Origin of the sequence: Paenibacillus sp. FJAT-27812, assembly GCF_001273905.1 — a bacterium.
GTDB lineage: Bacteria > Bacillota > Bacilli > Paenibacillales > Paenibacillaceae > Pristimantibacillus.
The window spans coordinates 549985-601883 of record NZ_LIGH01000001.1 but is presented as its reverse complement, the minus strand read 5'-3'; the positions used below and the strand labels follow the sequence as shown (position 1 = coordinate 601883).

The 51899-nt window shown below is 50.4% G+C and carries 39 protein-coding genes; 22 read left to right on the top strand and 17 right to left on the bottom strand.

Annotated features, from left to right (window positions below; translation table 11 throughout):
- Positions 1–949: 949 nt before the first annotated feature.
- On the top strand, positions 950–2065 hold the full coding sequence (locus ADU23_RS02565) for an NADH:flavin oxidoreductase (RefSeq protein ID WP_053372309.1): 1116 nt from the start codon (positions 950–952) through the stop codon (positions 2063–2065).
- Between the two features lie 74 nt (positions 2066–2139).
- Here the strand turns inward: ADU23_RS02565 and ADU23_RS02560 are convergent, their stop codons facing one another.
- The 8 genes from ADU23_RS02560 to ADU23_RS02525 all read right to left on the bottom strand — a co-directional run bounded on the left by ADU23_RS02560 (position 2140) and on the right by ADU23_RS02525 (position 11309).
- Entirely contained in the window at positions 2140–2976 is an 837-nt protein-coding gene (locus ADU23_RS02560; protein ID WP_053372308.1) for a sulfurtransferase, read from the bottom strand.
- A 15-nt stretch (positions 2977–2991) separates the two neighbouring features.
- Positions 2992–4302: an LLM class flavin-dependent oxidoreductase gene (locus ADU23_RS02555; RefSeq protein WP_053377429.1), complete on the bottom strand. Its 1311-nt coding sequence runs from the start codon at positions 4300–4302 to the stop codon at positions 2992–2994.
- A gap of 18 nt (positions 4303–4320) precedes the next feature.
- Positions 4321–5178 (bottom strand): carbohydrate ABC transporter permease, encoded by an 858-nt coding sequence (locus ADU23_RS02550; RefSeq protein WP_053372307.1) that lies wholly within the window; start codon positions 5176–5178, stop codon positions 4321–4323.
- 15 nt (positions 5179–5193) lie between these two features.
- Entirely contained in the window at positions 5194–6126 is a 933-nt protein-coding gene (locus ADU23_RS02545) for a carbohydrate ABC transporter permease (protein WP_176707733.1), read from the bottom strand.
- Between the two features lie 74 nt (positions 6127–6200).
- On the bottom strand, positions 6201–7556 hold the full coding sequence (locus tag ADU23_RS02540; protein WP_053372306.1) for an extracellular solute-binding protein: 1356 nt from the start codon (positions 7554–7556) through the stop codon (positions 6201–6203).
- A gap of 32 nt (positions 7557–7588) precedes the next feature.
- Positions 7589–8557: an amidohydrolase family protein gene (locus ADU23_RS02535; protein ID WP_053372305.1), complete on the bottom strand. Its 969-nt coding sequence runs from the start codon at positions 8555–8557 to the stop codon at positions 7589–7591.
- 13 nt (positions 8558–8570) lie between these two features.
- The gene (gene argH / locus ADU23_RS02530) at positions 8571–10082 is read right to left on the bottom strand and encodes an argininosuccinate lyase (RefSeq protein ID WP_082310972.1); all 1512 of its coding nucleotides are present in this window, start codon (positions 10080–10082) and stop codon (positions 8571–8573) included.
- A gap of 294 nt (positions 10083–10376) precedes the next feature.
- Complete coding sequence (locus tag ADU23_RS02525; RefSeq protein WP_053372304.1) at positions 10377–11309, bottom strand: ArsR/SmtB family transcription factor; 933 nt, start codon at positions 11307–11309, stop codon at positions 10377–10379.
- A gap of 293 nt (positions 11310–11602) precedes the next feature.
- On the opposite strand from ADU23_RS02525, the gene ADU23_RS02520 reads away from it, so the two are divergent.
- From ADU23_RS02520 to ADU23_RS02460, 13 genes are all read left to right on the top strand, one after another.
- Positions 11603–12364 carry an SDR family NAD(P)-dependent oxidoreductase gene (locus tag ADU23_RS02520; RefSeq protein WP_053372303.1) on the top strand — a complete coding sequence of 254 codons (762 nt, stop codon included), beginning with the start codon at positions 11603–11605 and terminating at the stop codon, positions 12362–12364.
- A 17-nt stretch (positions 12365–12381) separates the two neighbouring features.
- Positions 12382–14247 (top strand): cache domain-containing sensor histidine kinase, encoded by a 1866-nt coding sequence (locus tag ADU23_RS02515; protein WP_053372302.1) that lies wholly within the window; start codon positions 12382–12384, stop codon positions 14245–14247.
- Positions 14244–15533: an ABC transporter substrate-binding protein gene (locus ADU23_RS02510; protein ID WP_053372301.1), complete on the top strand. Its 1290-nt coding sequence runs from the start codon at positions 14244–14246 to the stop codon at positions 15531–15533. Before ADU23_RS02515 ends, ADU23_RS02510 begins: the two co-directional genes overlap by 4 nt.
- Before the next feature lie 14 nt (positions 15534–15547).
- The gene (locus ADU23_RS02505; RefSeq protein WP_053372300.1) at positions 15548–16621 is read left to right on the top strand and encodes a LacI family DNA-binding transcriptional regulator; all 1074 of its coding nucleotides are present in this window, start codon (positions 15548–15550) and stop codon (positions 16619–16621) included.
- Between the two features lie 55 nt (positions 16622–16676).
- Entirely contained in the window at positions 16677–17069 is a 393-nt protein-coding gene (locus ADU23_RS02500) for a VOC family protein (RefSeq protein ID WP_053372299.1), read from the top strand.
- A 409-nt stretch (positions 17070–17478) separates the two neighbouring features.
- On the top strand, positions 17479–18654 hold the full coding sequence (locus ADU23_RS02495; protein ID WP_053372298.1) for a GntR family transcriptional regulator: 1176 nt from the start codon (positions 17479–17481) through the stop codon (positions 18652–18654).
- A gap of 196 nt (positions 18655–18850) precedes the next feature.
- The gene (locus ADU23_RS02490) at positions 18851–21934 is read left to right on the top strand and encodes an alpha-mannosidase (protein WP_053372297.1); all 3084 of its coding nucleotides are present in this window, start codon (positions 18851–18853) and stop codon (positions 21932–21934) included.
- On the top strand, positions 21934–22845 hold the full coding sequence (locus tag ADU23_RS02485) for an ABC transporter permease (protein WP_053372296.1): 912 nt from the start codon (positions 21934–21936) through the stop codon (positions 22843–22845). Before ADU23_RS02490 ends, ADU23_RS02485 begins: the two co-directional genes overlap by 1 nt.
- A gap of 13 nt (positions 22846–22858) precedes the next feature.
- Positions 22859–23755 (top strand): carbohydrate ABC transporter permease, encoded by an 897-nt coding sequence (locus ADU23_RS02480; RefSeq protein ID WP_442950599.1) that lies wholly within the window; start codon positions 22859–22861, stop codon positions 23753–23755.
- A 55-nt stretch (positions 23756–23810) separates the two neighbouring features.
- On the top strand, positions 23811–25505 hold the full coding sequence (locus tag ADU23_RS02475; RefSeq protein ID WP_053372295.1) for an extracellular solute-binding protein: 1695 nt from the start codon (positions 23811–23813) through the stop codon (positions 25503–25505).
- A gap of 14 nt (positions 25506–25519) precedes the next feature.
- Complete coding sequence (locus ADU23_RS02470; RefSeq protein ID WP_053372294.1) at positions 25520–27706, top strand: hypothetical protein; 2187 nt, start codon at positions 25520–25522, stop codon at positions 27704–27706.
- 78 nt (positions 27707–27784) lie between these two features.
- Entirely contained in the window at positions 27785–30907 is a 3123-nt protein-coding gene (locus tag ADU23_RS02465; protein ID WP_053372293.1) for a GxGYxYP domain-containing protein, read from the top strand.
- A gap of 191 nt (positions 30908–31098) precedes the next feature.
- Positions 31099–32274, top strand: coding sequence for a benzoate/H(+) symporter BenE family transporter (locus ADU23_RS02460; protein WP_231637293.1), 1176 nt, complete (start codon positions 31099–31101; stop codon positions 32272–32274).
- A gap of 44 nt (positions 32275–32318) precedes the next feature.
- On the opposite strand, the gene ADU23_RS02455 is transcribed toward ADU23_RS02460, so the two are convergent.
- Genes ADU23_RS02455 through ADU23_RS02445 form a run of 3 tightly spaced genes read right to left on the bottom strand, consistent with a single transcriptional unit; the run spans position 32319 to position 35691 of the window.
- Positions 32319–33494: a glycoside hydrolase family 130 protein gene (locus ADU23_RS02455; RefSeq protein ID WP_053372292.1), complete on the bottom strand. Its 1176-nt coding sequence runs from the start codon at positions 33492–33494 to the stop codon at positions 32319–32321.
- A gap of 14 nt (positions 33495–33508) precedes the next feature.
- A complete protein-coding gene (locus ADU23_RS02450; protein ID WP_053372291.1) occupies positions 33509–34720 on the bottom strand; it encodes an AGE family epimerase/isomerase in 1212 nt (403 codons plus the stop codon).
- Positions 34717–35691, bottom strand: coding sequence for a glycoside hydrolase family 113 (locus ADU23_RS02445; protein WP_053372290.1), 975 nt, complete (start codon positions 35689–35691; stop codon positions 34717–34719). The genes ADU23_RS02450 and ADU23_RS02445 overlap by 4 nt, the downstream gene beginning before the upstream one ends.
- Positions 35692–36006: 315 nt before the next feature.
- Between ADU23_RS02445 and ADU23_RS02440 the strand changes: the two genes are divergently transcribed.
- From ADU23_RS02440 to ADU23_RS02420, 5 genes are all read left to right on the top strand, one after another.
- Positions 36007–37326, top strand: a complete 1320-nt coding sequence (locus ADU23_RS02440; protein WP_053372289.1) for an ABC transporter substrate-binding protein — start codon at positions 36007–36009, stop codon at positions 37324–37326.
- 95 nt (positions 37327–37421) lie between these two features.
- Positions 37422–38312, top strand: coding sequence for a carbohydrate ABC transporter permease (locus ADU23_RS02435; RefSeq protein ID WP_053372288.1), 891 nt, complete (start codon positions 37422–37424; stop codon positions 38310–38312).
- A 3-nt stretch (positions 38313–38315) separates the two neighbouring features.
- Entirely contained in the window at positions 38316–39146 is an 831-nt protein-coding gene (locus ADU23_RS02430; protein ID WP_053372287.1) for a carbohydrate ABC transporter permease, read from the top strand.
- A gap of 77 nt (positions 39147–39223) precedes the next feature.
- Positions 39224–39988, top strand: coding sequence for a response regulator transcription factor (locus ADU23_RS02425; RefSeq protein ID WP_053372286.1), 765 nt, complete (start codon positions 39224–39226; stop codon positions 39986–39988).
- A 139-nt stretch (positions 39989–40127) separates the two neighbouring features.
- On the top strand, positions 40128–41933 hold the full coding sequence (locus ADU23_RS02420) for an ABC transporter ATP-binding protein (RefSeq protein WP_053372285.1): 1806 nt from the start codon (positions 40128–40130) through the stop codon (positions 41931–41933).
- Positions 41934–42045: 112 nt separating this feature from the next.
- Here ADU23_RS02420 and ADU23_RS02415 read toward each other — a convergent pair whose 3' ends face one another.
- Positions 42046–42882 (bottom strand): M23 family metallopeptidase, encoded by an 837-nt coding sequence (locus tag ADU23_RS02415; protein WP_053372284.1) that lies wholly within the window; start codon positions 42880–42882, stop codon positions 42046–42048.
- Between the two features lie 231 nt (positions 42883–43113).
- Here ADU23_RS02415 and ADU23_RS02410 point away from each other — a divergent pair, with 231 nt between their 5' ends.
- Complete coding sequence (locus tag ADU23_RS02410) at positions 43114–46221, top strand: glycoside hydrolase family 2 TIM barrel-domain containing protein (RefSeq protein WP_053372283.1); 3108 nt, start codon at positions 43114–43116, stop codon at positions 46219–46221.
- A 50-nt stretch (positions 46222–46271) separates the two neighbouring features.
- Here the strand turns inward: ADU23_RS02410 and ADU23_RS02405 are convergent, their stop codons facing one another.
- From ADU23_RS02405 to ADU23_RS02390, 4 genes are all read right to left on the bottom strand, one after another.
- Positions 46272–46961 carry an AIM24 family protein gene (locus ADU23_RS02405; RefSeq protein ID WP_053372282.1) on the bottom strand — a complete coding sequence of 230 codons (690 nt, stop codon included), beginning with the start codon at positions 46959–46961 and terminating at the stop codon, positions 46272–46274.
- Positions 46958–47422 (bottom strand): hypothetical protein, encoded by a 465-nt coding sequence (locus ADU23_RS02400; protein WP_065385622.1) that lies wholly within the window; start codon positions 47420–47422, stop codon positions 46958–46960. Before ADU23_RS02400 ends, ADU23_RS02405 begins: the two co-directional genes overlap by 4 nt.
- Before the next feature lie 153 nt (positions 47423–47575).
- Positions 47576–48574, bottom strand: a complete 999-nt coding sequence (locus tag ADU23_RS02395) for an aldose 1-epimerase (protein ID WP_053372280.1) — start codon at positions 48572–48574, stop codon at positions 47576–47578.
- 155 nt (positions 48575–48729) lie between these two features.
- Positions 48730–49092, bottom strand: a complete 363-nt coding sequence (locus ADU23_RS02390) for a LytTR family transcriptional regulator DNA-binding domain-containing protein (RefSeq protein ID WP_053372279.1) — start codon at positions 49090–49092, stop codon at positions 48730–48732.
- 165 nt (positions 49093–49257) lie between these two features.
- Between ADU23_RS02390 and ADU23_RS02385 the strand changes: the two genes are divergently transcribed.
- Together ADU23_RS02385 and ADU23_RS02380 are read left to right on the top strand one after the other, a co-directional pair.
- A complete protein-coding gene (locus tag ADU23_RS02385; protein ID WP_053372278.1) occupies positions 49258–50358 on the top strand; it encodes a lactonase family protein in 1101 nt (366 codons plus the stop codon).
- Between the two features lie 55 nt (positions 50359–50413).
- On the top strand, positions 50414–51640 hold the full coding sequence (locus tag ADU23_RS02380) for an MFS transporter (protein ID WP_053372277.1): 1227 nt from the start codon (positions 50414–50416) through the stop codon (positions 51638–51640).
- A 90-nt stretch (positions 51641–51730) separates the two neighbouring features.
- On the opposite strand, the gene ADU23_RS31895 is transcribed toward ADU23_RS02380, so the two are convergent.
- Positions 51731–51899, bottom strand: a 169-nt coding sequence (locus ADU23_RS31895; protein WP_157266071.1) for an IS3 family transposase, incomplete at its 5' end; no start/stop codon positions are given.

Below are 51899 nucleotides of genomic sequence, written 5' to 3'. Positions count from 1 at the left end.
CCTCCTCAACTACCTTCATTTTGTACGCTTCACTTTGTCTTTTTCTCCTCATTATCCCTCACCTCATCCATATACATAGTGTACAATGGATTCCAATTCGGACTCCAATGGAATTAGGGGGCTAAAGAGGAACCTCCCGTTAATTTTACGCGAAACGCCTAAATCGGGAGAAATACGAGGAATTAGCAGGAGAATTTCCATGTAAATGCAGAAACGGCGCATTTATAGCGTGATTTAGCGGGAGAAATTCCAGTTAAGTTAGTTTGTTTGGGCGCTTCTTCGACGACGAATGCTGCTGCGCGGACGTTGGGCAAGTAGCTTGCGGTTGGGGTGTTACTGAAAGCTCAGAAAACCATAATTAACAGGAAAACCTCCCGCTAATGTCGCCGAATGAAGCTCATCCGGCCACTTAACAGGAAAACCTCCCGCTAATGTCGCCGAATGAAGCTCATCCGGCCACTTAACAGGAAAACCTCCCGCTCATATCGCCGAATGAAGCTCATCTGGCCACTTAACTGGAAAACCTCCCGTTAATTTTACGCGAAACGCCTAAATCGGGAGAAATACGAGGAATTAGCAGGAGAATTTCCATGTAATTGCAGAAACGGCGCATTCATAGGGCGATTTAGCGGGAGAAATTCCAGTTAAGTTAGTTTGCCTGAGCAGTCCCGTGACGGCGAATGCTGCTGCTGCGCGCACGTTAGACAAGTAACATCTCGGAGTAAGCGATCCAGCTAAATGAGCGAGCAGATAGTTTAGGGGTGCCGTATTTACGTTTACATGTTCAGATAGCTATCGCGTGGCGGTTATATAATCCTAGGCAGTTCTTCAAAGCGATGAGTCGCTTTTATTACAATTAAAGTACTGGGATTACACGGAAATAAATGGTATTATGGAATAGTGTTAAGATAAAAATCGTATCGATACCAAATACATGGGAGGAATCCAAATGTCTAATGCCAAAAACGAAGTATCGGTTGAATCGTTGTTTAAGCCTTTTAAATCAAAGAAGCTAGAGGTTGCTAATCGAATAGTGATGGCGCCGATGACTAGAGGATATTCCCCGAACGGAGTGCCTGGAGAGGACGTTGCCGCTTATTATCGCCGCCGGGCGGAGAATGGGGTCGGTCTAATCGTCACCGAAGGCACGCTGATTAATCATCCCGCTGCGGCGGCGAGTCCCAATTGGCCGAACTTTCACGGTGAGGCAGCCTTAAATCAATGGTCTAACGTCGTAAACGCTGTGCATGAGGCAGGCGGCAAAATCATTCCTCAGCTTTGGCATATCGGATTGACGCGCAAAATCGGCGATCTTCCTAATCCGGAAGCTTTGCCAATCGGGCCTTCGGGATTGAATCTGGCAGGCGAGAAGATAACGGAGCCGCTAACGGAAAGTGAAATCGCGGATGTTATCGCCGCTTACGCGCAGGCTGCGGCAGACGCAGCAAAAATCGGATTTGACGGCATCGAGCTTCATGGAGCGCACGGTTATTTAATCGATCAGTTTTTCTGGGACAAAACGAATAAGCGCACCGACCGTTACGGCGGCGATCTTGCTTCGCGAACGCGATTCGCCGTTGAGGTTGTAGAGGCTTGCCGCCGAGCCGTAGGGGACGATTTTCCGATCGTGCTCCGATTCTCGCAGTGGAAAGCTAACCATTACACCGCAAGGCTGACCGAGACGCCTGAGGAGCTTTCGCAATTTTTGACGCCGCTCGTAGATGCGGGAGTCGATGTTTTTCATAGCTCGACACGGCGTTACTGGGAGCCTGAATTTGAAGGCTCTGAACTGAATTTGGCAGGCTGGACAAAAAAACTGTCAGGAAAACCGACGATAACGGTAGGCTCTGTCGGCCTCGACAATGAGTTTAGAAGCAGCAGCGGAGATTCCGCGCAGCCGGCTTCCCTTGCGGGGCTGATTGAAAGGCTGGAAAATGAGGAGTTTGATCTGGTCGCCGTAGGCAGAGCGCTGCTGGCAGATCCCGAATGGGCCGTTAAAATACGCGATGATCGTACGAATGAGCTGCGTGACTATGATACGACTGCATTGAAATCACTTTATTAATAGTTGATGTATAGTCCGTGTAATAACGAAAAGAGGAGAAGAGGGCGCCAACGCCCTCTTCTCCTCTTTCGTTATTACAGCCTCGTGACCTCCGTATCCTCATCATTTCCCCATTCCTCCCATGAACCCTCATAGGGACGGATATCAGGATATCCAATCAAACGCAATACAAAATAAGTATGGGCACCGCGTTGATTGGACTGGCAATAAGGAACGATTGTTTTTGCCGGATTTATGCCTGCATCTGCAAATTCTCGCTTTAAGGTAAGAGCATCCTTGAAACGGACCACGCCGTCTGTATCGGCTGCCCCAAGCGCTTCCTTCCATTCCTTATGTATGGCCCCGGGTAGATGTCCTCCCTTGCGATTAGACCGAAGATCAGCTCCGGCATACTCCAAGGCGGATCGAGTATCAAGCAGGAGGCTATCTTTAAGCCCTGCTTGAATGTCTTCCTTCGTGACAACGAGCAGCGGCTCGGCGAATAGGGCAAGCGTTCCCTCTTCTGCATCCGGCACCTCGGCCGATACTTCTTTGCCCACAGCAGTCCAAGCGGCAAAGCCGCCATTAAGCAGCTTCACTTGATCTCGCAGCCCATAATACTCCAGGACATAGAAGAGGCGTGTCGCCAGCACGCTGTTTCCCTCATCATACACAACGATCGTTGCACCGCTGCTTACTCCACATTTCTCTAGCACAGCTCTTAAAGCATCTACGGCTGCAAAGGTGTGGGACGTATTATCTTTTAAGGCTTTGACATCAATCCAGTGGGCACCGGGAATATGGCCTGCCGCATAACCTTTGGCTCTGGCATCAAGCAGGATGATATCGGGGTTTCTTCTATGTTTTTCTACCCAGCTAGGATCGACAAGCAGATGCGCATTGAGATCGTTTAAATCTCTCGAATCGGTCACTTTGGTTACCTCCCATCATAGAACGCTATACCCCAAATTTTCACGCAGCGTCCGAGCGGAATATTCAGTAGGGAACAGCCCTCTGCGCTGCAGCTCGGGTACGACTAGATCGAGGAAGGCTTCTGTTCCGCCGAAAGCCAGCTGAGGCATGACGCTGAAGCCATCCGCAGCCCCATTTACGAACCAATCTTCCATCACATCCGCAACCTGCTGCGGCGTACCTGCGATGCTTAACTGGCCATTTCCTACCCAGTACTTATCAAGCAGCTCTCTAAGCGTCGGCTTCTCTTGCTCCACGATTTTTTTTACCATCTGGTAAAAGGATTGGTAAGCATTGACCTCGCTCAGCTCGGGCAGCTCGGGAAAAGGATCGTCCAGACCATACACCGAGAAGTCGATGCCTAGCAGGTTGGAAAGCGACATGACGGCACGTTCGATTGAGCCAAGCTGCCGAAGCTCGCTCGCTTTTTGCTTGGCTTCTTCTTCTGTCTCGCAGACGATGACATGAAGGCCAGGCAATACTTTAATATCATCCGGGGACCTACCGGCCCTTGCCGTCTTTGCTTTGATATCCGCATAAAAAAGCTGCGCATCCTCAAAGGTGCGCTGAACCGTGAAGATAAGCTCGGCATATTGCGCCGCTAAGCTTTTGCCCTCCTCGGAAGCCCCGGCTTGAATGAGCAGCGGTCTCCCTTGCGGGGATCGCATCATGTTTAACGCCCCGCGAACGGAGAAATAAGCGCCTTCATGCTTGATGTCATGAACCTTGCCTGCATCGGCATATACGCCGGATGCTTTATCCTGAACCAGCGCGTCAGCCTCCCAGCTCTCCCATAATTTTAGCGCAACCTCGGTAAATTCCCGTGCTCTCTCGTACCGTTTCGTATGGGCAGGAAGCTCCTTCAGGCCGAAGTTAAAGGCTGTGCGTTCGACGCCTGTCGTCACGATGTTCCATCCGGCGCGGCCGCCGCTAATATGATCGAGTGAAGCAAATATTCTTGCCACGTTATAAGGCTCGCTAAAGCTAGTCGAAACGGTAGCAATCAAGCCGATCCGCTCGGTTACGACAGCGATCGCCGATAAGAGGGTCAACGGTTCGAAACCAAGGATCGGGCCATGCTGAACGGCTTTTGTTTCAATAGACAGACCGTCCGCGATAAAAAGCGAGTCAATCCGGGCGGCTTCCGCTTTTTTGGCGATCCGTAGAAGATGGTTGATGTCATGCAGCTCGCTAAGCCTCGTGCTCTCATGGCGCCAAGCTCCTTTATGCGAGCCTGCATTTTGCAAAAATAAATTCAGGATCATTCGGCGGTTTGATTTGCTCATTCTCATCACCTTTGCCTGTTATTTCATCCCGCTGAGTGCGATTCCGCGAATGATTTGCTTTTGAAAAATAAGAAAAAGAATAATAAGCGGCGCAATGGAAATCGTCGTTCCTGCCATAATGAGTATCCAATTGCTCGTATCCTTCAGCTCGCTGGAGAAATAAACGATGCCGACGGGCAGCGTAAACTTCGCTTCCGTCTGGAGCACGATTAGCGGCCAAATAAACTGATTCCAGTTGCCTATAAAAGTAAGAATGACGAGCGTCACGATAGCTGGTTTCACTAGAGGAATCGCGATGTGGAGCAGGATGCGCCACTCGTTCAGCCCATCAATACGTGCCGCATCGAGCAAATCCGACGGGATGGAGTCCATAAACTGCCGCATCAGAAAGATGCCGAAGGCGGTAATAATGCCGGGGAACAGCACCCCCCAGTAGGTGTCGGACCAGCCCAAATCGTTCGCGATCAAATACCAAGGAATAATGAGCATCTCCGTAGGTACCATCAAGGTGCTGATGATGAGCAAAAAAATAAGCTGCTTGCCTGCGAACGAAAATTTGGCGAGCACATAACCCGCCGCCGTATCAAAGATCAGAACGGTGCTGGTAGCGATGAGGGAAATGATCAGCGTATTTTTGATCCATGCGCCAAAAGGAGCTTTTTCGAAAATAGCGGCATAGTTGTCAAAAGTAATCGTCTCTGGAATGAGCCGCAGATTATAAACATCCTGAGGGAGCTTAAAGGAGGTGGCGACCATCCATAAAAACGGAAACAGCATAATAAAGACGCCAGCCGCAAGCAGCAGGTAGATGATCGACGTACGAAGCCTTACTGCGGGGGACTTGGCGCGCGTCCTGTTAACCTTTGATGAGCTCACGAAATCAGCCTCCCGTCAATATTCCACTTTTTTATTCAACACTTTTAATTGCAGCAGGGTAAGCGCCAAAATCACGACGAACAAGACGACGGTAGCAGCTGCTGCGCTCCCCATCTTAAACTGTTGAAACGCTAAATTGTAGATGTGAAGCACCATGGTAGTCGTTGCATTAAGCGGCCCGCCATTCGTCATGCTCAGCACCTGCCCGAACGATTGCAAATAGGAAATAACGCCAATGACGGCGGAAAATACGATAACGGGGTTAAGCAGCGGCAAGGTAATATGGCGGAATTTCCGCCAAGCTCCGGCGCCGTCGATAGCAGCAGCCTCATAATACATCTTCGGAATGGCCTCCAAGCCGGTCATAAAGATGAGCATTTGAAAGCCGGTGCTTTGCCAAATCATCGTCAAGGTAATGAGAAACAAGGCTTGGCGGGGCGATTGCAAAAACAATTGCGGTTCGAAGCCTAGGCTTAAGAGCGTTTCATTTAACCAGCCATTGCGCATAAGAATCCAGCGAAATACCCAGCTGACAGCGATGATGCTTGTCACGTAAGGAATGAAGTACACCGTGCGGAACAGCCCGCGAAGGCGCTGCACGTTATGCAGCAGAAGGGCGACGATTAGACCGACAAGCAGCTGTCCGGGAACGCCAAGCAGGACGAACTTAAACGTATTGACGATCGACCGCAAAAAGATTTCGTCACTGAACAAGGCACTGAAATTAGCGAATCCAACGTAGGGCTTATCGGAGGACAATAAATCCCATTCGCGCACGCTCACGTTGAAGGCATAGAGGATCGGCAGCAACCGTGTGCTCAAAAAGTAGAGCAGGGGAATGCCGAGGACGATATAGATAAACAAATAACGCTGCGTTCGGTAGTTAAGCCGTACACGAAGCAGCTCGCGGCTTTTGCGCGCGGTTATACGCAGGGCATGCTCCAGCATAATGAATTTCGCCTCCCTCTCCTTACAAAATGGAGCGCCCGCACTAGGCTAGGCGCTCCTGCCAAGGCAGCCGGTTACTTCTTGTCGACCGATGCCCAATAATCGTCATATAGCTTTTGCGTCTTGGCTACAAGATCCTGAAAGGCTTTCTCCACGGGCACGTTGTTCAGCAGCACTTCATTTGTCGCATCAACAAACAGCGTCTTCTCCTGCGTTTCGTCGATGAAGAAATGCGCGCGGCTGTCATCCAATTGGGAGATGAACGGGCCAAGCTTCTCGTCGCTAACGTATTTATCCTGTGTCGCAACCGCTTTCTGCGCTGGCAGCTCGCCGATCTTCTCGACCCATTTCTCTTGAACCTCTTTGCTGGTCAAGAACTTCAAAAACTCGGAAGCGGCTTTCAGTTTGTCGCCCTCGACATTTTTGGGGATCGCATTCGCCCAGAAGGAAGAAGGCGCAGACTTGCTTTTGTATGACGGAAGCGGGGCAACGCCGTAGTTGAGATCAGGGAAATCCTTCTTAATCGAGCCCAGCCGGAAGGAGCCGTCAACGTTTATGGCTGCATGGCCGGTCATAAAGGCATTGCTGTCGTTTTCGTAGAAGCCGTTAATGCCGACCTTATGCTTAATCGCAAAATCGATCAAGTACTGGAACGCCTCAAGTCCGGCTGGCGTCTCTGCCCATAAGATTCGACGGCGGTCTTCGCTCAAATCCTGCCCTCCGGCTTGGTGAAGCAAGCCGTCACGGTACCAATGGTGAAGCTGCGCGCCCGGCTCCCAAGCGAAGCCCTCTACGACAAACTGCCCTTTGGCATCCGTTTCCGTCAGCTTCTTGGATACGTCGACGAGCTGCTCCCAAGTTGTCGGCAGCTCGGTAATTTGGGCTTTGGACAACAGGTCTTTATTGTAGAAAAGAGCGAGCGTTCTTACGGCGGTAGGTATCGCGTAATAGGAGCCGTCGATTTTGGCGGCATTTACCAAAGGATAGAAGTTGCTTTCGATTTCTGCTGTGGAGAATACGTCCTCAGGCAGCGGCTGCAAATAGCCGGAGGCAACGTATTTTGGCAGCCATCCATAATACAGGTTGATAATATCAGGGCCTTTGCCTGCGGGAACTAGCGTCGCAACCTTCTGATTGTATTGGTCATATGGGAAGTTGGTTTGTTTTACCGTAATGTTCGGATGCGTGGTTTGAAATTCTTTGATGAGTTCGTTAATAAGCTCAACCTTGGCAGGGAATTCATATTGCCAGTATTCAATCGTTACCTTTTTATCCGTTGCTTGCGTCTCTGGAGGGCTCGAGCTATCCGTCTTATTTTCCTTTTCGGCGTTTGCCGGCTCCTTGCTGCTATTGTTTCCGCTGCCGCAGCCGGTTAAGGCAATAATAATGAGCAGACCTGTCATTAACGTCGTCCATTTTTTGTTTTTCATCAAATACCCACTCCTCTTTTTGTATGCAGCGATTACGCTTGCTCGGCTTTGCCTGACTGCTGCGCGGGCTTGCCATGGGGCAGCGCGAGTCCGAGCAGCCGCCTAGCGTTATTGCCAAATATGTTCTCAATATCGGTCTCGCTGAATCGCAGCTCGCGGCAAGCGCGAACCTGGTCCTGCAAATACCGATAAGGGTAGCCTCTAGGAAACCCGCTTGCATCTGTCCCGAAAATGATCCGTTCCGGCCCGATGAGCTCATAGGTTTTGCGCAGCACCGATTCCAAGGTCAGCTCATAGGGCATCCAGCGCATCCATTGATTGGAGCCGGATGTATCGATATAGACGTTCGGGCAGCTCCAGCACAGATGAAGCAGCTCTTGAAAATACCCCGCCCCGAAGTGAGGAATTATAAACGGAATATCGGGGAAGCTGCGAGCGGTATTAAAGATAGCCAATGGGCTTATGTTCGGATGATGCGCGATCCCTCCCGCATGTCCGAGCAGGCCGAAATGAATGAGCACGGGCAGCCGTTTCTCTGCGAGAAAGGTCCATATGGGAGTGAGCGACGGATCATCGAAGGGAATCGACGTGAGCGGACCGAACAGCTTATAGCCCTTTAGCCCAAGCTCGTTGACTGCTCGGCGCAGCTCCGCTTCCGCACCTTCTTCTTCAATGGAATGATACGCAAAGCCGGTGAAGCGATCGGGATGTCTGGCAAGCTGAGCAGCCATATTGTCATTGTCTAGCGCAGTAAGGAAGTTGAGGCCGCCTATCCCGTATTTGTCGAGCTCCTCAACCCAGCGATCAATTAAAGGGGTCGTGTCATTATCCGCGTTAGAACCGACAGGCGCAGCTTCGGGAAAGTCCCACGTCAGCCTCATCCTCTCGCTTCGCTCCGCTCCATAGCGCGAAATCAACTCATGTCTGTTAATGCCGCCGAGCAGCAGCCGGTAGGGGAGATGTCCGTGAATATCAAACACTTTAAAGGGGTTACGAAACATAAGCTCACTCCATTCATAATTCCTTGATTAGCCAATTCGATAAAATGAAATTCAGCTCCGCTGCCGCAGCCTCAAGTCTATCGGCGCGTTCTTTAAGCCAAAGATTCAGGTCGTTCAGCCGTTTTTGCTGGGCATTTAACGAACGATTCATTTCGGATGGACTAGGCCCGCCCCGGAGCGTGCGAATTTGCACAAAATGGTAAGGGTCCAGCGCTTGCTTCAACTGCTTCTCGCTTAGCCTAAGCGGGATGCCAATCGTCTTAATCGCCGCCTCATTGAGCGATTGAAGGCTCAAATCGCTTACGTGATCGCCCCGCTCAGCAGCAAGGGTGACGAGCTTGCTTACGACCAAATGCGCTTTGCGAAAGGATAAGCCTTCTTCTCTAACGAGCGTATCTGCCAGCTCCGTAACGGTCGCGAAGCTTTCGGCAGCTCGTTTGCTCAGCACGTCCTCCCTGATATGCAAGGTAGAAATGACTTTGGACAACAGCCGATAAACGACCTCGAGCGTATCTAAGCTCTTCCACGCATAGGGCTGCATATCGTCCTCGGTATCGACGATATCGCCAAACGGCGTATTGTGAATCATCGTAAGCACCGTTTGCGCATTGCCCGCAATGCTGGATAGAAGGGAGCGAATATGCTCGATAGAAACCGGATTTCTTTTTTGCGGCATGATGGAGCTGATTTGAACGTAGGGGGCGGCTACTTGGATGACGGCAAATTCCTGCGTGCACCACAGCAGCAGCTCTTGCGTGAACCGGCCTAGATTAATGGCGGCGAGCTGCGTGGCTGAGGCGATCTCGCCTGCGTAGTCGGCGCCGCTTACCGCATCATAGGCATTCTCGATCAGCCCATCAAAGGCAAGCAGCGCGGCTACGCGCTCCCGGCTGATGGCAAAGCCGGACGTTGTTAATGCAGCGGCACCCATGCTGCTTAAATTGCAGTTTGCATAGGCAGCCTGCAGCCTTTGAATATCCCGAGCCAGCGAGTCGGTCACCGCTGCGACATAGTGGGCGAGTGTCGTCGGCTGCGCTTGCTGCGTATGCGTATGCGCAATCATGATCGTATCCGTATGCTTCTTGGCTAGCTCAAGCAGGCTCGCATGCAGCCCAAGCGCTGATCCGATTGATCTAAGCAGCTTTTCGCGGAGCGTTATCCGGTATATGGCTATCCCCATATCGTTGCGGCTGCGTGCCAGATGCAAGCTGCCCGACGCTTCATCCGACAGCTCCAGAAGCTTGTGCTCAACCTCAAAAAACAAATCCTCAAATTGCCCGTTATATGTCCCTATGCGCAGCTGCTCTAGATTTATCGTTAACAAGGCGTTTGCGATTTGGCGGGCTTCGCCCTTCGTTAGCAGCCCTTGTTCAAAGAGCATAATGAGATGGGCTTTATGCACGGCAATCATCGGCTGAAGCAGCTGCTGCTTCGCTTGATCATAAGCTGGCGAAAGTACGGCTTCTACGTAGGTTTTGCCTGGAAAGGAGCTTCCCTCATCTTGCTCATGCCGTTTCATGGACATTGTGTTTGCCTTCCTTTCGTGAGATGGGCATAGCATTTCAGCATATGGAACATAAAAAACAGCCGGAGCTATCGCAACGAGCGATCTCTCCGGCTGTCCGGTTGAAATGGTTTTGAGATTTAGCTTATTATTCCTACTGGAATTGTATGTTTAAGATAGTAGCATTGTTTTCATACGAAAACAACCCTTTTTTTCTCAGTTTTGATAGAACTTTTGTATAAGATTATCCAATCGTTCTATCGTGGGTAAATAAAAAGAAGCTCCCTGCAAAGGGGGCTTCTCCAAATGATTTGGCTATGCCAGCGTCCGATCCTCTTGAGCCAGCTTCGTGTAATACAGCTTGAAGATGAGATCCTGATTGTAATTGCCGAAGCCTGAGCCAAATAACGTGACGCCGCCGATATGCTCGGCATCCTCAAGAATCGCGATACGAAACGTCCAGTGGCTGTTGCTGATATCGATCTGGTCCAGACTCACGTTGGAGAGCTTAAGGCCGTCCATGTAGGTGCCGTCTTTCTTAATGATAAGCCGCTTCAATAATCCGAATTGGTTGACATCATCGAACCACCAGGGCGGATTGAGCTTGCCCTTGCCGCCGTAATCGGCGGGGCTCGTCCACATGCCAACGTTCACGCCATTGAAGAAGAACGTAAGGTCCGATGGCCAGTTCATATTGGTGAGGGGGGCCTCCGACGAAATTTCCATCGAGATTTCGAGCTCATCCGGACTTTCGCTGCTTAATAGGAAGTTTGGAATTTTGTATTCGATATAGCCTTGCGAGAACCATAATATTTTGGCGTTGACGCGGTCCGGATCAAGAAAATAGCGCGGATCGTCAAAAATGCCGATCACGTTCTCGGTCGTACAGATCCCGCAAGTAGGTACGATATTCAAATCGGTATAATGGCCGATCGATACCTCGGTCCTTCTGGATTCGCGATGGACGACGTCCTTGCGGGGAAAAGCGATTTCAAGTCCATCCATGCTAAGGGAGCACACCTTCTGTGCAGCGCCGCCTTTGCCGGGTGTCATTTCGGAGCGGATGATGCCCGCCTTCTCCAGCTTTTTGACATGCATAGTCATAATCGCGCTGCTTAAGCCTAATGCTTCGGCAAGCTCGCGAATGTTCATTGATTTTTTGGAAAGCAAATGAATCATTTGGATTCGAACGTTGCTTGATATGGCCTCAAAAATAGGCAAGCTTTGCTCTGATAGGTCGATTTTCAATGGATAACCTCCGAGTGAGAGTTATTATTAATACATATGTGAATAATTAGTGTGTGCGTATAGTCTGTAATATACATGAATATAGTCGAAATCACAAGGAATATTGCAGGAAATAGCCGATAATCGCGAGGGTAAAGATAACCATATTGTAAATTAATTCGTTGTGTCATTTACTTGTAGTGAAGTTGGAATTAATTATTGAATGCGCTTTATAAAACAGTTGACTTTTTGGTAGCATAATTAATAATAAATGATATAACAAAAAGGATTCACATAGAAGGGTGACTAGAGCGATGCAAATTAATCTTTCGAATAAAACGGCACTAATTACTGGAGCTACAGGAGATTTGGGACGCGTAATGGCTCGCACGCTTGCAGGCTGCGGCGCTAACATCGTGCTGCACTATAATAATAACGAGGCGAAGGCGAGAGAGCTGCAGCAGGAGATTACGGCTCTAGGCAGACGCGCGATGATCGTGCAGGCGGATGTTACAAGCGAGCAGCAGATCAACCAAATGAAAGCGAAGGTGACGGAAGAGCTTGGCCATGTCGATATCGTCGTTGCTAATGCGGTCATTCAGTACCAATGGACGAGCATACTTGAACAGCCAATAGCCGATTATGTAAGTCAGTTTGAATCCTGCGTTCTGCAAAGCGTGTTTTTGGCTAAAGCGTTCGTTCCTGCCATGATTGAGAGAGGCGGCGGCAGAGTGATTGGCATTAACACGGAGTGCGCGATGCAAAATTTTGCTGGACAATCCGCTTATACGGCTGGAAAACGCGGCATGGACGGGGTTTACCGCGTCTTGGCGAAGGAAGCCGGCGAGCATCAGATTACCGTTAACCAGGTTGCGCCAGGGTGGACCATTAGCGATCGCGATCGCGCGAGCGGCACGGAGGAGAACAATGCCTATTCCCAAAACGTACCGCTCAAACGCAGAGGGACCGATCAAGAAATTGCCAATACGGTCGCTTTCTTGGCTTCTGAATTAGCCAGCTTCATTACAGGCGCCTACATTCCTGTAAACGGCGGAAATGTTATGCCTGCCATCTAGAATAGGGGATTATGAGGATGAGTTTAAAAAAAGGATTGTGGCGCATATGGTCGGCTCTTGGCGGCATGCGGATGGAAAGAAAGCTGTTTATCGTATTTTTGCTGCTGATCACGCTGCCGTTGTCGTTCATTGGCTACATCTCCTATAGCAATTACTCCCGTTCGATTGAGGAGAAAACGATCGTTTATTCAACCAAAATGCTGGAAAATATGATGATCCGCGTAGACGATTATATCGAGGACATGGTTCGCATTTCCTCGATTCCCGCGTATCAGAACGATATTAAACAAAATTTGATTCTCTCGAACAGCTATTATGAGCAGCGGCAAACGGCGGCAGGGGACAACAATCAGTTGCCTGACGACTTTGATCTGCTGCTCTCTATCCAGCGGGGCATTGAGGGCAATATATCGTTCATCAATACGATCAAGCGGGGAGCCAATTCGGTCTATATATTCGATCAGTACGGCAACGGCTATTACTCGACCGGTGGCGGCGGTATTCGTCTTAACGTGAAGGAAAGCTATGAGAAATGGCGGGAACGCGTTGACACCTCTGGCGGCGAGGCGATGCTGTTTGGCACGCAGAAATATACGAGCAACTTGCAAAGCGTCAAATACGCGTTTACGGTCGTGCGCAAAGTAATCGATAAATCGCTGAAGCCGCTTGGCATGATTGCGGTAGATGCGAATATTAGCGTGATCGAGGACCAAATGAGCGAGCTTGATAAGGTAACAAACGGCAAATCGGTCATTATTGATGAGCTTGGAAATGTCGTTTACGACAGCGACAAGCAGCGTATGGCGACCAATATTTTGAATGACCCTACAGTCGGTTTGGCAACGGGGACAAAAGGTAGCTTTTATTTTGAGCGTGATGGCTTGAACCGGCTCTATATTTATACGACCTCGCCCAATACGAATTGGAAGGTTATGACCTCCATTCCGGTCAGCGAGCTAACGAAGGATGCCGTCGTTATTCGCAATGTGACCTGGATTGCGACGATTGTTACGATTATCGTGGCGCTCTTTATTTCGATGGTCTTCTCGTTTGCACTGACGAATCCGCTCCGCAAAATGATGCGATTGATGAAAAATGTGCAGGAGGGCGACTTCAACGTTCAGTTTCAAGTGAAATATCGGGACGAGGTAGGGCAGCTTGGCAATCAGTTCAACCGGATGATCGTCCGCATTGACCACCTCATTCAAGATATTTATTTGATGGAGACGAAGAAGAAGGAAGCCGAGCTGCATGCGCTGCAAAGCCAAATCAACCCGCATTTTATGTATAACACGCTGGAGTCGATTCGAATGGCGGCGGAGCTGAACGATGATCAGATCGCGGCGGATATGATAGCGATACTCGGAAAGCTGCTGCGCTACAGCATAAGCGATTTGCATGAGGAAGTGACGCTTGAAGACGAGGTTCTGCATATGCGCAATTATGTGGAAATGCTAAATTACCGTTATCCGAATCGCTTCCAGCTGGAGACGAGCATCTCAGATGACCTATGGAGCTACCCGATCATTAAGCTCGTGCTGCAGCCGATTGTCGAAAATGCGATCTATCATGGCATGGATGACAATAAGCTGCTGATGCGAATTGAAATGAGCAGCGAGCGGACGGCACAAGGATTATGGCTCCGTATCAAAGACGACGGGCTGGGCATGGATGAGGAGACGCTGGATCGATTGAACCGTTCGCTTGCAGGCGCGGAGGAAATCGTAAAGCGCAAATCGGGCGGAATCGGCTTGAAAAACGTAAATGAACGCATTAAGCTCCACTACGGAAATGCGTATGGGCTAAAGGTAGCTAGCGTTCGGGATGTTGGCACTGAGGTCATTTTACAGCTTCCATTAGAATTAGGGAGAGACGCAGAATGAACAAATACACATGTATGCTCGTGCTTGTCGTTCTGTTGTGCGGCATAGGCTTCACGGGCTGCCAGAAGTCTCCGGGCAACCATGTTGCAGAGACGGAGCCCACAAGCAAAGGGGAGCAGGTCGACAGCGAAGTCACACTTAATGTACTGACTAACCGCGTCGATCTCATCGAAAATGGCGTATTTCAAAAATATGCCGATCGGTTCGCTGAGCTTCATCCGGGCGTGACAGTGAAGTTCGAAGGCTTAACGAACTACGCCAGCGATATTATGGTGCGTCTGTCGACCCGCAATTTGGGCGACGTGCTGCTGCTGCCAAACAATATCAAAAATGAGGATTTGCCCGATTATTTTGAGCCGCTTAGCGACAGCTTGTTTGAGCATATTCATTTTGCGGATTTCAAAGCGCACGCCGGGTTGCGCTTTGGCATTGCCACAGGCGCTTCCACGACAGGCATCGTTTATAACAAGGAAGCCTTCAAAAGGGCGGGAATAAAGGACATTCCGACGACGCTGGAACAGTTCTACGCCGCATGCGAGCAGCTGAAAAAAGCAGGCATCGTGCCGGTTTACTTGAACTATGGCGCGCAGTGGCCGCTTATGACCTGGGGCGAGGATTTGGTCAGCTACATGACCGGAGATGCCGATTATTTAAATAGTATGGTGAATACGGATGAGCCTTGGACGATTGGCAACGCATGGGGACAAGCCATTGCCATTGTGAAAACGTTAATTGATCGGGGTTATGTGGAGAAGCAGCTTCTCTCCAATCAATGGGAGACGTCCAAAACGGAGCTTGCGGGTGGCAGAGCCGCTATGTATTTAATGGGGAATTGGGTGATCAACCAGGTCATTACGGCAGGGGCAAAATCAGAAAATATCGGATTTTTCCCGTTTCCATACGATAACAGCGAGAAGCGTTATGCGCCGCTCAGCCCGGACTGGTTTGTCGGCGTAAGCAAATTCAGCGCCAACAAGCAGCTGGCTGAGGATTGGGTGGAATTTTTCGTAAACGAATCCGGTTATGTCGATGATTCGGGATTTTTGCCCGTCCTTGAGAATAAGCAGCCGTCACTGCCGCAGTTCAAGCAGTTTTTATCGTTCAACAGCGAGTTTCTGGAGCGCCGCGTTCCGAACGATCAATTGCTCGAAATAGCGAATACGGCGCAAATCGCTTTCTGGTCAGGCGATTACATTCAAGAATGGATCGCTGCGCCTGATTTGCAGGAAGTCTTCAATCAATATAATGAACGATGGAAGAAAGCAAGAACTATTACCGAAAGCTAAGGTGGAGTACTCCAATGTCAAAGAAAGTCACGATGCAGCAAATTGCCGACTATTTGGGCGTATCCAAGTTTGTCGTCTCGAAGGCGCTCTCCGGCAAGGGCGGCGTCAGCGAGTCGACACAGGAGCGGGTCATACAAGCGGCATCACAGCTGGGATATTTTTCGCAAAAGAATGCTTACGTGAAGACGATGAAGCTGGAGCAGCTTCCGAAGGTGCCAGCAGCGGGCAAACAGTCCGTGCTTGTGCTTATGCCGAATATTCGATTTCAAACGAAGGAGTCGCTTTATTGGGGGCGGATTCTGGATGGCATCGCGTCGCGGCTGGAAGAGGATGGTTTTGGCATGGTTATCGTGTCGGAGCAGAGCGTCGACCATTTCCTCCATTTTCTGAATCCGAACGGCATACTCGGGCTCATTGGCGTTGGCGAAATTTCGACTCCGCTGCTGCTGGAGGTGCACCGGATCGGCTTGCCTATGGTGCTGGTCGACCATGAGGATATGCTGATTCCAAGCGATACGGTGTTTACGAACAATTATGAATCGATGTACCGCCTAACGAAGCATCTAATCGGCAAGGGGCATTCGCAGCTGTGCTTCGTCGGCGACGTCAACTATTCGCGCAGCTTTAAGGATCGTTTCTTAGGCTTCCGCAGCGCGCTTGAGGAGCAGGCGGGCAATGCGCCTCGCTTTGGCATAAACGATGACTGCCTGCTGCCCGTCGAGGGCTATGAGCATGAGCATTTTCAAGAGCCGATCAAGCAGTGGGCTGTTAAGCGGCTGAAGGCGAAGGCTTTGCCTACCGCGCTGCTTTGCGCCAATGATATGATTGCGATCGGTGCGGTGCATGCCTTGCAGGAGCTTGGCATTTCGGTGCCGGGGGAGGTATCGGTCACGGGCTTCGATAACATCGACGATTCCTACCGGATGGCGCCTGCGCTGACGACGGTGCATGTGCCGAAGGAAGCGCTCGGCAAACGTGCGGTTGAGCGGCTGATCGGCAGAATCGCGAGCAAGCAGGAGCCGATGGAGAAGCTGCTTGTGGCGGGCGAGCTGCTTTACCGGGAATCGACTGCCGGCGTGAAGTCTTGATGGAGCCAAATGGGGAAAACTGGTTTATATTCATATCGTGTAGGAGCTGAAGAGAATGTCCGATCAGAAAATTACAACGTTCTTTATGTTTAACGGCAAAGCGGAGGAAGCGATTCGTTTCTACACCTCCTTGTTCGAGCAATCCGAAATTAAGCATGTTTTTCATCAACAGGACGGAACGGTCATGCACGCCGCATTTACGCTGAAAGGCCAGACCTTTATGGCGATAGATAACAGCAATAAGGATGAGCATCCTTTTACGCCGGCGATATCCTTGTTCGTAGAATGCGAGGATACGGAAGAAATCAACCGCGTTTTTGAACGGTTAACCGAAGGCGGCGTCGTGCTTATGCCGCTGGCTCCGCTGCCGCCGATGAGCGAAAGGTTTGGCTGGGTGCAGGATAAGTTCGGAGTTTCCTGGCAGCTGAGCGTCCGGAAAAAAGTATAGGATGGAGCAGCAATTGGATAAAACGAGCCTTTGAATCGCTTCTTAGGCTCGTTTTGATTTACAGGAGCCGGGCGGCTGCTAATAAACCCAATAACGAAACCATCATCATTCGGAGGTGTCATTAGTAAGCTGTCGTGTTGAGAGGGAGCCGCGTTAAAAGGCCAGCTTTGGTATTTTTTTGTGAATAAGAATAATTGCTTCTTTTATGATCTATATATATTATACATATATAAGTATGTGGTTAGCTGACCCGTTTATTAAAGACTAACAAATCATGCGTCAAATCGGCATTCTAGCTATGTTCGGCAAAAGAAAATAAACCTTTTTCGACAAATGTATTAGTATTGCGCATTAAGGATTAACCATATATTATATATACAAATATCAATATGAAGCTTGGTGATAGCAGATGAATTCAACAGTCCGAACGCCGCTTTATCAGAAGGTTCAGGATTATATTCGCGAGTTAATTGCAACGGAAGGCTTGAAGGCGGGGGACCGCATACCGACGGAGAAAGAGCTGATGAAGCTCTTTAATGTTAGTAAGATTACAGTTGTCAATGCGATGGTCGGCTTAGCAAACGATAGAGTCATTACGCGGGTGCCCGGCAAAGGCAGCTTCGTCAGCGATGACGAGCTTGCTGAGGCGGAGGCTGCGGAAGAAACGGCATCAATAGCGCCAGCGCCCCTGGTAATGAGTACGGAGAGGACGGTAACCGAGAACAGGACGCGCATCATTGGACTCGTCATGCCGTCCGTATATGATTATTTCGCCATGCGCCTGATCGAGGGCATACAAAGAGCGCTTCGTGAGAAGGGCTACCGCAGCGTGATACTGTTATCCGAGGGTGACGTCGATAAAGAGAAAGAGGCGTTTAAAACGCTCAAGGATATGGGAGCAGACGGCTTGCTGGTCTTTCCGGTAGACGAAGAAAATTATAACGAGGAAATTATAAGCATGAAGTTCAGCGGCTATCCGTTTGTGCTGATCGATCGGTTCTTGCCGGGCGTGGAGACCAATTATATCGCTGCGGATGGAAGGCTCGGCACGAGCCTTGCCGTCGATTATTTGTGGGAGCTTGGGCACAGGGAAATCGCGATCTGCTCGGATTCCCCTCTGCAAACGGTAACGGTGCAGGAGCGGATCGACGGATATATGGACGCTTTGAAAAACAAGGGCGCGCTTATCAATCCGGCCCATATGATTACCGGCTTTCAGGTGGGGAACATGCATGATGCGGAGAAACACCCGCTGTTTCGCTACATTCGCAACCGTATGGCAACGGCATATATTACGCTTAATGGCAGACTTGGCGTGCAAATTTACCAAATGGCGCAGAAAGCCGGACTGCAAGTGCCGGATGATCTGTCGATCATAAGCTTCGACGATCCAACGTCAATCGTTGAAGAGCTGGGCATTTTTACGCATATTAAGCAATTTGAACATGATATGGGTTATCAAGCCGCGCAAACGCTGCTCGGAATCATAGAAGGCGGGCAGGGCCGCAGCAGCAAATACACGAAAACCTTAATCCAGCCCGAGCTGGTAATCAAGCAGACGACTGGCCGTATTCCGGTCCAATAGTCTAAAGCATAGCAGTGATAAAAAAATCTTTTCCTAAACTAGGAAAAGATTTTTTTATTTATATATTGAATATATTCAATGTATATATTATATTATGTATTAACTGATCGTTAGATAGTGCATCAACAACAAACTTGGATCTCAAGAAGGAAACATGAAATGAAATAGATAACCGGATGAAAAAGGAGACCTGCAGATGCCTTATGAAAAGGTGAAGACGGAGCATTTGAGATCGGTATTGGAACGTTTGAAGGACCACATATACAAACCGCTCTCGGAGCTGAAAACAACAGCTTGGGTAACGCAAGAGCCGGTTACTTATGAAGAGAGAGAGTCAGGCCGGAGAATCGAGCTTGCCGCAGGCGATCGCTGGGGGAACCTTTGGGATTGCGCATGGTTTCATTTTAGCGGGAAGGTTGGAGAGGAAGCGAAGGGCTTAAAGCTCGTGCTCCTTATCGATGTGAACGGGGAGCTTTGTCTCGTAGATGAAGAGGGCACGCCAAAGCAGGGACTTACGAATATCAATTCGGAGTTCGATTATGCGCTAGGGCTTCCCGGCAAACGTGTTGTCCATATTAGCGAAAGCTCATCCGGAGACGAAACGATCGATTTATGGGGAGATGCGGGCTGCAACGACCTGTTTGGTCGCTTCCGCAGCGGAACGTTGAAGGAAGCTCAGATCGCAAGCTGCCGCGAGGACATTCGTAAGCTGTACTATGACGCCGAGGTATTGCTGGAGACGGCGGAGCAGCTGCCTGAAGGATCGGCGCGCAAAGAACGTATTTTGAACGTGTTGTATGATGCCTCCAATCTGCTTATTACATTTACCGAGGAACGAGTAGCCGAGGTATCGCAAATGCTGCAAGAGCAGCTGGCAAAGCGAGGCGGCGATCCGTCGCTAACGATTAGCGCAGTCGGCCATGCGCATATGGACCTGGCTTGGCTGTGGCCGATTCGGGAAACGATTCGCAAAGGAGCGCGTACCTTCTCTACCGTTTTGCAGATGATGGATCTTTATCCCGATTATGTATTCGGCGCTAGTCAGCCGCAGCTATACGACTGGATGAAGACGCACTATCCGAAGCTCTATGCGCGCATCAAGGAGCGCGTCCAAGAGGGCCGATGGGAGCCGCAAGGCGCGATGTGGGTCGAGTCGGATACGAATGTGCCAAACGGTGAATCGTTAATTCGGCAAATTTTATATGGAAAAAGGTATTTCCAACAAGAGTTTGGCCAAGAGATGAAGTCGCTATGGATGCCGGATGTGTTCGGTTACACGGCCAGCCTGCCGCAGATTTTGAAAAAATCGGGCGTTGACTACATGATGACGCAGAAGCTGTCGTGGAGCGTATATAACCGCCATCCTCATCACACCTTCCACTGGGAAGGGATCGACGGCTCGCGCGTGCTTACCCATATGCCGCCAGAGGATACTTATAACAGTCCGGCAGCGCCGCGCTCGATCATCAAGGCGGAGAAAGAATATTTGGACAAAAACATATCGGAAAATTGCTTGATGCTGTTCGGAATCGGCGACGGCGGGGGCGGCCCGGGCGAGGAGCATCTTGAACGGCTGATGCGGGAGAAAAACCTGCAGGGATTAAGCCCGGTTGTCCAAGAGCCGTCCTCGCAATTTTTCGAGAGGCTGGCTGAGGGCTCGGAGCGTTATCAAACCTGGTCCGGCGAGCTTTACTTGGAGAAGCATCAAGGTACGCTGACGAGCCAAGCGCGGAACAAACGCTATAACCGGAAGCTGGAGAAAGCGCTGCGCGAGCTTGAATTTGCGGCTATTGTTGCCGGATTGGCGAAGGGCAAGCAATATCCTTCGGAGGAGCTGGAGCTCATCTGGAAGGAAGTGCTGCTCTACCAGTTCCATGATATTTTGCCGGGCTCTTCGATCAAGCGCGTATACGACGAGTCGCTGGAGCGCTACGCGGCGCTGCTTAGCCGGGTCGAGCAAATGATTGGGGAAGCTTATGGCGAGGCTGCCGAGACGCTTCCGGCGGGCAAGGACTCCGACGTATTCTTCAACTCCTTGTCATGGGAGCGGGAAGAATGGGTTAAGCAAGCTGGCAAATGGATGCGCGTAACCGTTCCTGCGATGGGGTACGCCGCGGTGAATGCCGATGCGGAAGGTTTGGCGATGGCAGAGACGGCAGCGGCAGAAGCGGAAGCCGTTGCAGCGCCCGAGATCGAAGGAGTCCATCCTGCTTTCCCTGATATGCGCGTTTCGGCAACCGGCCGGGTTTTGGAAAACGATTTGCTCGCGATTACGTTCGCTGAGGACTTTACGATCGTCTCTATTATCGATAAGGAGCACGGCAGGGAAGTAATTCCGCAGGGACAGAAGGCTAATGAACTGAGCCTGTATCATGACGAGGGCGATGCTTGGGATATTAAACAGGATTACCGGCAAACGAGAGGCGTGGCGCTTAAGCCTGCCGAATCGGGCGCTTTCCAGGACGGACCAACGGTAGGGCTGCAGCTCGTATACCGGTTCGGCAAGTCTACTTTGACTCAGAAGGTCATTCTGACTCACGGCAGCCGCCGCATCGATTTTTCCACGAAGGTGGATTGGCAGGAATCTGCGAAAATGCTGCGCACTTCGTTCCCGGTCGCGATCCGCTCGGACAGCGCAAGCTGTGAAATCCAGTTCGGCTATTTGAAGCGGCCTACGCATCGCAATACGATGTGGGATTATGCGAAGGATGAAATATGCGCGCATCAGTGGATGGATCTCTCGGAGCCGGATTACGGCGTTGCGCTGCTCAATGACAGCAAATACGGACATCGCGCGTACCAAAACGTGCTGGATTTGAATCTTTTGCGCAGCACATCGTACCCAGATCCCGAGGCGGACCTAGCAGAGCACGAGTTCACCTACTCGCTGTATCCGCATAAAGGGGACCATGTGCAGGCGCAGGTTTACAAGCGCGGCTACGAGCTGAACGTGCCTTTGCGGTCGGTGCGCGTGAACGCGGGCGACGCGGCATCGAAGCTGCCGGAAGCTAAATCTTTTATAAGCGTGGAACATCCGAACGTTATGGTAGAAACGGTGAAGCAGGCTGAAGACAGCGATGACCTGATTGTCCGTTTGTACGAAACGGCCGGTACCCATCTGAAGACAACAATCTCTATCGATATGAATCTATCGGAAGCATGGCTTGCCGATATGATGGAAACTCCAAGCGCTAGACTCCAAGCGGAGGACGGAGCGTTCCAGCTATCCTTTACTCCGTTCGAAATAACAACGATTCGATTGGCAAGGAGGCAGAATTAATGACTGAAAATATCCTCTGGAAGCGAGTTTGGCGACACAAGCTATTTTATTTGTTCATGCTGCCCGGCATCATATGGTTTTTCCTTTTCTCCTACGTTCCTCTCTTTGGCGTACAAGTTGCGTTTCGTGATTTCATGTTCTCTGGGGGCTTCACTGGAAGCCCCTGGGCAGGGTGGAAGTACTTTCAGCAATTTTTCAGCTACTATCAGTCATTCGAATTGATCCGCAATACGATTGTAATCAGCCTTATGAAGCTTCTCATCGGATTTACGATGCCTATTATATTGTCAATCCTGCTTAACGAGGTTCGCAACGTTAAATTCAAGAAAACAGTGCAAACGCTTTCGTATCTGCCTTATTTCGTTTCTTGGATCGTCGTTGTCACGCTGATGCAGCGTCTTTTGACCCCTTACGGCGGGCCGCTCAACGATCTGCTGGGCTCCTTCGGCATGGAGCCGATCCAATTCCTTAACAACACATCGTGGTTCTATCAAATTATTGTAGGCTCGGACATTTGGAAAAACATCGGGTGGAACTCGATTATTTATATGGCTGCAATCGCAGGCATCGACCAGCAGCTGTACGAAGCAGCCAAGATTGACGGAGCGGGACGCTTTCGCCAAATGTGGCATGTTACACTTCCAGGCATCCGAAATATCGCCGTCATTTTGTTCATTCTCTCGGTTGGCAGCTTGATGAGCGCCGGCTACGAGCAGCTCTTGCTGTTGAACGGCCCGGCTACCGCGGCATTAGGCAGCGTTCTCGACGTGCACGTCATCAGCGCAGGTATCGGTGAAGGCAGGCTCAGTTACGCCGCCGCAGTCGGATTATTCCAAAGCGTCATTGCCCTCATTCTCATTGTCACAGTCAACCGGATTGCCCGTAAAGTGAGCGACGTATCCCTGTTCTAAGGAGTGGTTTGATATGGTGAAGCGCCAATTTTCAATTTTTAACTGTTTGAATTATATCTTTTTGACCTTGTTCGGCTTATCGATGATTTATCCGTTCATTTATATTTTGGTCTATTCGCTCAACGACGGAAAAGACTCTATGATGGGCGCGCTTTATTTCTTTCCCCGCAAATTCACATTGCACAACTACGCGGAGGTATTCGAAAACGCGCGCATCTGGCAGGCCTATAAGATCACGCTGCTCCGCACCGTGCTCGGCACGTTTTTGCATGTGGGTCTTTGTACGCTGATGGCGTATGCATTGTCCAAAAAAACGCTGCCAGGCAGAACCTTTTTTACTTACTATATCTTCTTGCCGACGATCTTCAGCGCTGGCTTTATTCCTTACTTCATCACCCTGCAAAAGCTGCATCTCATAAATACCTTCTGGGTATACGTCATTCCGATGCTGTTCAACTTCATGCACATCGTCATTCTCCGAACATTCCTGCAGGGCATTCCGGAGGAGCTGGAGGAATCGGCACGCATAGACGGATACGGCGACTTTCAAATTTTCTTGAAAATTATTTTGCCGCTGTCGGGACCTGTACTTGCCACCATCGCCTTGTTCATCGGGGTTTCCCACTGGAACGATTGGTTCACGGGCGCTTATTACGTGTCCGATAAGGAATTGATTCCGGTTCAGACGCTTCTGCAAGAAATGCTGACGGAAGCGGAAGCGCTTTCCTCCTCCATGCAGAGAGCCGCGCAGCAGGGCGGTCAGACCGTCAATGTCAATATGGCTGGCGCGACGCCGGAATCGCTTCGAATGGCACTGCTTGTCATAACGGTATTTCCGATTCTCTGCATCTACCCGTTCTTGCAGCGTTACTTCGTTAAGGGCGTAATGATCGGCTCGGTCAAAGGGTAATCGTCCGCAATCGGGACTTTATCATATTTCATAAAAAGTTTATGGGAGGGTTTTTATGAAGAACAAAAAAGGGAAAAGCACGACGGTATGGCTTGCGGTAGCTTTGATGGCTGTAACGACACTGTTTGGGTGCAGCAGCAATAACGGCAACAACGGCGGCAATGCGAGCACGAATGCGCCTTCAGAGAATGCCGGCACTGCGAACAACGGCAAGGAACAGAAAGCAGTGACGCTCAAAGTTCTTCACAACTGGAATGGCTCCGCCGGCGGCGATGTAGATACGACAGCTATCGAAGCGGTTATTAAAGAGAAAACCGGAATTACGATTGAATGGGAATATACGAAAGGCAGCGAGGTTGAGAAGGTAAACACTATTTTTGCGACGCAAGATTTGCCTGATATTTATACAGGTCCAGCTTGGGGCGGAGAGTTAGACGGCATAATCAAAGCGGCGAAGGAAGACCAGCTGGTCGATCTGTCGGATAAGCTTGATAAGTATCCGAACCTCGCCAAAGCGGTTGCGAAGGAGAATGTTCCTCCTGCGCTTTACGAGAAAGCCTTCGATGCCTATGGCGGCAAACAATATTTGCTTTACCAGAACCATCCGGCTACGCCTGAGGATGCAATGGATTGGCTTTACGGCTTCTACGTCCGCAAGGATATTGCCGAGAAGGTCGGCGTAGATCCGCAATCGGTCAAAACCAAAGACGATCTGTACAGCTTTTTGAAAAAAATCAAGGACGCCGACCTGAAGGAGAGCGGCATGCCTGTTATCCCGCTTGGCGGCTTCCATAATGGCTGGGCTGTCGGTATCGGAAATTCGATGTTCTACGGCTCGGACTATATCGATAAAGGCCAAGGCACGCTTGAGCACACCTTCTTCTCGAAAGCTTATGAGGATTACACCCTTTATTACCGCAAAATGCTAGCTGAAGGCTTGCTGGACCCGGAAGCGTTCACGCAAACAGACCCGATAGCGAACGAAAAAATCAAGCAGGGCCGCATCGCCGTTCTGGCCGCTCACTATCCAGCTATTCTCGATGCTTCCAAGGACTACGTGAAAGCGCATCCAGGCAGCGATTATATCCCTGTTGGTCCTTTGGAGCGGGCCGGTGCCGCAGCCGACCGTCCAGCCGACCTATCCATCCAAGGCAATAACGTAACCGTTATTCCGAAAAAATCGAAAAACGTGGATGCAGCGCTCCGCTTGCTTGATTATCTCGCATCCGATGAAGGTTTCCTCCTTGTGAGATACGGCGTACAGGGCGTGCACTGGGATATGGAAAACGGCAAGCCGGTAGCGAAGAAAGAATGGTTTGACAAATTTACAGCTGATACAACTGGCAAGATGAAGAAAAATGAAGGAATCGGCATCGGTTTGGAAAGCCTCTCCGGCCAAGACCGCATTAATTCTGTCGGCGGCGGAGACATTTGGGCAGATCAGGACCGTATTGCCGCAATGGACAATGCGCGCAAAATTCTCCGTCCTAACGGCATCAGCGTTATTTCGGCTTACAATCCGGGCGATGTCATGATGAAGTCGTCGCAGTGGGAAATGCTGAAGCCGTCCATGGACAAAATTGGCGACGTTTGGAAACAAGCGATTTTTGCCAAATCGGACGAAGCGGCGCTTAAAATCATTAATGATTTGCGCGGACAGATGAACAAGACGGGTTATCAAGATGCGATCCAGTATACGAACGAAAACTTGAAGGGCAAAGAAGTCGTGCTGCTAGGAATGCCTAACTAAGGAGGCTCATTATTTTGACGAGCAAAGCGCAAGTGAGGGCCGAGTGGACCGGCTTTCAGGAGTCGAGGCCATATGGACCGAAGTATGATTTGCGAACCGATTTCGTTATGGTATACGGCATTTCGAGTGATCTGCCGCAGCGGATAGAGGGCTGGAAGAAGGCCGGCTATACGATCCATCTGATGACAGGCGTATCATGGGGCGAATATCAGGACTATTTGTACGGCCGCTTCGACGGACGGGAGCACTGGGATGAGGCGCAGACGGACCGCAGCGGCAACCATTTGCTGCATGGCAAGGATGTCCCTTATATGGTGCCGACCATAGCATTCGCGGAATATTTGGCTTCCCATATCAAGCTTGCGATTGATTACGGCGTAGAAGCGATTCATTTGGAGGAGCCCGAGTTTTGGGCGGCCTCCGGATATTCCGAGGCTTTCAAGCGGGAGTGGCTGAACTATTACGGGGAGGATTGGATTCCTCCTCACTCCTCGCCTGACGCCCAGTATCGGGCTTCGAAACTGAAAGCTGCAATGTATTACCGCGCACTTGACCGGCTTTGCAGTCAAATGAAGGAGTATTCGCTAGTCACTTACGGCAGGACGGTGCGCTTTTATGTCCCAACCCATAGCCTTATCAATTATACGCAGTGGCGAATTATTAGCCCTGAAGCACTGCTCGTCTCGATGCCTGGCTGCGACGGCTTCATCGCCCAAATCTGGACGGGAACGGCTCGTACGCCGAACGTTTATAAGGGGCTGCGCAGAGAGCGGACCTTTGAGACTGCATACTTGGAGTATGGGATTATGCAGGAGCTTACGAGAGGTACGGGCCGCGAAATGTGGTTTCTCCATGATCCGATTGAGGATAACCCTAGATACAGCTGGAGCGATTATCGGAAAAACTACCGTTCAACCGTCGTCGCCTCGCTGCTCCATCCTGAGGTGAAGAAGTATGAGGTGTGCCCATGGCCGCGCCGCGTATTCGAGGGCAGTTATCCGACAGAGGACGGTCAAGGAAAGGAAACGATTCCCGGCGATTATGCGACTGTGCTTCTGACCGTCATGAACGTGCTGCGCGATATGCACAATCATGAAGAAGAGGCTAAAGCTTCCGATTACACCTCTGGCGTAGGCCTTTGCTTATCCAACTCCGCGATGTATCAGCGCGGCGACGTTGTGCTTGGCGAAGAACAACTAGGAGATGCGGTCAAATATGACGGCACTTCCTCCGCGGAAGAGCTGGATGACAAGCAGAAGGAGCTTCTTGACTGGTCGGCCTTCTACGGACTAGCGCTGCCGCTCGTTAAAGCAGGCATTCCGCTTCGGCCGGTGCAGCTTGACAATATTTTGACCTTCCCGGGTTATTTGGATGGGTACCGGGTGCTGCTGCTCAGCTACGAATTTATGAAGCCGGAGCATCCGGGCATTCATCAATCAATCGGTCAATGGGTAAGAGAGGGCGGCATATTGATCTATGTTGGAGACGGCTCGGATCCGTTCCACTCCGTTTCGGAATGGTGGAACCGCGAGAATAGCCGCCGCTCCTACAGCCGGCCAGAAGAGCATTTGTTCGAATCGCTTGGCCTTGGCCGTAGCCCGGAAGAAGGCGAGCATGCGGTAGGCAGCGGGTCTGTTCTGTTTTTCAAGGAAAATCCAGCCGTGCTGTCACGAACGGACGAAGGTGTCGTCCGCGTTAGGAATGCGGTTAAGCGATCGCTCGAAATCCGCGGGGAAACGGTTGATTACAAGGAAAGCAGCACGCTGCATATTAGGCGCGGCCCTTATGTCATCACCCATGTGCTCGATGAGACGGAAGCGGACAGAGCGGTCGTTATTGAGGGCATGTTCATTGACTTGTTCGAAGCCGACCTGCCGGTGAGGCGCTCGGTGGAATTGAAAGCCGGTGAGGATAGCTTGCTGTATGACTTAAACTACTCCGCTCAGGAGCAAGGGGAATCAGGCATTCTCGCCAGCTCGTCGCGCATCCGCGATGAGCTGGCAGATGCGAACAAGTTATCCTTCGTCTCGGAATCGCCGGAGCATGTTACCGTCAGTACGCGGCTTCGCGTACCAAGCGAGCCTAGCCGCGTCACGGCGGGAGAGCAGGCGGCAACATTTGAGTATGACGGGGAGTCTGGCACGGTGCTTGTTCGTTATCCAGGCGTTCCGGAAGGGATAGTGGTCAGCGTAGAGTATTAATACGATTGCTTCAAGAAATGCCGGCAGCTGATGGTGCCGGCATTTCTATATCCAAAACCCATTTGAAGGAGGGCAATTATGAGGAAAAGCATCTTTTCTTTGGCATTATCGATCTGCCTGCTCGGTTCTTTGCTGTCAACACTAGCCCCTGTGTCGGCCAAGCCTCGGCCGGATTCCGGTACGAAGGACGCTTATTATGAGAAAGCGGCTTACCGTGCGAAGAAGCTGAACGTAATCAAGCTGGCGGATATGACGGAATCGGAAAGCGTCATGATCGCAACTCTTCAAGGACTGGTCGCGAACCAGACGTCCGAGCAAATTTATATTTTGCCGGAGTCGGGAAACTACGGGCAGTGGCTGAAAGACTTAGAGGATCAGTATGGCGTCAAAACCAAATCGTACGATGATCCATGGAAGCTGCTGAAAAACTATAAGAAATATGTTGATGGTTATCTGGTATGGAAAAAAGGCGACAGCTCCATTAATGCAGCTACCTCGCTCGCTCATATGAAGCAATCGGTGCTGGTTGAGCAGGGAGAGGTATCGAAGGTCAAAGGGTACAAGAAGGTGATGGATCTCTCTGGCAAGGATGAAGCTTGGGTAAAATCTACTTACTGGAAAAAAATAGACCATGGACTTTTTATCGAGCAGAAGGAGGAGATGGGACCAAAGCTGAGAGACTACGCGGCGATGACGGGCGCCTTTACGTTTTATGACGGCAACAGCGCGTTTCGCCAAACGGTAATGGATGCAGCTGATCCGGACTCGGTATTGCTCGGCTGGGGCGATGCTTCCGGCGGCGAAGACCAATTTATTCGCCCAAGCTCGGATGCGGGCGTGTTCACGCTTCCTGCCGATCATGCCTACAACCTGTCGGTGCTCAGCGGCTTTAAGCTTCAGAAGCTTAAACAGAAGACGGCGGCGGCGCCCGCAGCCGAGGATAATGTCCATTACGTATCGTTCGTTATGTCCGATGGCGACAATATTCAGTGGATGCTGAACGATCTGGGAGAGAAGGGCAAGCCATGGTTCGGCAACGCGAATCGCGGCAGCTTCGATATGGGCTGGGCGATATCGCCAAGCATGATCGATTTGGCCCCGACCGTCGCGGAACGGTATTACAAGGATGCGTCGGAACGGGATGCCTTTGTGGTGGGGCCGTCAGGCGGCGGTTACATGTATCCGAGCCGCTACCCGGCTGCTGAGCTTGACCAGCATTTGAACAGCCTAAACGATTATATGGGCAAAATGGATTTGGGGCTCGTGGAGGTCATTGACTTCAACGCGTTCAATAACACCGAGCTTTGGGACAAATATACGGCGCAGCCGAACGTGGACGGCGTCATTTATTTGGAATACAGCAACCATAAGGCGCTGAACGGCGCGCTTAAATGGGCGAACGGCAAACCGGTCGTAACGCCGAGAGAGATGCTGTGGGAAGGCAATGCGGGCAGCGATAATGCTTCCGTCGTCAATCATATCAATGCCGCGCCCCGCAATCCGAAGAGCGCCGCAGGCTACTCGCTCGTTCTCGTCCATGCTTGGTCCAAATCGATGGACGATGTGAAGGCAGTCATCGACCAGCTGGATGACGATGTGAGGGTCGTTACGCCGGTAGAGATGGTGGGGCTCATTAAGGAGCAGGTGCCGCAGGTCAGTACCGATGTCCCCAATAAGGTGTATCAGGCGGAGACGGACTTTGGCCATCAGACGGGAAAGGCGGATGGAGACGGCTGGTCGGCTAATGCCGCGGAGCATGCGGCGGGCCATATGCTGTTCGGTCCGGGCGCTTCCGATATCCCGGCTGGCCATCATCAGGTGAAGGTCAAAGCGATGATCGACAACCGCGATGCCGACAATAGCCGTGTGCTGAATCTAGATATTTACGATGCTACGGACAATCGCGTAGTGGCGGAGAAAGCGGTTCTGCGGTCGCAGTTCCGAAAGGCCGGCGACTATCAAAATCTCGTCATGGAGTCGGATTTTGTACAGGGCCATTCCTATGAATTCCGCGTCTGGTACGACGGCAATGCGAGCGTGAAGATAGATAGCGTATCGGTCATTATGGAAAGCAATCTAGCGCAGCGCGTCTATGAAGCGGAGAACGATTTTGGCCACAATACAGGGAGGCTGGAGGGAGACGGCTGGCTTGCCGCTGCCTCGGAGCATGGCCCCGGTCATATGCTGTACGGCCCATACGTGGCAAATATTCCGAGCGGCGTCCATGACATTACCTATAAGGCGATGATCGGCAGCGTCTCCGGAGCCGATGACCAGGTCGCGTTGCTGGACATTTACAGCCCAAGCCTCGATCAGGTTGTCGCTTCCAAGGCATTAAAGAGAAGCGACTTTACAGTCGCCAATGCTTATGAAGACTTTACGCTTATCGATGTTCCATTCTCGCTAGGCAGCACCTATGAGTTTAGAGTTTATTTCAATGATATCGCGGATATCAAGGTAGATCATGTGCGGCTCGATATGCCTGAGCAGGTCGAAGCGGAAACAAGCGGCATTTACTTCAAGTTCGGCGGGGGCAATGTGCAGTCGTTATCCTTTGGCGCGGACGCCGGTTCGAAGCAGCTGCAGGCATGGGGAAAGGCCGTGCAGGTTGGCAAGCCTGACGTTAACCTGACAGCGGATGCAGAATGGTCGCTCGTTAGCGGCAGCGAAGCCGTAAGTATAAGCGAGGATGGCGTGCTGACGGTGCTTGGCGGCGGGACCGCTGTCGTCAAAGCAGCCTTTAACGGTCATGCGGCAGAGCTCCCGATCTTGGTTTCGGGTACGTACACGAACCGGATATTTGAAGCTGAATCCGCTTTTGGCCATAATACCGGAGCGGTTGACGGGGATAGCTGGTCATCTAATCCAACCGATCACGGCTCGGGCCATATGCTTCACGGACCTGGCGTGTCAGACCTTCCTTCGGGCAGCCATAAGGTTAACTTCCGAATGAAAATCGACGCAAATGCTGGCGATTCGAATCGGGTGTTGAATCTGGATATTTATGATGGAACAGGCAATAAAGTCATTGGGGAGAAAGCGGTACTCCGAACCGATTTTGCGGCTGCTGACAGCTATCAGGACTTTGTGATCGACGCTGATTTTGTGTCGGGCCATGCCTATCAGTTCCGCGTCTGGTATGATGACAATTCTACTATTCATGTGGACCATGTATCCGTTCGAATTGCAGCAGCGCAATAGTATATTCGTGTAATTTAGAAGAAGGGTGTTTGCCGCTTAGGCAAACGCCCTTCTTCTTTGCCTTTATGCATGTACAATTGGAGGGTGGAAAACGGCATGGATTGGATGGATACAAAAGCGGCCAATCTCTTTATACTAAAGCACCTGAAGAGCTGTAAGACTGCAAGATCAACAGATTAGGAAGCGTGTTAATGATGAACTGCGAGATAAAGCTTAATCGGCAAAATGTGTTTACAGGTATTTTATCTGCCATGCTTGCATGCACGGGCGGAGCCGTGCTGATCGTCAGCAGCGCGGAGAAAGCGGGATTCACGGCAATTGAGCTGATCGCGTGGCTGTTTGCGGTTTATTTTTTTGGCGGGCTGTTGAACGTGGCCTTATCCCTCATTTATAAAATTCCATTCGGAGGCGCTCATTCGATAACGGCTGTTGCTTTCCTTAGCACATCGGCTACCCGGTTTTCCGTGCAAGAGCTCGCCGGCGCAAGTATCATAGCGGGCATCATTATTGCGGTGTTTGGCCTGTCGGGCCTCTCTGACAAGCTGCTTGCGGTGCTCCCTAAGCCGTTAATGGACGCCATGCTTGCGGGATTGATGTTTAACCATATCGTCAAAATCGTACCCGCCATCAAAGATGCGCCATTTGTCGGCTGTATGGCCTTGATCGGTTTTTTCTTATTTCCACGCCTTTTTAAAGGTTTCCCGCCGGTTTTAGGCGTCGTCTGCATGGGGATGCTGGCACTTTGGATCAGCTATGACTTTCCTGCGATGCAGGAGCTTCCGTTTGCGCTGCCTCATCTGATTCAACCCGCTTTTTCGTTTGGCGGGCTGGTGTCCTTGGCGCTTCCCCTTGCGCTGCTTGTCCTTAGCAACGATCTATTCGTTGCCTTGGCGGCGCTTCGTAAAAACGGCTATGAGCCCTCAGCCGCCAAGACATTAACGATTACCGGAGTCGCCAGCGCGGCGGTCGGCTTTCTGGGCGGCCATGCCGTAAACGTGGGCGGAATGATGAGCATGCTTTGCAGCAGCGAGGAAGCAGGCCCGAAGGAGAAACGATATTATGCGGCTGTCGTATCGGGTGTATGGGTAGCGATGTTCGGGTTATTCGCGTGGAAGGTGATCGCCTTCATCAATATTCTTCCGCCTTCATTTATTTTGCTCCTAACGGGCTTCTCGTTGATGGGCGTGTTCATTCAAAGCCTTCAATCCTCGTTTTCGGAGGCCAAATACCGTTATTCTACCGCGTTCACCTTCGTAATCGCCGTAGCGAATGTCGCTTTTCTAGGCATTTCCGCTCCGGTGTGGTGCCTGATTGCCGGCATCGTCACGATGAAGCTGCTTGGCGAGGGAAAAGGGAGTGCCGCATAAAGTCTGCTAAGACTTATGGTGGCACTCCCTTTTTTGGCGTTTCTCTATGTTTGAAGCTGCAAATTGCGATCAATCAATGCGATGCGCTGCTCCACGCAAGCGTGTGAGCGGAGCGGATCCTCCGGTGTATTAATGCAATAGTCGAGCAGCTGATTGACGGTAGTTGCAGCAACGTGGCAGCGAGTATCCGATGATGCGTAATAAATATATACGTCGCCGTTGTCTTGCGCGATTACGCCGTTGCAGAAGGCAACATTGGATACGTCCCCGACGCGCTCGATGCCCTCAGGCGCCAGCAAATGCCCGCCTGGGCGATGCGTAACTTTGTTAGGCTCCTGAAGATCGGAGAGGAACGCGTACAACACATAACGCAGGCCCGCTGCCGTATTTCGAACGCCGTGGGCAATATGGATCCAGCCTTTATCCGTCTTGATTGGAGCGGGGCCTTGGCCGTTTTTTACTTCCTTGATCGTATGATAATGGCGCTCGTCAATAATGGTTTCACTCTCTACGACAGCGTTCTCGATTCTTTCGGAGAGTCCCCAGCCGATGCCGCCGCCTGAGCCGGTGTCGATGAAGCCGTCCTGCGGGCGCGTGTAGAAGGCATATTTGCCATCGATAAATTCAGGGTGAAGCACGACGTTGCGCTGTTGATTTGAAGCTGTCTTTAAATCGGCAAGGCGCTCCCACTTCTTCAAATCCTTCGTTCTAACGATGCCGCATTGGGCGATGGCGCTGGATAGATCGCCCTTCGGTGCGGAAGGGTCTTTTCTTTCGGTACAGAATAGGCCATAGATCCAGCCGTCCTCGTGCTGAACAAGCCGCATATCGTATACGTTAATGTCAGGATCACTCGTTTCCGGCAGCAAAATCGGGCGCTCCCAGAAGCGGAAGCCATCCACCGGGCTGCCGCTTTCCGCGATAGCAAAAAAAGATTTGCGATCATTGCCCTCGACGCGCGCGACGAGGTGGTACTTGCCGTTTAAGAAAATCGCGCCGGGATTAAAAACGCAGTGTACGCCAAGCCGTTCCATGAAGTAAGGATTAGTCTCCGGGTTAAAATCATATTTCCAAACAAGCGGAGCATGCGCGGCAGTCAGAACAGGATGGACGTAACGGTCGAAAATGCCGTTGCCGAGCTCTTCCGGCTCGTTCTTGCGCTGCACAAGCGCTTCGTAGCGCTCAGTCAGCAATTGCTTTCGTTCATTAAACTTACTCATCGATTAAACCTCCATTAATGTGATGTTGAATTGCCGCTCAGGCGCTCGATCATTTCGAAGCAGGCTCGTCCGTTATGATAAGGGCATTTCCAGGGGCTGACCTTCTCGATATTTTCGCTAGGCGTGCCGTCACGCTTTACGCTCCAAAACCATTCGCCATGCTCCTTGTCCACGATAAAGCTTTCGATAAATTGCCATGATCGCACGGCAGCCTCGCGGTATTTGTCTTCTCCGGTCATTTGATAAGCATTATAGAAGCCGACGACCGCTTCTGCTTGCGGCCACCAATCCTTATCCGTATCCATGAAACCCTCTGGACCGGCCTCGTTAAGCAAACCGCCGTCTTCGTCCACGCCCTCGTTAAGCGTTGCTTCGGCCATACGGATTGCGATGGCTTTGGCGGAAGCCAGCAATTCCTTATCACCAAGCACCTCGGCAGCTTCAACCAGCAGCCAGCTGCCCTCGATGTCATGCCCGTAGGAGATATGCTCCGACTTGCCGTTCCACTCCTCGTCGAAGAATAGGATAAAGTGCGCATTGTCTTCGTTAATAATGTGCTTAATCGTAATTTCAATGAGTTCCTTCAGCTTCGCGCGGAGCTCATCCGATTTCCATACGCGGTATAGATTCGTATATCCCTCCATGACATGAAGGTGGGTATTCATCGATTTTTTCTCGTTTAAATCCTTCTCGCTCAAGCTGTTGTCGTCGGTTTCCAGCCACTCGCGAGTCAGCGCTTCGAAGTAGCCCTTGTATTGCTGGTCATAGCCGTGTTTCTCGAGCGTATGAAACAGCTCAATCGCTTGCTGCAGCGCAGCTTCATTGCCTGTTGCGCGGTGATACTCGGAGAAGGCATAGATCGCGAAGGCTTGCCCGTACACTTGTTTTTTCGTTTCAGACGGCTTGCCTGCCGCATCCACCATCCAATACAAGCCGCCGTACTCCGGGTCCGCAAAATACTCGTTCACATAACGATAGGCACGCTCGGCCATTTTTAAATAGGGCTCGTTTCCGGTTATTCGGTAAGCGGAGGCAAACGTCCATAAAATGCGCGTGTTGAGCACTAGGCTCTTGCCTGCCTCAGGATTAACGGTAAGGTCTCTGCTGATAAAGCCATAGAAGCCGCCGTTTGTCTCATCAAGCGTATGCTCCATCCAAAAGCTGAGAATGTTCGCCTCCAGCTCTTGCTTGATATGGGCTAGCCATTGCTGGTTGCTGTCACTCATTTGGCAGAAGCCTCCTTGCCGGATTGCTCCATTTTCGCAGCGTAGTAGTCACGAACGGTTTGCTCGGCTTGCTTACCGTACATGCAATAATCGTCATTGGAAGCAGCCTCGTTTTCTTCATAAAGACGAGCTGGCCAATCCCACAGCATGAAGCCGAGGACCCAATCGCGCTTATCGGAGGCAGAGAACATGGCCTCATAGAAAAGGCGCTGTACCTCCTCGCTTGGTGCGCCCTCAAGTCCCCAGTCATTTGGAATATGCTGCGAGCCTTCGCGGCTTGGGCAGCCTGCTTCCATGAAGAAAAAAGGCTTATCGAACTGGGCTACAACCTTCTCGATCCGGTCAAGCTGCTCTTCCCAAGCATCGATCGGGTAATAACCGCTGGAGGAAATGACATCAACAGCATCCCACCATTTGATTTGTCCCTCTTGGTATTTGTCGCAGTTATAGGTCACGATGCCGGAATAAACTTCACGAACCGCCGCGATTAGCGCGCGCCACTCGTTTTCGCGACGATCGGTTTGAACCATCTCGCAGCCAACGCACAGCATTTCGCAGCCGGTCTCCTCGGCGATTCGCGCATAGTGCAGGATGAATTCGGTATAGGAAGCGAACCAATCGGACCATTTTGGCTCGCAAGGAACGTCGAGATCGAAGAAATTAATATGCGCGCGCCATGTGCCGTCCGCACAATTGACAACGGGCTTCAAGCATACCTGAAGACCGAGCTCTTTCGCTTTGCGAATGGCACTGCGTACCTCATCATCGGTTACAGTAGGCTCTTCCCGGAATTTGATTTCAGTGGATTGCGCATGGTCCTGAAGGGCACCGAGTGCAATAGCCGTCCAATTTACGCTTAAACGTTCGGTCATGAGCTCCATGGAGCGGTCTGCCTGAGCACCGGTCCATGTGCCGCGCACGCCGGTCCAGCCCCAAGTCATACCGCCAATATAGGCTGCTTTGCTCGTCATTTGAGTCGCCTCGCTTTATTTTGATATTTTTGTTATTGCTAATTAAAATATTTGTTATATAACAAGTAAACATGATTCTTAAAATGTTTGCAATACCTTTCTTCATTCCTGCTCGTTATCAAAATTCAGCTTCATTTAATAACGCGAATAAGGGCCGGATTAGGTAATGAAACGAGCATTAAAGCCTAAGATAGCGTTTTCACTAAATGTCATTTCAAGACTATAAATAATATTTTAAACCATTTTAGATCAGTTATTTATGCGGTATCATTCAAATGTAAGCGGAATCAAAACGAGCTGAGGGGGATTTTGAAAATGAAAAAAACTATTTCGTTAGCGCTTGTTTCTGTAGTTATGCTAACAACGTTAGCTGCTTGTGGTGGCAACAATACGAATTCGAACTCCAATGCGGCGACTAACAAGCCGGCTGCTAACGACACAGCAACGAACAAACCCGAGAATGGCGGCGCGGAGGAAGCGCCAAAAGTTACGGGCGAGGTTGTATTCTTAACGAACCGCACGGACATGATCGACAAGCAATACGTGGATTACGAAAAACGTTTTGAAGAGAAATATCCTGGCGTAGACCTTAAATTCGAGGCGATTACAGATTACGATAAAACGTTGAAAATTCGCATCGCATCCGGCGATTTCCCGGATGTTGTGTTCGTGCCGACGATTCCAAACGCAGAGCTTCCTAATTACTTTGCTCCGCTTGACGACATTGCGTTTTCCGGCGAAATTCACTTCAAGGATTTGAAGGCGCAGGAAGGCAAAATGTACGGCATATCCTCCGGCGGATCGACAGTCGGTATCGTCTACAACAAAAAAGCGTTCGAGAAGGCGGGCATTACGGCGCTTCCAAAAACGTACGATGAATTCCTTGCCGCTTCGCAAAAGCTTAAAGACGCAGGCATCGTGCCGCTTGCTTCGAACTTTAAAGACAAATGGCCGCTTGATACTTGGGTATACGATATCCCAACGCTTATCGGCGGAGCTTCCGATCACCAAAACAAACGCGCAGAATCCGATACGCCTTATACGCTTGACAATGCATACGGCAAATCATGGGGCATCCTTCGTGAGCTGTATACCAAAGGCTTCCTAGAAAAAGACGTGAACTCCACGAACTGGGAGCAATCGAAAAAAGACATTGCATCCGGTAAATTCGGCATGTATCTGCTTGGCAACTGGGTCATCAACCAAGTTATCGAAAACGGCGCTCCTGCCGAGGACGTAGGTTTCTTCCCATTCCCTGCCGATAACTCCGGCGAAGCAAAAGCACCGCTTAACCCGGATTTCTTCTATGCGGTTAACAAGAACGGAAACGTAGAAGCAGGCAAAGCATTTGTGCAATGGATGATCGAGGAATCCGGTTATGACGATTTCGCTGGTTTCATTCCAACATTGAAAGACAAAGAATCCAAGCTTCCACAGCTTGCTGAGTTCAATTCCTTCAGCCCTAAATTTTTCGAGCCGGCCGCACCTGTAGATGCCGCGACTGAAATCCAAAACAAAGCGCAGCTTGATCAAGCAGCTGTCGTTCAGGAGTTTGTATTGTCCAAAGATCCGCAAAAAGTGTTCGATAAAGTGAATACGGCTTGGGCAAAAGCGAAAAAAGATCTAGGTTTGTAAGGTTAGTAGGGTAGTGTGCAGGATGGGTGACCGCAAGCGGATTATCCATCCTGCCTCTTCCGATTAGAAAGACGCAGGAAGGATGGGGTTGTCTCATGTTTAGCAGGCTGCCTTTTAAAACGCAAAAGAATTACGTAATCATCGGATTTGTCGCACTGCCGCTGCTGCTGCTGCTGACATTCGCCTATTATCCGGCGCTTGAGCTTATCCATTTAAGTTTTACAAGCTGGGACGGTTTAAGCTCCAATAAACCTTGGATCGGTTGGTCGAATTACAAAGAGGTATTTGAAAATCCGGCTATATTCGGTGTCTTTAAACATAACTTTGCCTATTTCGCCGTAGGGATCGTGCAAAACATGGCTGCGATTTATTTCGCTGTCGTGCTGAACAGCAAGCTGAAGGGGAAAAACTTTTTTCGCTTGCTGCTCTTTTTACCGTACATCCTAAATGGCGTTGCTGTAGCATACTTATTCGGTTACGTGTTCGATACGACTAACGGATCGTTGAATTATTTGCTCGGACAGCTTGGCTTCGACGCTTTGTCGCAAACGAGCTGGCTCGGTAGTGGATCATTTGTCAACTATACGCTGGCTTCCATCGGCTTCTGGCGTTTCATGGGCTTCAATATGGTCATTTATTTGGCGGCGCTTCAATCCATTCCAAGCGATATTTACGAAGCGGCATCGATTGACGGCGCGAATGGCTGGCAAAAGTTTATTAGCATCACGCTGCCGAACATTTACAAAATTATCGAGCTTAATCTGTTCCTAACCGTTACCGGCGCTCTCGAAGTATTTGATCTCCCTTACATTCTCACCAAGGGCGGACCTGCCGGATCTAGTGAAACCTTCGTTATGAAAATCGTCGAGACGGCCTTCCAGTTCAACAATTATGGATTAGCATCCGCGATGAGCGTAGTCTTGCTGCTCTTTGTTGTTATCGTGTTGTCGATTCAACGCTTCTTGCTAAAAGGAAAGGGGGAATGATTGATGAATAAATCCAATAAGCTCTGGGATACGATCAAATATATCAGCCTCATATTGGCCGCATTTGCGATATTGTTCCCGCCGTATATCATCGTTGTGAATGCCTTCAAGACGAAGGATGAGTTTCATGCCAAGTCGACCATCGCGATGCCTGACAGCTTCCTGTATTTCAAAAACTTCGGTCAAGCGTTCAAGCAAGCCGATATGATCAACGCTTTTGGCAACACCTTGTTCATTATTGCGGTGACGCTTATTTTGAACATTTTGATCGGATCGGCGTTTTGTTATGCGGTTGGGCGCTTTAACTTCAAATTTAAGGGACCGCTTGTCGGCTTATTCTTATTCGCGACGATCATCCCGGCAATTACGACCCAAGTCGTCAACTACAAAACGATTCAGACGCTTGGTTTAACGAACAATTTAATGGGCCCTGTCCTCATCTATGTAGGCGCGGATATTTTGCAAATTTACATTTATCTGCAATTCATTCGGAACATTCCTTACGAGCTGGATGAAAGCGCCATGCTGGAGGGAGCATCGCTCATCCGTATTTTCCGCTCCATTATATTTCCGCTGCTCGCTCCGGCTACGGCGACTATCGTTATCTTGAAAACGATCAGCATCTATAATGATATGTTTATCCCGCTGCTGTATTTGCCAAGAGCCGAGCATGTCGTTGTATCTACGTCGCTTATGCGTTTCTTCGGAGTCAACAGCGGCGATTGGCAAATGATTTCCTCAGCGATTCTCATTATTATGATCCCGACAGCGATCCTTTATGTTTTCTTGCAAAAGTACATTTTCGCGGGTGTAACAAGCGGTGCGGTGAAATAACCGTCCGCTTGTTTTACATTGCAGAGGTACCGATTTTAGCGCAAACTAGGAGGAACTAGCGGAAGGAGCGAGCAGGAATGAACATCATGATCGCCGATGACGAGGAGTTTATTAGGCTGGGCCTCGAAAAAATATTAACGAAAATGGATTTGGACATTAAAGTGATCGGCTCGTACAGCAACGGGATGGATGCTTGGTCGCATATATCCAAGCTTGGCGATGGTGAGCTTGACGTGCTTATAACCGATATCAAAATGCCGATGATGGACGGGCTGAAGCTCATCGAGCACCTGCGCGGCAGGACGATTGCGACCATCGTATTGAGCGGCTTTAGCGAGTTCGAATATGCGCGGAAGGCGCTGCGCCACGGGGTTCGGGATTATTTGCTCAAGCCGATCGATAAAGTGAACTTATATGACTTGCTGGTTAAAATTAAGCAGGAGCGCTGCGAGCAGCAATCCGATTCCGCAGCCTTGGGAGCGGTTGATCTGCCGCAGGAGCCGATTACGAAGGAAAAAGAGCATCATGTCATCGAGCAAATGAAGGCGATTTTGGAGGAAGAGTACGGCAAAAACTTCGAAATGGAACGAATGGCGGAAACGGTAGGCATGAGCGCCAATTATTTGAGCCGACTGTTTAAGCAGGAAACGGGCATGACGCTGACGGATTATCTGATCGACATTCGAATCGAGAAGGCAAAGCAATTTTTGACCGATCATCCGAACTTGAAAAACTACGAAATTTCTCAGCTGGTCGGCTATAGCGATCCGGTTTATTTCAACAAACTGTTTAAAAAAATGGTTGGGGAGACGCCGAAGGACTATAAGGGCAAGCACCGCTAAATGGGTGCCAAAATCGGATAGAATAAGTGCAAAATAGCACATTTACATGCTCTTGAAATGAGCGTAAGATTGGTGCGGTAGTAAGCCGCAAAGCAAGCGGTTTAGCAGCATGAAGAGCTACAGAGGGATGGAGAGGACAATGGCAGAGAGGGTTATCAATTCGAAGATCGGTGCTGCGAAGGGGCTTGCCAGCACGTTTGAAAATGCGGCATTAGAGGAGAATACTAGTCCGTTTAAATTTTTGTTATCGCTGTACAAAGGCAATTTCGGCAACCTATTCATTTCATTATTGTTTTTATTGATCAAGAGCGCGCCGATTTATGTGCTGCCGATCGTAACCGCTAACATTATTAACATCGCAACAAACCCGGCCAAATATCCGTTAAGCGGCATTTGGATTAATTTCATCATTATTTTGATCGTTATTTTGCAAAACATTCCGACGCACGCCGCTTACATATCGTTTCTAAGCCGCGCGGTCAGATACGTCGAAGCGGGACTGCGGAGCGCGCTTGTGCGCAAGCTGCAACAGCTGTCCATTAATCAGCATCGCGAGCTGCCGGCGGGCAAGCTGCAGTCAAAGGTGCTGCGCGACGTGGAAGCGGTCGAGATGATGTCGAAACAGTTCATGATCGCGCTTGCTCCGGCAGTCGTGAACATTATCGTTTCGTTTGTCATTACGCTTAACAGCAGCTGGATCGTATCTTTGTTTTTTGTGCTAACGATTCCGATGTCGATTGCGATCGTTACGATTTTCCGCCGCAAAATTCGGAAGTCCAATAAGGAATTCCGCAAGGAGATTGAGCAGATGTCCTCACGGGTGTCGGAGATGGTCGAGATGATTCCGATTACGCGTGCGCATGGACTTGAGAAGGTGGAGATCGCCCGTATCGACTCGACGCTTCGCAATATTCAAGGCAAGGGGTACCGGCTTGATTTGGTAGAGGCTTATTTTGGCTCGACGAATTGGGTGACGTTTCAAATTTTTCAAGTACTGTGCTTAATTTTCACGGCGTACCTTGCTTACAACGGAGAAATTCAGGTTGGCGATGTCGTCATGTACCAAGGGTTTTTCGCGATGATTTTGGCTTCGGTTACCGGCCTTATTAACATTTATCCGCAAATCGCAAAAGGTCTCGAATCGATCCATTCGATCAAAGAAATATTGGTGTCGACCGACATTGAGAACAATAGCGGCAAAAGAAAGCTGGCTAACGTGCGCGGCGAGTTCGCTTTCAAGGGCGTGGAGCTTTCGTATCCGGGAAGCGAGCATCATGTGCTCGAGGACGTTACGCTTGATGTTGAAGCGGGCGAATGCATCGCTTTTGTCGGTGCTTCGGGCGCAGGCAAATCAACGGTGCTCAATCTAGTGATCGGCTTCCTGCAGCCTACCGGCGGGAAGGTGCTGATGGATGGCATCGATTTGGCCGACATCGATCTTCGCAGCTACCGCAAGCATCTGGCGGTCGTGCCGCAGACGAATATTTTGTTCTCGGGGACGATTCGCGACAACATCACGTACGGCCTTCGCGACATTACCGATGAGCAAGTGAGCCGCGTCGTGGAGATGGCTAACCTGTCCGAATTTATCGGGCAGCTGCCTGACGGGCTGGATACGATGGTTGGGGAGCATGGCGGCAAGCTGTCCGGCGGACAACGCCAGCGTATTGCGATTGCAAGGGCACTTGTGCGCGAGCCGAGCATTATTATTTTGGACGAGGCGACCTCCGCTCTGGATAACGAGTCGGAATTCCACGTGCAGAAGGCGATGCAGGAGCTGATCAAAGGACGTACGACGTTTATCGTCGCCCACCGCTTGTCGACGATTCGTGATGCCGATCGCATCGTCGTCATGAAGAACGGGCGTATCGTCGAAGTCGGCACCTTCGATGAGCTGATGGCGAGCAAAGGTGAATTCTATAACCTCAAGCAGCTGCAGCTATAAGCTAGAAAAGGGTTGTCCTTCAAGGACAGCCCTTTTCCTTTTATTCAGCGAGGTTGCTAATGATGCTTGTCATATCGGCATCGGTTTGTGGAGGATAGATCTATAAATCATCCTACAAAGCCCACCATTTCAGATAAAGGTACGGATCAACCGCGTGATAAGCAGGCGTCCGCTTGTAGATGCCAAAATGCAAATGCGTAACGAATTTACCTTCCGTGCCTTCGGGGCCGTAACCGCTGCTGCCAACATAACCAATAAGCTGACCAGCCGTTACTTTGACGCCTTCCTTAATATTTGCCGCATATTTGGATAAGTGCGCATAATAAAATTCGGTGTGATCGTCCACTTGAATCGTAACCCGCCAGCCGCCCAGTTTGTTCCAGCCCGCCTTGACGATCGTACCTGCCATTGCGCTGTATACGGCTGTTCCTTTGTCCGCCAGTACATCGACGCCTTCATGAGTGCGAGCAACTGAGCCTTCACTTGACCAAGTGCGAGCGTCAGCATAGCTGTTTGAAAACGGGGTGAAGCTGCCCTTCGCAAGCGGGAATACCCCGTTTAAATATTGGTCAGGTTTTTTCGGAATTCGGATATCCAATCCCGTCCAAATGTTGTTTGGGTTGGTTTGCGGGTTAGCTGCAAGCAGCTTATTAAGAGGAACACTGTGCCTTTGGGCGATTTTCCACATCGTGTCGTTTGGTAGAACGATAGTTGCCTTGAATTCCGGCGGATCGGGCACGACGAGCTTTTGTCCAACCGATATGGAGTCTGAAGTGAGGCTGTTAAGCTTTTTTAAGTTTCCGGCCGTCGTGCTGTACTTATTGCCGATTATCCATAACGTGTCGTTTTGTTGCACGGTGTAGGAAGCGGCGGAGCCAATTCCGGGTGAAACGGTTAGGAGAGCTAACAAAGCGGTGCTGCAAACGAGCTGTTTCATTCTCTTCTTCATGCAGTTTCGTCCTCTCTATGTAGAAAATGTGTCCTCCGTTTCCATTTTAATAGAGTAAGCGCTTTATATTTAGCGGTAAATGTTGGGCTTGAGCTGTGGGGCAAGGGTTTATTCAAGCAAATTTATTTTCATATTTTTATACTGGATATTAAAATTGTATGATTAAACGAGCCTTCGGAATGCATTATAATGTGAATATTATTTAATAAAAAGGAATGTGGTGCTGAATCTATGCGCAAAAAATGGCATTATACGCCGCCGGTGAACGGCTATCCGGAGTGGAACAACAATCCGGACATTTTTCAATTGAACCGAATGGAAGCGCATGCTTCGCTCATTCCCTTTGACTCCGCGGAGGAGGCTTGGGAAGGCACGCCTAACAAATCGTCCAACTATATATCGCTTAACGGCGAGTGGAAGTTTGCTTTTGCCACGAATGCGGAATCGCGTATCGCTAATTTCTATCAAGCAGATTTTGACCATAGCCAGTGGGACAGCATTACGGTGCCTGCTCATTGGCAGTTGCAAGGCTACGATTATCCGCAATATACGAATGTGAGGTATCCGTGGGACGGCAATGAGGATATTAAGCCGCCTTATGCCCCAACGGCTTATAACCCGGTTGGCTCGTACGCCCGCAGCTTTACCGTACCTGCCAACTGGGAAGGGAAGCCGGTGTTTATCAGCTTTCAAGGAGTAGAATCGGCCTTTTATGTATGGCTGAACGGCGAGCTTGTCGGCTTTAGCCAGGATACGTTTACGCCATCTGAGTTCGATCTGACGCCTTACCTCATCGAAGGCGACAATAAGCTGGCGGTTGAGGTCTACCGCTGGAGCGATGCAAGCTGGCTGGAGGATCAAGATTTTTGGCGCATGAGCGGCATCTTCCGGGATGTTTATTTGTATACGACCCCAGAGGCGCATCTCTACGACTTTTTCGTCCAAGCCGAGCTTGATGAGCAGTACCGCGATGCGGAGCTGGTCATTGATGCAAAGCTGCTCAATTATTTCATGAAGCCGCTGGGTGAGTTGACAGTAGAGGCGGCACTTTATGATGCATATCGAGCAGCTGTGTTCGAGGCGCCCCTATCGATCCAGACGGGGATCGAGGGCGAGGGTCTGACAGCCGTTCAGCTGCGCGGAGCCGTTCAAAACCCGCTCAAATGGAGCGCGGAGGAGCCGAATTTGTATACGCTGATCCTCAGCTTGAAGGCGGAGAATGGCACGCTGCTCGAAGCGATTAGCTGCAAGGTTGGCTTCCGCAAGTTCGAGATCAAGGACGGCTTGATGCAAATAAATGGGAGACGCATCATGTTCAAAGGGGTCAATCGCCATGAGTTCTCCTGCGACACCGGCAGGGCGATTAGCGAAGCGGATATGCGCAAAGATGCGGAGCTGATGAAGCGGCATAATATTAATGCCGTCCGTACGTCGCATTACCCGAATAATCCGCTTTGGTATAAGCTTTGTGACGAATATGGCCTTTATGTAATTGATGAAACGAATTTGGAGACGCATGGCGCTTGGTCCTACGGACAGAAAGGGCTTGGCGAAACGGTACCGGGAAGCCGGCCGGAATGGACGGAGGCGGTGCTCGATCGCTGCAATTCCATGTTCCAGCGTGACAAAAACCATCCATCTATCGTGATATGGTCGCTTGGCAATGAAGCGTTTGGCGGCGACAACTTTATGAAGATGCATGACTTTCTGCGCGAAGCCGATCCGACGCGTATCGTGCATTATGAAGGCATCTTCCACTACCGAGAATCGGACGCCGCGTCTGATATCGAAAGCCATATGTACACGAGCCCGCAAGGCGTGGAGCAATATGCCCGACAAAATCCGCAAAAGCCTTATATCCTTTGCGAATATAGCCATGCGATGGGCAATTCCTGCGGCGGCCTGCACGTATATTGGGAGGTTTTCGAAAAGTATCCTATTTTGCAAGGCGGCTTCATTTGGGATTGGATCGATCAAGCCATTCGGATCAAGGACGCAGACGGCACCATAAAAATGATGTACGGAGGCGACTTCGGCGAATCGCCGCATGATGGCAACTTCTGCGGAAACGGCATTATTTTTGCGGATCGCACGGTATCGCCTAAGCTTCAAGAGGTGAAGAAGGTTTATCAAAACGCGAAGTTTGAGGCCGTAGATTTGAAGCACGGGCAAGTGAAGGTGACCAACCGTCATTTATTCAGCGCATTGGACCGTTTTACGCTCGCTTGGCAAGTCGCGGTTGATGGCATACGAGTTGAAGAAGGCATGATAGAGTCGGCTGCGGCTCCGGAAACAGAAGAAATGCTGACGATACCCTATACGCTGCCTAAGCTTTCGGGCGCTCACGAGGAGGCTGTTTTAACGGTACAGCTTCTATTGAAGGATAAAACAATTTGGGCAGATGCAGGGCATGAAATTGCATTTGAGCAATTTGTGCTGCCAGCGCCAGCAGTGCCTGTGATTGGACGTGCTGCGGCTAAGCCTGCCATTAACGTAGAGGAAACCGCGAAGGCGCTGCTCGTAAGCGGCGAAAGCTTCACAGCTCAGTTCGATTTAACAAACGGTAGCCTTGTTTCCTATACATGGCTTGGCTCGGAGCGGTTATTGCAGGGGCTTGCGCCAAACTTTTGGCGTGCGTATACGGATAATGACCGCGGCAATAAGCAGCATGTGCGCTGTGCGACATGGCGGGAAGCGGGAGCGGAACGTTTGCTGCGCGAGATGGCTTGGGAGGTTGAGCAGAGCAGCATAACGGTACGCGTACAGTATAGCCTGCCAACGACCGTACAATCCTTGCTTACGATTATTTATACAGTCGGCGGTGATGGAGAGGTTAACGTATACGAGGAGCTGCAGCCAGGTGCGGATCTGCCGGAAATACCAGAGGTAGGCATCCTATTCCAAATGCCGGCGCATTATGATCATATCAGCTGGTATGGCAAAGGTCCCGATGAAACGTATTGGGATCGTCAAACAGGCGGTAAGCTTGGACGATATGCCGGAAAGGTCCAAGAGCAGATGGCGTCCTACATTAGGCCGCAGGAGTGCGGCAACAAAATGGACGTACGCCAAGCTGCGGTGACGAATGCTAAGGGTGAGGGATTGCTGCTGAAGGGAGCGCCGCATTTTGAGCTGAATGTACTTCCTTATACGCCAGCGGAGCTTGAAGCGCATGATCATATCCATCTGCTGCCTGCCAGCGACAAAACGGTCGTTCGCGTCAACCATAAGCAAATGGGCGTAGGCGGAAACGACAGCTGGGGACAGCTTCCGGAGAAGGAATATATCCTATACGCGAACCAAACGTATTCGCATCGCTTCTCCCTGCAAGGCATTTAAATAAAAAAAGAGGCTGGTCTTCCGTCTGCTGACGGTTGGCTGGCCTCTGTTTATTTGATATAGATGCCTCCAAACGGCAGCACCTCGCGCAAAATTCTTTTAATAAAACCGCCGTTTTGCAGCTGTTCCTCCAGCTCAGCATCGCGCGAGCCCGTTTGAATGAGCACAGGGCCGCTGCCCCGGATTTCCCACTGCACGTTCATATGCTGGCTTGCGAGCTTATTGCCGTAAACGGACAACTGTATGGATGCATGCTCGGGGTAGGCGACAAGCGCCCCCGTCTCCACGTAAAGGGGACGATCCGGATGAAGCTGGATCGACTTAACGTCGCCGGCCGTTATGATGCCGATCATCCCTGGACCTGAAAAGCGCATGCGGACAAATTCCTTCGTAATCCATGCGTTTTTGAGTTTTTGAATAACGGACTTGAGCTTCATGCCGTCCGAGAAAAAGATAATATGGCGAAAATCGAACAGCAAATCGCTTTTTGCCTCAATCTGAACCGTTTCAAGCGAGCAGCCGGCAGGCAAGCCGATAATGAACTCGGATGGACCGGATAACATAGAGCGAATCCAACGCTTTTTGCGGTACATCCCGGCAAAATCCATAAATCGATCTTCACGGTTATGCGGCTCGCCTTGATAAGCAATGATTGATTTTGGATGCAGCATATGGAGCTTGTCCGCAGCTTCAAGGCTCACATGCACATGCCCGGTCTGGGCGGGGACGGTTATGTTCATCCGCTGATTCCTCTTCCGCCGGTGCTTCGCTGCTTGCGCCATACCACATAACGCCAAACGCGTATCGATACGATGTAAGAAATAAATACGGCTACGATAATAATGACCGTATTGATCAGCTTGCTGACCAATGATTGGCGATCCTGCTTCATGCGCTCCATCTCTGCCTGCATGCTTGCATTTTGCGCGATAAGCTGTTCATTTTGCTGACGGAACTGCTCGTTTTGCTCCAACAGCTGCTGCTGCTTTTGGGCGTATTCGGCTGCGGCCTTGGCAGATTCCTCAAGCTGCTGCTTCGCTTCGATATATTGCTGCTCAAGCTCGTTTATTTTCTCGGGTGTATTGTAAATGTCTTTAATTCGATCAAAGAAACCTGCGTGCGCGGTAGGCTGAGGAATCGTGATGAGAATAAAGGTTAAGAAGCATATAAGTACGAGTGCTTTCCATAATGACTGTCGCATCATATTCTCCCTTCAGTTTTCGACATAAGAGGGGCTGATGCTTACATTTTACAGTCTTTCTCGACAATAGTCACTCTCGTCCTATATTTGGCTGATTTTAAGCCCGAATAAAAAAGAATAGCAGCGAAATCGCTGCTATTCTTTCGGTTATTCTTATTTTCTAACGTATAACCGGCTCGTTTCTTCCCAGATGCCGCCCGGCTCAAGCGCGACAAGACCAATCTGGTCAGCTGGCAGGTTAACGTTCGGCGCGTTGACGAGATTAAGCTGCGGCTCCGGACAGAAGAAGCCCGGCGTAGCGTTGTTGTTCCAGATCATCCACTGCTTGTATGCCGTTCCAACATCGTAGACGAGCGTTACGCCAGTGCGCGTATCCGTCAGCTCCATTTGGTTGCGGCCGTTTTTTGGCTCGGTTGTGTAATGGTTGTCCATCGATGCCCAGAAAGGAGAAATGCCTGTTGTTTTCATCGCTTCTTCGTCAGCTACAAGCGGCTGGTAGTTGCCGGTAGGCAGCATCCGCTCATTAAGCTCCCAGCGTTTGCCGGTCGTGAGGGTGAAGCGGTAATCATCGGAAGTGCTGCCCGGGTCAAATGGCGCATTGATCGTCGTGTGGAAAGCGATCAGGCAAGGCATTGCATCCGTTCCTTCGTTATGTACCGAAACATGCTGCAGCAGTCCTGTATCATTTAGAGAATAGCGAAGCTTCAGCGTGAAGCGATGCGGCAAATAAGTATAGATCGGGTGGTTCTCGTCGATAGAAATTTGGAGTGAAACGTAGCTTTCTGTTTGGTTCGTGCCAAAATCCGCTACGCTCCATGCAGCCGTATGGAAAAAGCCGTGTAAATGGTTGCCCGTTTTGGCTTCGTTAACAGGGAAGGTATAAGTTCTGCCATTCCAAGTAAATGTGCCGTCCTCATATCGGTTGGGAGGGAACAAAACAGGAATGCCGTGAATGCCGGGATTTGCTCTAAAGCTGTCCATTTCCTCTAGCGATGGCTCGCGCAAGAAGCTATAGTTGTTTTCTTTATCGCGGAAGGCGATGAGGTTAGCTCCAACTGCCGGCAATACTGCCGCTTCATAAGCGCCCCATTGCAGCCATACGGCTTGCTCGTCATTAAATAATTGCTCGAATGCTTGTCCTTGCGTTGACATGTAAATCCTCCTAAATAGTTATTGAAGTGAAACCTGCTTCGTCACAGCATTAGCGTTAGCTTAGAAAGGCTATTTAAACTAAGAATAGCAGGACGGAGACAAACAAACAACCGCCCTAATTCCCAAAATGAGGGAGTAGGGCGGTTGTTTGTGCCTTAAGGCGTTATGCGCAAATCGCTGCTCGACGCGCGCTGTGAGAAAAGCTGCTGAATAACGAATTGCTTGCGGCGATTAACCGATACTTGCTTTGAATCAGCAATCTCGGAGTCGAAATGAATGGTGCCGCCTTGAATGGTTTTGATTTTGCCGATATTAATGTAGCAATTGGAATTGACCGGGTAAAAGCTGCTTTCATGGCAAAGCTGTTCAATCTGCTCGGCAGTCATTCTCTTCTTTATATTGTAGTTTCTGCCGTGGAAGCTTACGAGCCCTTGCATGCCAAGCTTGAAGTAAAGCACATCCGACTCCAGCTCGAAATCCTCATAGACGTTCCGTTCGCTCAGTACTTCATTCATCATCTCAATTTCCCCCTTTAGAAATGTGAACCACTGATTGTTAGCGCTTACATTGTAACATGTTACAATAAGTTTTGTGAAGTCTTTTATAAAAAAAAGACATTGTTTGCTGGAGCGGCATGTGCTATGGTCACTGTAATGCCAAAAAGACAGAGAGGTTGAGTGCAAATGACTAACCAAAATGGACAACCGACATCAAGCGGAACCCTATACATAGGGTCATATGGAACCGCTGAAGAGCCAACCATCCATGTATGCACGTTCAATAGCAAGACAGGCGAGCTGGACGTTATTCAGCGTGTAAGCGGGCTGGAGAATGCTTCGTACTTAACGCTTCATCCGAGTGGGGGCCGTTTGTACGCGGCTAGCGAGACGGAAGCAACGGGAGGCGAAAACGGAGGCTCGGTCGCGTCATTTGAGATCGATGTATCGACGGGTCAGCTAAGCATTACGGGCAATCGCTTCCTAACGCATGGCGCACACCCTTGCTACATTAGCACGGATGAGGAAGGGAAAGTGTTGTTCGCTGCTAATTATACGGGCGGGAACGTTGCTCTATTGCCGATCGCGGCAAATGGCGAGCTTGCGACGGCCTCCTCCGTACAGCAGCATACCGGCGAGCTTGGTCCTAACGCAGCGAGACAGGATGCTCCGCATGCGCACTGTATCGTGCCGCTGGATCATTCCCCTTTCGTATGTGCAGTTGATTTAGGGATCGATGCGGTCGTTACTTATCGTTTTGACGCTGGCCAGGGCACGCTTGCGCCTCATGGAATCAGCAAGGTGCATCGCGGCGCAGGACCGCGCCATTTGATTTTCCATCCGGAATTGCGGGCGGGTTACGTCATGAATGAGCTGGATTCAACCATTACTGTGTTGAAGGTAGATGCGGAGCAAGGCGTATTGACCGCAGGTCAGAGTATTTCCGCGCTGCCAGCTGATTATGACGGATACAACGATGCGGCAGACATTCATCTGGGCGTGTCGGGCCGATATTTGTACAGCACTAACCGTGGACATAACAGCATCGCCGTATTTGCGGTTGATCAACAAAATGGTGAGCTGTCGCTGATCCAGCATATAGATTGCGGAGGAGATTCGCCGCGTAATTTTGCCATTTCGCCGGATGGCGGCCATCTGCTTGTCGCCCATCAGAAGACGGGCAATATTGCCGTATTTACGGTAGATGAGGAGAGCGGTCTGTTGTCGAAAACGGATGCGTCGCTCCAATTAACAAGTCCCGTATGTATTAAATTCGCCAAATCATAAGTGAGAGGGCAACGAAAATGTAGGTTTTCGTTAAGAAAGGCAGGTCCTATTTATTATGTCAGCGCCGCTTGCGAGTAAAGTCACAACGAATTCGGCAATAAAATCAGCTACCGTTTACGCTATCTTAATATGCATTAGCTCCGTGCATCTCATGAATGACATGATGCAGTCGGTCGTGTCGGCTTTGTTCCCCGTTCTAGAGCAATCGCTTGGGCTTAGCCTTGCACAGATTGGCTGGATCGCTTTTACGCTTAATATGACATCGTCAGTCATGCAGCCCGTAGTCGGCTTGATTTCGGATAAGAGGCCAGCGCCATGGATGCTTCCGGTCGGGATGCTCGCGAGTATGGCCGGAATGATCGGTTTGGCTTTTGCCCCTAATTTCTACTTGGTGCTGCTTGCGGTTGTGTTCGTTGGGCTTGGCTCGGCTGTGTTCCATCCCGAAGGCTCGCGCGTCGTTCATTTAGCTGCAGGGAGTCGCCGTGCATTCTCCCAGTCGATCTATCAGGTGGGCGGAAACTTCGGCCAAATGCTCGGACCGCTCATGACGATGCTGATCTTTTTGCCTTTTGGACAGAAGGGTGCGATATGGGGAACTTTGCTTGCTGCAACGGCCATTATTATATTGATGAAGGTTGTGCCTTGGTATAAGAAACAGCTAGCCGTGCATGATGGGAAAATGCAGCAGCGAAAGGCCGCGGGAAACGTAAAGCCGGCGCTTGCGCCGAAGGTCGTCGCTTATGCGCTTGCCATTTTATTTGCGATCGTATTCGCCCGTTCCTGGTATGCTGCCGCAATCGGAAATTTTTATCAGTTTTATGTCGTTGAAACGTATGGCTTAACGATTAAACAAGCACAAATCCCGTTGTTTTTATTTCTGGCTGCCGGTGTAGCTGGGACGTTCCTCGGCGGCATATTGGCGGACCGGATCGGACGCAAAAAAATGATGCTGATCTCGATTCTCGGCGCCGCACCGTTCGCCCTGCTCCTGCCGCACTTGCCGTTAGCTTGGGTTTACCCGTTAATCGTCGTGCTGGGCTTTATTTTGCAATCCGGCTTTTCGGTCAGCGTCGTATACGCCCAAGAGTTAATGCCCAGCAAGGTGGGAACGGCTTCGGGGCTTATTACCGGACTTGCGTTCGGCATGGGAGGACTTGGCGCGGTCGTTCTCGGTTATTTGGCGGATGCGCGCTCGCTCAGCTTTGTCATGATCGCATGCAGCGTATTGCCTCTGATGGGGCTGCTGGCGCTCTTGCTGCCAAAGGACAAGAAAGAAGCTTGATCGTGTTGATTTAGAAAGGTTAAAGAGCTGCTTTAAGGAGAGAGGGACTGACCCCCATTTATGAGACAGGGATCAAAACACCTTACAAGTTTAAACGGCCAGTCGCCTGTAATCAATCGGCGACTGGTTCTTTAGTTTCGTTTGAATACGAATTGCGTTATAGTAAGTGATGTAGTCTCGAACGGTCTGTTCAACGATTGCAGTCGTTGTATGGGTCAACCCTTCGAGGTAGAACGTTTCAGACTTTAGTGTGGAATGA

Bases quoted from the DNA above. Each gene is read 5' to 3' on its own strand.
- ADU23_RS02565 (WP_053372309.1), top strand. From the start codon at position 950: ATGTCTAATGCCAAAAACGAAGTATCGGTTGAATCGTTGTTTAAGCCT.
- ADU23_RS02555 (WP_053377429.1), bottom strand. From the start codon at position 4,302: ATGAGCAAATCAAACCGCCGAATGATCCTGAATTTATTTTTGCAAAAT.
- ADU23_RS02545 (WP_176707733.1), bottom strand. From the start codon at position 6,126: ATGCTGGAGCATGCCCTGCGTATAACCGCGCGCAAAAGCCGCGAGCTG.
- ADU23_RS02540 (WP_053372306.1), bottom strand. From the start codon at position 7,556: ATGAAAAACAAAAAATGGACGACGTTAATGACAGGTCTGCTCATTATT.
- ADU23_RS02535 (WP_053372305.1), bottom strand. From the start codon at position 8,557: ATGTTTCGTAACCCCTTTAAAGTGTTTGATATTCACGGACATCTCCCC.
- argH (WP_082310972.1), bottom strand. From the start codon at position 10,082: ATGTCCATGAAACGGCATGAGCAAGATGAGGGAAGCTCCTTTCCAGGC.
- ADU23_RS02520 (WP_053372303.1), top strand. From the start codon at position 11,603: ATGCAAATTAATCTTTCGAATAAAACGGCACTAATTACTGGAGCTACA.
- ADU23_RS02515 (WP_053372302.1), top strand. From the start codon at position 12,382: ATGAGTTTAAAAAAAGGATTGTGGCGCATATGGTCGGCTCTTGGCGGC.
- ADU23_RS02510 (WP_053372301.1), top strand. From the start codon at position 14,244: ATGAACAAATACACATGTATGCTCGTGCTTGTCGTTCTGTTGTGCGGC.
- ADU23_RS02505 (WP_053372300.1), top strand. From the start codon at position 15,548: ATGTCAAAGAAAGTCACGATGCAGCAAATTGCCGACTATTTGGGCGTA.
- ADU23_RS02500 (WP_053372299.1), top strand. From the start codon at position 16,677: ATGTCCGATCAGAAAATTACAACGTTCTTTATGTTTAACGGCAAAGCG.
- ADU23_RS02495 (WP_053372298.1), top strand. From the start codon at position 17,479: ATGAATTCAACAGTCCGAACGCCGCTTTATCAGAAGGTTCAGGATTAT.
- ADU23_RS02490 (WP_053372297.1), top strand. From the start codon at position 18,851: ATGCCTTATGAAAAGGTGAAGACGGAGCATTTGAGATCGGTATTGGAA.
- ADU23_RS02485 (WP_053372296.1), top strand. From the start codon at position 21,934: ATGACTGAAAATATCCTCTGGAAGCGAGTTTGGCGACACAAGCTATTT.
- ADU23_RS02480 (WP_442950599.1), top strand. From the start codon at position 22,859: ATGGTGAAGCGCCAATTTTCAATTTTTAACTGTTTGAATTATATCTTT.
- ADU23_RS02475 (WP_053372295.1), top strand. From the start codon at position 23,811: ATGAAGAACAAAAAAGGGAAAAGCACGACGGTATGGCTTGCGGTAGCT.
- ADU23_RS02465 (WP_053372293.1), top strand. From the start codon at position 27,785: ATGAGGAAAAGCATCTTTTCTTTGGCATTATCGATCTGCCTGCTCGGT.
- ADU23_RS02460 (WP_231637293.1), top strand. From the start codon at position 31,099: ATGATGAACTGCGAGATAAAGCTTAATCGGCAAAATGTGTTTACAGGT.
- ADU23_RS02455 (WP_053372292.1), bottom strand. From the start codon at position 33,494: ATGAGTAAGTTTAATGAACGAAAGCAATTGCTGACTGAGCGCTACGAA.
- ADU23_RS02450 (WP_053372291.1), bottom strand. From the start codon at position 34,720: ATGAGTGACAGCAACCAGCAATGGCTAGCCCATATCAAGCAAGAGCTG.
- ADU23_RS02445 (WP_053372290.1), bottom strand. From the start codon at position 35,691: ATGACGAGCAAAGCAGCCTATATTGGCGGTATGACTTGGGGCTGGACC.
- ADU23_RS02440 (WP_053372289.1), top strand. From the start codon at position 36,007: ATGAAAAAAACTATTTCGTTAGCGCTTGTTTCTGTAGTTATGCTAACA.
- ADU23_RS02435 (WP_053372288.1), top strand. From the start codon at position 37,422: ATGTTTAGCAGGCTGCCTTTTAAAACGCAAAAGAATTACGTAATCATC.
- ADU23_RS02430 (WP_053372287.1), top strand. From the start codon at position 38,316: ATGAATAAATCCAATAAGCTCTGGGATACGATCAAATATATCAGCCTC.
- ADU23_RS02425 (WP_053372286.1), top strand. From the start codon at position 39,224: ATGAACATCATGATCGCCGATGACGAGGAGTTTATTAGGCTGGGCCTC.
- ADU23_RS02420 (WP_053372285.1), top strand. From the start codon at position 40,128: ATGGCAGAGAGGGTTATCAATTCGAAGATCGGTGCTGCGAAGGGGCTT.
- ADU23_RS02415 (WP_053372284.1), bottom strand. From the start codon at position 42,882: ATGAAGAAGAGAATGAAACAGCTCGTTTGCAGCACCGCTTTGTTAGCT.
- ADU23_RS02410 (WP_053372283.1), top strand. From the start codon at position 43,114: ATGCGCAAAAAATGGCATTATACGCCGCCGGTGAACGGCTATCCGGAG.
- ADU23_RS02405 (WP_053372282.1), bottom strand. From the start codon at position 46,961: ATGAACATAACCGTCCCCGCCCAGACCGGGCATGTGCATGTGAGCCTT.
- ADU23_RS02400 (WP_065385622.1), bottom strand. From the start codon at position 47,422: ATGCGACAGTCATTATGGAAAGCACTCGTACTTATATGCTTCTTAACC.
- ADU23_RS02395 (WP_053372280.1), bottom strand. From the start codon at position 48,574: ATGTCAACGCAAGGACAAGCATTCGAGCAATTATTTAATGACGAGCAA.
- ADU23_RS02390 (WP_053372279.1), bottom strand. From the start codon at position 49,092: ATGATGAATGAAGTACTGAGCGAACGGAACGTCTATGAGGATTTCGAG.
- ADU23_RS02385 (WP_053372278.1), top strand. From the start codon at position 49,258: ATGACTAACCAAAATGGACAACCGACATCAAGCGGAACCCTATACATA.
- ADU23_RS02380 (WP_053372277.1), top strand. From the start codon at position 50,414: ATGTCAGCGCCGCTTGCGAGTAAAGTCACAACGAATTCGGCAATAAAA.